The following is a 57671-nucleotide window of genomic DNA, read 5'->3' as shown; positions in this document are numbered from 1 at the left end:
AGCGTGAGGTCGAGGACGCCCGCGAAGATGCCCTGGCCGGCCAGGGTCTCCAGGGTGCGGCCGCCGGTGCCGCTGACGTGGAAGACCAGTACCTCGTACCCGAGTCCGGTCAGCCGCTCGCGGGCGGCGTCCACCCCGGTCGTGGTGACGCCCGCCATGCTCGCGGCTATCAGCGGGCGGGAGCCGGCGCCCAGCCTGGCCGGGCGGTTCGGCTCCCGGGACGCGCGTTCGAAGGCCTTGGCCATCCCCGCGGCCGCCTCGACCGCGTTCGCCATGACCGGCGCGGAGATGCTGTTGATCCCCGCGATGTCCACCACGCTGTACATCATCGTGACGTCCGAGGATCCGACGTACGGGGCCACGTCCCCGGACGCCATGGACGAGACCATCAGCTTCGGCACGCCGAGCGGCAGCGCGCGCATGGCCCGGGTGGCGATGGAGGTGCCGCCGCTGCCGCCTATGGCGAGCACCGCGTGCAGCCGGCCTTCGGCGTGCAGGCGCAACAGCGTCGCCTCGGCACCTTCGGCCATCGCCGTCACGGCCGCGCCCCGGTCGGCGGCCGCGCGCAGTTCCGACAGCTCCGTTCCCGCTGCCCGGGCCACCGCTTCGCGCGGTACGTCCGCGGGTACCCGGGGTTCGCCCATGATTCCCGTGTCGACCATGATCACTTCGACGCCGGTGCGCAGCAGCCCCTCGCGCAGCCAGCCGTACTCGACACCCTTGGTGTCCAGGGTTCCCACCAGCACGACGCTCGTCATATGTGCAATGTCCATGGAGGTGGGGTTTGTTGGCAAGTCAAGGTCGGGTCAACCTCTCGGTAGCCCCAACAGCCTCTCCAGGAAGGGGATTTGAGAGGTGATCAGCTTGGTTCTGGCCATCGGCGGAGTGAACCAGGCCACCCGGTCCAGCTCGGGGAATTCCTGCGTCCGGCCCGAGTGCGGGGGCCACTCCATCGTGAAGGTCCCGGGCACCATCAGCGCCGGATCCAGGTCCGCCCGTACCGCCCAGATCGTCACCAGCTTGCCGCCGGGGATCCGCAGCTCGCCCAGCGGCAGGTACGGGCCCTCCGGCGGGGGCAGGCCGATCTCCTCGGTGAACTCCCGGCGGGCCGCGTCGATCGGGGTCTCGTCCTCCTCGTACTCGCCCTTGGGGATGGCCCACGACCCGTCGTCCTTGTGCTCCCAGAAAGGGCCGCCCATGTGGCCGAGGAGCACCTCGATGCCGTCGTCCGGGGGGCCGGCGGACCGGGCGGCCGGGCGGAACAGGAGCAGTCCTGCGCTGCGCTTCTGCGTCATGCGTGCATGCATGCCCCGCTGCGTCATGCGTGCATGCATGCCCCGCGCGAGGGCCTCTCAGTGGTCGTGCGGTCCCTGCCGGTGCACCGGGCCGTGCGCGTCGGCGCAATGCGGGTCGGCCGGGTCCCCGCCCGGGCGTCCGACCGTGAGCAGTGCCTCCTGTACGTGGTCCACCTGGAGGGTGGTGTGCGTGATCCCGTACTCCTTCTCCAGCAGCCGCTCCAGGTCGCGCCGTACGGCGTGGCAGTCGCCGGCCGGTTCGACCAGGACGTGTGCGGACAGCGCCGCCTGCCCGGAGGTGATGGTCCAGATGTGCAGGTCGTGGACCTCGGTGACCGGCGGGTGCCCGACGAGCCGGTCGCCGACCGCGTCCGGGTCCATGTGGGCCGGGGCGGCCTCCAGGAAGATCCGGCCGGATTCGCGGACCAGCCCGTAGCCCGCCCGGACCATCAGCACCACGACCACCAGCGTGGCGATCGCGTCGGCCTGGACGAATCCCGTGGTGAGCACGATCAGACCGGCGACGGCGGTGCCGATGAAGGCGAACAGGTCGTTCAGGATGTGCTGGTAGGCGCCCTCGACGGCGAGCGAGGAGCGGTTCGCCTTGGAGATGCACCACGCGGCGGCCACGTTCACCACGATGCCCGCGAGCGCCGTCACGAGGACCAGCCCGCCCGCCACCGGCGGCGGATCGAGCAGCCGCCGGACCGCCTCGTACGCCAGCCAGACCGCGAGCAGGAGCAGGGTCAGCCCGTTGGCCTGGGCGGAGAGTATCTCCGCGCGCTTGAGCCCGTACGTGAATCCGCCGCGCGCCGGGCGGGCCGCGAGCCGCATCGCGATCAGCGCGAGGACGATGGAGACGGCGTCGGTGAGCATGTGGGCGGCGTCGGAGATCAGGGCCAGCGACTGGGCCACGATGCCGACGACGACCTCGATCGCCATGAACGCTCCGATGAGGCCGAGCGCGATGGCCAGCCAGCGGCGGTCGGCGTCCGCGGAGACGCCGTGGCTGTGGCCGCCGTGCCCGCCGTGATCGTGGCCGGCGGCATGATCGTGCCCGTGGTCGTGCGGCGCGTGGCCGTCGTGCCCGTGGTCGTGCCCACTCATGGCGTCCCCCGTTTGTTCGGTTCCGACGCGTGAAGTGAAGCGCACCGTGAGGCAATGGGCAAAGGCTGCAACGGGGACCGTTGTCATTACCCATAAGACGCCGCTGACCTGCGGTGATGCAGATCCCTGCCGAGCCGGGCGGATCGTGGGAAAATCTGCACATGGCCCAGCGCCCCGGTGCGCCGACCGCGCCCGAGCTCGTCCTGGAAACCGACGCCGGCACCACCGCGATGGTCCCGGGCCGGACGTACCACGTCGGCCGCGACCCCCTCTGCGAGATCTGCCTCGACGACGCCCGCGTCTCCTGGCACCACGCGATCCTGCGCCCCGACGGCGACCACTGGACCGTGGAGGACGAGGACAGCACCAACGGCACCTGGGCCGACGGCCACCGCATCCACACCTGGAGCGTCGGCGCCGGCAGCGAGCTGCGCTTCGGCAGCGCGGCCGACGGCGCGCGCGCCCTGCTGCTCGGGCCGGCCCACGCCGCTCCGGCCGCCCCGGCCGTCCCCCCGGCCCCGGCTGCCCCCGCCGCTCCGGCCGTCCCGCCGGCCCCGGCCGCCCCGGCTGCTCCGGCCGCCCCGGCCTCGGCCCCCGCCGCCCCGGCCTCGGCCCCCGCCGCCCCGGCTGCCCCGGCCGACGCCTCCCGGCCGTCCTCGGTGTCCCACCCGTCCCTCACCGGCACCTTCCGCCGCCCCACCACCGTGCGCCCGCTGCCCGCCCGTACCGCCGTGCGCATCGGCCGCGCCCCCGCCAACGACCTCTTCATCGACGACCTCGTCGTCTCCCGCCGCCACGCCGAACTGCGCGCCCTCGCCGACGGCACGTACGAGATCGCCGACCTCGGCAGCCACAACGGCACCTTCCTCAACGGCACCCGCACCGACCGCGCCCCCGTCACCGAGGGCGACATCATCGGCATCGGACACACCGCCCTGTGCCTCGTCGGCGACCAGCTCCAGGAGTACGTCGACACCGGTGAGGTCTCGCTCGACGTCCAAGACCTCGCGGTCGCCGTCGACCACGGCCGCAAGACCCTCCTCGACCACGTCTCCTTCCCCGTCGGCGCCAAATGCCTGCTCGCCGTCGTCGGCCCCAGCGGAGCCGGCAAATCCACCCTGCTCGGCGCCCTCACCGGACTGCGCCCCGCCGACCAGGGAACCGTCCTCTACGACGGCCGCGACCTCTACCGCGACTACGCCGAGCTGCGCAGCCGCATCGGCCTCGTCCCCCAGGACGACATCCTGCACGCCCAGCTCACCGTCCGCCGCGCCCTCACGTACGCCGCCGAACTCCGCTTCCCGCAGGACACCGCCCCGGCCGAACGCCAGGCCCGCGTCGACGAGGTGATCGGCGAACTCGGCCTGGAACAGCGCGCCGACCAGCCCATCCACAGCCTCTCCGGCGGCCAGCGCAAACGCGTCTCCGTCGCCCTCGAACTGCTGACCAAGCCCTCCCTGCTCTTCCTGGACGAGCCGACCTCCGGACTCGACCCCGGCATGGACCGCTCGGTCATGCACATGCTGCGCGGCCTCGCCGACGACGGCCGCACCGTCATCGTCGTCACCCACAGCGTGCTCAGCCTCGACGTCTGCGACCGGCTGCTGGTCCTCGCCCCGGGCGGGCGCATCGCCTACTTCGGGCCGCCCGAGGAGACCCTCGGCTTCTTCGGCTTCGCCCAGTGGCCCGAGGCCTTCGAAGCCTTCGAGAACGAGCGGGACCGGGACTGGGCGGGGGAGTACCGCAGCTCCCCCCAGTACCGCAGGTACGTACGGAACGCCGCGCCGCAGCCCCGGCCGGAGGGGGACCGGTCCCCGGCGGCCGCCTTCGCCGCCCCGCCGCCCAAGGCCCAGAGCTGGGGGTCCCAGCTCTCCACCCTGATGCGCCGCTACGCCGCCGCGCTCAGCGCTGACCGCACCTTCCTCGCCATCATGATCGCGCTGCCGTTCGTCATGGGCGCCATGGCCCGGGCCCTCGCCGGCAGCGCCCTCACCCCGGAGACCGCGATCAACGCGCTGCTCATCCTGTGCGTGGGCGGCGTGCTGACCGGCGCCGCCAACGCCGTGCGCGAGCTGGTCAAGGAACGCGTCATCTACCAGCGGGAACGGGCCGTCGGCCTGTCCAGATCCGCCTACCTGATGTCCAAGGTGCTGGTGCTCGGCGCGATCACCGTCGCCCAGGCCGTCGTACTCACCCTGGTCGGCCTGTACGGAGTGGACACCAACGCCCCCGGCGGCAAGGGGGTCTTCATGCCACCCCTCGTCGAAATCACCCTCGCCGTCGCCCTGCTGTCCTTCACCGCGATGATGCTCGGCCTGCTGGTCTCCGCCCTGGTCCGCAAGGAGGAGGTCACCATGCCGCTGCTGGTCCTCCTCGCCATCGTCCAGGTGGTCTTCTGCGGGGCCCTGCTCCAGCTCGACGGCGTACCGGTGATCGGACAGCTGGCCTGGCTGGTGCCCTCCCGGTGGGCGCTCGGCGCCATGGCCGGCACCATCGACCTCGGCGCGATCGTGCCGGGAAAGCTCACCGACGACCCGCTCTTCGCGCACAGCGCGGGCGTGTGGCTGCTCGACCTCGGGATGCTCGTCGCCCTGTCCGTCCTGTTCGGGGTGCTGGTCCTGCGGCTGCTGCGCCGCCACGAGCCCGCGATCATGCGGAAGTAGCCGCCGATGACCAGTACGACCGGACCCGCCGACTTCCACCCCACCCACGTGGTCCCCCGGGAGGGGCTGCCCGCCTGGGAGGAGCCCGAGCTCTCCCGGCCGACCGCCGCCCTGGACCCCTTCCTGCCCGTACGACTGCTGTCCCGGCGCGGGGAGTGGGGGGAGATCCTGTGCGCCAACGGCTGGTCCGCATGGGTGGACGGGCGGCTCCTGGTCCCCGTACCCGAGCCGCCGCCGACCGGGGGCCCGCCGCCGTCGCGCGCCGGGGACGCGCTGCCCCTGCTCGCGCACGGGGCCGAGGCCCTGGAGCGCTACCGGCAGGCCGCAACGGGCCTCGCCTCGGGGCGCACCGACAGCGAGGCCTTCCGGCGGGCGACCCGGGGACTGCGGGCCGGCATCGTCATCGACGGGGAGTCCGTCTGGCTGTACGAGGAGGCCACCGGGCGCTGGATGTACGGGGACGGCACCGCCCTCGTGGCGTACGCGGTCGGCGAGGGCCCCGGGGTCCCGGCCGAGCCGGAGCCGCGCGAGCCGCAGGAGCAGCCGCACCCGCCGGAGCCGGAACCGCCGGAGCCGCAGAAGCCGCCGGTCGGACACGAACCCACGCGGATCGTCACTCCGCCCGGGAGCGGAGGGCCGTGATGGCCGCCGAGCCCCTGGGCGGGCGCCCTACGGACCTGCGCGGCAAACGGATCGCCGGATACCTGGTGGAGAGCGAGATCGGCCGCGGCGGCATGGCGGTCGTCTACCTCGCCCGGGACCTGCGGCTGGACCGGCCGGTCGCCCTGAAGCTGCTCGCCCCCGAACTCGCCCGCAACGACGTCTTCCGGCAGCGCTTCGCCCACGAGTCGAAGGTCGCCGCGGCGATCGACCACCCGCACATCGTGCCGGTCTTCGAGGCGGGCGAGACCGACGGGCTGCTGTACATCGCGATGCGGTACGTCCCCGGACAGGACCTGCGCGCCCTGCTGGACCGCACCGGGCCGCTGCCGGTGGAGACCGCGGCCCGGATCGCGGGGCAGGTGGCCTCGGCCCTGGACGCGGCGCACGCCCACGACCTGGTGCACCGGGACGTGAAACCGGGGAACATCCTGGTCGCGGAGGGGACGGACAGCGAACACCCCGAGCACGTGTACCTGACGGACTTCGGGCTGACGAAGAAGTCGCTCTCGCTGACCGGGTTCACGAGCGTCGGGCAGTTCGTCGGAACCCTGGACTACGTGGCGCCCGAGCAGATCTCCGGCAAGCCGGTCGACGCCCGCTGCGACGTCTACAGCCTGGGCTGCGTCGTCTACGAGACCCTGACCGGGAGCCCGCCGTTCCGGCGGGACGACGACATGGCGCTGCTGTGGGCCCACCAGTACGATCCGCCGCCCGCGGTGAGCTCACGGCGGCCCGGCCTGCCGGCGGCGGTCGACGAGGTGCTGGCGAAGGCCCTGGCCAAGTCCCCGGACGACCGGTGGAGCAGCTGCCTGGGGTTCACGGGGGCGCTGCGCCGGGCCGGAGCGCAGGCGCCGCCGCCCGGCGCCCCGCCCCCGCCCCCGCGCTGGGCGCGGCCGGTGTTCCGGGGCGAGGCAGCCCGCTGAGGTCCGGTCACCTCTCGGCGGCGGCGGCGGGCGGCTCCGGCTCCTCGACGAGACCGCGGCGGTGGACCGGGCGGGCCAGCAGCGCGCCCAGGAAGCCCGCGAGCGCACCCCAGACCAGGGCGAGGCCCACGGTGCGCCACAGCACCGGGCGCAGCTCCACGATGCCGCCGACCCCGCCGACGTCCCCGATGCCGAGCAGCGACAGCCCGAAGCGGGCCCGGACACCGGCCAGCAGGCAGACCGCCAGGGTGGCGAGGGCGAGGGCCACGCCCAGGTGGAGCGCGTGCTGCCAGGCGCGGACGGCGGCCGGGGAGCGTACGGCGGCCAGGAAGCCGGTGCCGAGCAGGAGCACGACGGCGACGGCCACCAGCCACCAGGCGCGGGAGTCCCGCTGCGCGAGGGAGGCCACGTCGACCCGGGACAGGTCGTGCCCGCGCAGCACTTCGTCCAGCAGCTGCGGCATCGGCAGCCCGAACGGGCCCTCGACCTCGCCCTCCCAGGCTCCGCCGAACCCCAGGGTGAACGCGAACCAGGCGAGGTTCGGCAGACCGAGCAGGATCACGGCGAAGGTCCGGTCCGCGTGCCCCTGCGTGGCGGCCACCACCAGGCCGACGCCGACTCCGAGGACCACGTACGCGAGGAGCAGCGCCACGGTGGCGAACGCGGCGGGCCGCACCGCCGTGTGGAAGCGGACGAGCCGGGCCGGGAGCGGCGCACGGCGCGAGACCAGCAGGGCGATCAGCAACAGGCCCAGGATCCACAGCAGTCCCCAGCCCAGCGTCGCCGGCAGGGCCGCCTGGAAACCGACCGTCGGGGAGGCGTCGAGGAGTTCGCCGAGATCGGCCACCGGGGAGTCGCCGGTGGCGATCCCGAAGGTCTGGCGGGCGAGGAGCGCGGCGCCGGTGAGGGCGAGCAGCCAGAGCAGGACCAGCGGGCCGGCCCGGGCCAGGAGTTCCCCCGGCCGGGCCACCGCCCGGTTGTGCAGGGGGCGCAGGAAGAGGGCGCCGGCCGTGAGGGCGCCGGCGAGGCTCACCGAGAGCGGGAGTACGGACAGGCTCGCGTCGGCCTCGGCCAGGAAGCCGGCCCCGCCCGTCACCTCGATCGATCCGCCGGCCGCCATCACGACGACCGCCGCGACCACCCGGGGGAACGCGCCGCCCGGCAGGCCGGTCGCTCCCGCGCAGGCCAGACCCGCCGCTGCGACGGCGGCCATCACCGCGAAGCCCGCCACGGCGGCGACGAGGGCGTCCCGCCATGCCCGCGCTGAGACCCCGGATGCCGAGCGCGGCGGTGCCGGACCCGGTGACGACGGACTGCTCACGCTCACGGTGCAACCGTAGGCACGCTCGGCTTGCGGCCACCACCGGGACGACGCACACAATGGTCCGCAGGGACCGGAACTCCGCAGCCTGGGAAGAAGAGCCCGTGACCACGCAACCTTCCGGCCCCGGCCAGGAGCCGCAGCGGCCCACGCAGTCCTCCGGGCCGCCGGGCCCGCGCCCCACCGGCCCGCCGTCCGGCCCCCTCTCGGGCGGGCGGCAGGGCCCGCCACCCACTCCGCCGGCCCCGCCTTCACCGCCATCCGGGGGTACGCCGCCGGGGCCGCCCGCCAAGGGGCCGTGGTGGCGGTCCGTACCCCGGCTGGCCACCGCCCTCGTCGCGGTGACCGGCGCCGTGGTCCTGGCCGTGGTGCTGACCCGGCCCGGCGGGTCCCCTTCCGCCCGCGGCGAGGTGTTCCTCCAGCCCGCCTCCGCCACCGGCCCCGCCCCCTTCACGGAGTCCACCGCCGTTCAGGAGGCCGTGCCGCCTCCGCAGAGCCCGGCGCCGTCGGCGCAGAGCGCCACGCCGGGCCCCGGCACCACCGCCACGCGCACCATCAGCGGTTCGGCGCCGGGCCTGTACGGCGGTACCCGGTCCGTGGCGAGCTGCGACGTCGAGAAGCAGATCCGGCTGCTGTCCGCCCAGCCCGCCAAGAACGGGGCCTTCGCCTCGGCCCTCGGCATCCGGCCCGAGTCCGTACCCGGCTACCTGCGCGCGCTCACCCCGGTGCAGCTGCGCACGGACACCCGGGTGACCAACCACGGCTACCACGACGGGAAGGCCACCGGCTTCCAGGCGGTGCTCCAGGCCGGGACGGCGGTGCTGATCGACGACCGGGGGGTGCCGCGGGTGCGGTGCGCCTGCGGCAACCCGCTCGGGGCCCCGGTCGCGCTGCAGGCCGACCCGAAGCGGCACGGGCAGCCCTGGGACTCGTACCAGCCGTCGAAGGTGGTGGCCATCGCGCCGTCGTCGACGTCCGTCGACAAGTTCGTGATCTACGACCCCCACGACCGCCGCTGGTTCGAGCGGGGCCGGGGAGACGACCGGGGCGAGCACGACAAGCCCGTGCCGCCGCCGGTGCTCCCGCCCGCGCCGGTCACACCGTCGCACCCGGCACCCGCGACCTCCGAGGAGTCCCCGACCCCGCCGACCCCCTCGCGCTCCCCGGCCGGGTCGGCGTCCGCGCCACCGCCCCCGCCGCCGTCCCCGCCGGCATCGCCGCCCTCGTCCCGGCCCGCGTCCGAGCCGCCCTCGGAGCCCGCGTCCGCGCCCGCGTCGGCGCCCCCGCCGGGCAACCCGCCCCAAACCGGCACACCGTCCGCCCCCGCCGGCTGACCGGCGGGCGGCTTGTACGGGCACGCGCCCGGGAACGGTGAGACCCTGGCTGCATGGCCGAAAGGGGAGCGAGCCCCGAGGTCGACTGGCCCGCGCAGCCGGACATGAGCCTCGCGCTCAACCGCATGGGCACCTTCGACTGGGACCTCGACAGTGGGCAGATGCATCTGGATCCCACCGCCCTCGAGGTCCTCGACCTGCGCCCCGAGGAGTTCAACGGCACCCCCGAGGGGCTGCGGGTGCGGGTGCCGCCCGGGGAGGAGGTCCGGCTCGACGCCCGGGTCGCCCAGGCGCTCAAGGACGGCCGCAGCCACTACGGGGCGTACGTACGGACCCGCATGCGCGACGGAACCCCCGTCTGGACCCACATCCAGGGCCACATCCTGCGCGAGGCCAACGGCCGCCCGTACCGGATCATCGGGATCCTGCGCGACGCCGCCCACGACCCCGGCGAGCCCGGCGCCGGCGGGGAGCAGGCCGAAGGGCGGCGCCGGATGACCGGCGTGGTCGAGCGGACCAGCGCGATCCTGGCCCACGCCCGCACCGTCAACGACGTGACCGACGTCCTCAAGGACCCCGAGGCCCTCGGCCACCTCGGCGCGGTCAGCGTGATGCTCGGCATCGTCGACGGCGGCCGGATCCACCTCGTAGCCGAGGGGCAGCTCGGCTCGTACGTCCCCGAGATCGAATACACCCGGATCGACGCGCGGCTCCCGATGAGCGAGGCCGTACGCAACCTCCAGCCGGTGTTCATCGCCTCGCGCGAGGAGTTCCAGGACCACTACCCGCAGCTCTGGCCGTACATCGAGCCGCTGTCCGTGCGCAGCGGCGTCTACCTGCCGCTGATCGCCCAGGGCCGGGCCGTCGGCGCGCTCGGGCTGCTGTACACGAGGGACGGGGACTTCACGGCCGAGGAGCGCAACCTGCTCGTCGCGCTCGGCAGCGGCATCGCGCAGAGCCTCCAGCGGGCCATCCTCTTCGAGCAGGAGCACGACCTGGCGGAGGGCCTGCAGCGGGCGATGCTGCCGCGCCGGATCCCGGAGGTGCCGGGCGCGCGGATCGCCGTGCGGTACCGGGCCGCCCGGATGGGGCGGGACATCGGCGGGGACTGGTACGACGTGGTCCCGCTCGGCGAAGGCCGCGTCGGGGTGATGATCGGCGATGTGGAGGGCCACGACACGGACGCGGCGGCGGTCATGGGCCAGCTGCGGATCGTCCTGCGGGCGTACGTCGCCGAAGGCCACACCCCCGGTACGGCCATGGCGCGGGCCTCGACCTTCCTGCGCGAGCTGGACACGGACCGGTACGCCACCTGTACGTACGCCGAGGTGGACCTGAACACCGGCAGGCTCCAACTGGTCCGCGCCGGCCACCTCGAACCGGTCGTGCGGCGCGGCGACGGCAGCTGCCACCGCATCGCGGTGGCCGGCGGGCTCCCGCTCGGGCTCCCGCCGCGCGACAAGAACCCCGGAGCCGGCTCCGGCTATCCCGTCACCAGCCTCGAACTGCACCCCGGCGACACCCTGGTGCTGTGCACGGACGGCCTGCTCGAACGGCCGGACGGCGCCCCCGAGGCAGGGATGCACGAGCTCATGGAGGCGGTCCGGGCCGGGCCCGTGGACGTCGAGGAGCTCGCCGACGTCCTGTGCGACCTCGTCGGGGACGCGGGCGCCGGCGACGACATGGCCCTTCTCCTGCTGCGCCGGCGCGGCACCCCCGCCCCGCGCGGCGGCGGGCCGCTGCGCCTGCCGCTCACCCCGGGCGACCCCGACGGCCCGGCGATGGCGCGCCACCTGATCCGTGCGGCGGTGGCCGCGTGGGGCGCCGCGGACCGGGCCGACGAGATCGAACTGGCGGCGGACGAGCTGATGACCAACGCCCTCGTGCACACCGATGGCGGCGGCCACGTCAACGTACGGCTGACCCCGGAGGGCCGGATCCGCATCGAGGTCGAGGACGCCAGCAGCGCCCTGCCTCGCCGGCGCGAGGCGGGCGACTGGGCGGTGTCGGGGCGCGGCCTGCTGCTGGTCGACCGGCTGGCCGAGGAATGGGGCGTGGAACCCCGGGGCGGCGGGAAGAGCGTGTGGTGCGAGTTCGCCGTACCGGGGCACGCGGCGGCGCCGTGACGTGCGGGGGCGCCGCCGGGGGGCGGGTCAGAGCGCCGCGTAGGGACCCTGCTCCGCCTTCGTGGTCTGCATGGCCGTCAGCTTGCGGACGAAGACGATGGCGAGGACGGCTGCGGCGACCGTCACCAGGTCGGTGACCATGCCCACGGTGGACGCGTCGCGCAGGGCCTCGGGGGTGTCGGCCCGCTGGTACATCAGGCTGAACACCCGGTCGAGCACGAGCGAGGAGGCCCACAGGGCCCACCAGGCGTTGAGGGGAGCGGCCGAGACCTCGCGGAAGGAGCCGTCGGGCCCGAGCTGGGTACTGGCGGTCCAGGTCTGCTGGGCGATCTGGAACGGCAGGAAGAGGTTGCCGATCGGGATGAACCAACCGCCGATGGCCCAGCCGCGCTTGTGGACGAAGGCGTCGGGGCGCATGATCTCGCCGTTCACGCGCACGCGGTGGAACCAGATGATGAAGACGACCGCTGTGGCCAGCATGATCAGGACCTGGAGGGAGCCGGCGACGGCGGTCATGACGTCCGACCGGTCGAGCGTGCCCTGGCCGACGTCCGCCGCGTCGGCGCTCACGCGCTTCATGAGCGAGAAGACGTACCCGCTGACGGCCGCCGAGAACAGGTTGACCGCGGCCGCGACCCCCAGCAGCGCGGTGACCGCGACCGCCAGGCCGCGCGGGGAGCGCAGCACGTCGGCGGGGGGCCACGGGGCGGCGTACGGCATGCCGGGGTACGGACCGCCGGGGTACCCGGGCCGGGGCGGGCCGGGGTACGGCTGTCCGGGGTAGGACGGACCGGGGTGCTGAGCCGGGTAGGCCTGCGCCGGGTACGGCTGCGGGGCGGCCGAGGGAGCGGCGGGCGGCTGCTCCGGTGCCGGTCGCGGTGTCGGTGCCGGAGCCGGAGCTGAGGCTGCGGCCTCGGCCGGGAGCTGCGCCGCGGCGGGGGCCTCGGCCGGGGGCGGGGGCTTGGCCGGCGGGTGGGCCGGAGGTGGACTCGGCGGGCCCTGCGGCTCGTTCAAGGACATGCGGTGTGTACCCCCCACGGGAACATGCGAAAGAGATGTGGATGCCCGCTGACCTGCGGCGGGCACGCTCGAACCTTGCCAGTCCGGCATCCGGCGGCAAAATCCTTTCTGCGCGCCGGATGGCGGGCGAATGGCTGAAACCGCGGGGCACGTGCGGTCGTGCCCGCCCGGGACGGGCCGAGTGGCCGATCCTGCCTGGGTGCTGAGCCTGCGTCCGCTGTTGCCCGTCCTGCTCGCCGCCGTACTCGCCGCCCCCGCCCCCGCGCTCGCCGCCGGTGCGGGCTCCGACGGGATCGAGACCGCCCGTACCGGCCGGCAGATCGCCCCCGGGATCCGGCTGGAGTCCTATGACCGGCTGGAGGCCGACCGCTGGCTGCGGATCGACGAGCTCCTCGTCGACCTCGGGGGGAGCGGCGGGGTGCGCGCCGAGTACCTGGGCGGCCACGGCCCGGCCACCGTCGCCGAGTCCGCCGCACGCCACCCGGCGGGGCCCGGGCGGCGCGTGGTGGCCGCCGTGAACGGCGACTTCTTCGACATCCGGGGCACGGGCGCGCCGCTCGGGGCCGGCCTGGGCGCCGGCCGGCTGCTCCACGCCGCGGGCCCGGGGCCCGCCGCGGCCCCTGCCGTCGGGTTCGGGGCCGACGGCAGGGGCCGGGTCCTGAGCCTGGGCCTCGACGGGAGCGCCACCCTGCCCGGCGGGGCGGTGCGCCCGCTGACCGGCTACAACGCGGCCCGGCCGGCCGCCGGGGGCCTGTCCGCGTACACCGCCGACTGGCCGGGGACGGAGCTGCCCGCGCTGGGTACCGCCGTGGCGGTCCGGTACGGCCGGGTCACGGCGGCCGCCCGGCCCGTACGGGGCCCGGTGCGCCGGGAGCGTCCGGAACCCGGCACCACGCTGCTGGCGGCGGCCGCCGCGGACGGGTCGGCCGCCGCCGAACTCGCCGCCCTGCGGCCCGGGGACGCCGTGGCCGTCGCCGCCCGGGCCGTCGCGGGCGCCGGACCGGTCCCGGTGGCGGCCGTCGGCGGGCGCGAGGCCCTCGTCGTCGCCGGTGTCCCGCAGAACCACGACGGCGAACCGAACAACACCGCCGCCCCGCGCACGGCCGTCGGGTTCTCGCGCGACGGGCGGCGGCTGCGGATCGTCACCGTCGACGGCCGCCAACGGGACAGCGGCGGCCTCACCCTGACCGCGCTGGGCGCGATGATGCACCGGCTCGGGGCGTACGAGGCCCTGAACCTCGACGGCGGCGGCTCCTCGACCCTGCTCGCGGGGCTGAGCGGGGCGAAGGCCCTGGTGTTGGAGAACTCGCCGTCGGACGGGCCGGCGCGGCCCGTGGCGAACGGGCTGGTCCTCACGGCCCCGGCGGGCTCCGGCCGGGCCGCCGGGTACCGGATCGAGCCCGTCGGCGGTACCGCCGAGGACTTCACCAGGGTCTTCCCCGGGCTCACCCGGACCCTCTCGGCCACCGGGTACGACGCACGGCTCGGTCCTGCCCCGGGCGCGCCGGTGTGGTCCGCCGAGGGGGTCGGCAGCGTCGATTCCGCCGGAGTGTTCCACGCAGTGCGCCCCGGCCGTGCGACGGCGCACGCCCGGCGCACGACGGCGCACGGCGCGCTGCCGCTTGAGGTGCTCGGCCCGCTCACCCGGATCCGGTCCACCCGGGCCCGGATCGGGCTCGCCGAGCAGGGGGAGACGGCGGGGTTCCGGCTGACCGGGTACGACGGGCAGGGCGCGGCCGCCGTCGTGGAACCCCGGGACGTGTCCTTGGAGTTCGACCGGTCCCGGTGGAACGTCGCCGATGACGGCCGAGGCGGGTTCACCGTCACCGCCCTCGCCCCCCAGGCCACGGGCCACCTCCGCGCCACGGTCCGGGCGGCCGGCGGCCCGCCGCGCGCGGCCGTCGACATCCCGCTCGGCGTCGGGCTGGTGACCCTGCCGCTCGCTGATCTGGCCGACGCGGGGGAGTGGACCGGAGCGGGCGCCTCCGTGGCCGAGGGGCATCCGGGCGCGGGGCTCGCCCTGCACCTGCCCCGGGCCGGGGCACAGGCGAGCGCCGCCGCGCCGCGGCCCGTACCCGTCCCGGAACTGGCCCGTTCGCTCACTCTCCGGGTCGGCGGCGACGGCTCCGGGGCCCGGCCGGCCGTGGAACTGGCCGACGCGGACGGGGCCGCCGTCACGGTGCGCGGGCCCGCCGCGGACTGGACCGGCTGGCGGGAGGTCACCCTTCCGCTGCCGGCCACCGCACAGCCGCCGCTCACCGTGACCCGGCTCTCGGCGGTCGGGGGGACCCGCCCCGGACGGCTCGCGCTCGACACGCTCGGCGCCCGGACCCCGCCGACGGGGCCCGCCGCCGTTCCGGTGGTCCGGGATCCGATCGAGGCCGGCGAGGCGGTGGTCCGGGCCCGGCCGTGGCGATTCGCCGTCGGCGGCCGGGGCGGGGGCGGTGCCGGGTCCGGGGACACCGGTGCCGACTTCGTGCTGACCGGCGCCGACCGGCCGGAGTTCGTGCACCGCGGTGTGCGGTTCCTGCCGCTCGACACCGCCGAGCCCACCCTGGCGGGAGGCGGCCTGGATCGGATGCGGGCCCTGCGCGAGGCCCTGGCGGCTGCCGCCCGGGAGCCGGACACGGGCGCGCTGGCCGTCGTACGGGCGTACGCGCCGGACACCGTGGACCGCAAGGAGACGGCCCTGACGGGGCGTCTGCTCGCCGAGTTCCGGCGCACCACCGGCAAACGGGCCGCCGTCCTCACCTTCGGCGCCCCGGAGTTCGCGGCCGACCGCTCCGAGGGCGTCCTTTCGGTGGCCGCCCCGCGCACCGGCCGGACCCTGGTCGGCGTCGACGCCTACGCGCCGGGGGACTGGCTCTCCGTCCGGCATACGTCCTGAACCCGTACGGGTCAGAGCTCGACGAGCGTGACGCCCTGAACCCGTACGGGTCAGAGCTCCACGAGCGTGACCTCGGTCGCCTTCACGCTGGTCCACACCTTCGAGCCGTCCACGAGGCCCAGTTCGGCCGCCGCCTCCGGGGTGATCTCCGCGACCAGGTCGGGCGCCTCGGCCGAGCCGACCAGCACGCGCAGCCGGCTGCCGACCGCCGTGATCTCCCGTACGGAGCCCTGCCAGACGTTGCGCGGGCTGCCCGTGGGGCGGTCGCGGTGCACCGAGACCGCCTCCGGGCCGATGATCGCCAGCGCGGGGGCCCCCTCGGGCAGTGCCTCGGCCACCACCAGCCGTCCCCCGGCGGCGAGTACGAGGCCGTCGGCCGACGCCGTGCCGGACCAGGCGTTGCGGCCGAGCATCCGGGCGACCCAGGGGGAGCGGGGGTGGCGGGTGACCTCGGAGGGCGGGGCGTCCTGGAGGGTGCGGCCGTCGGCGAGGACGAGGACCCGGTCGGCGAGGGAGACCGCCTCGACGGGGTCGTGGGTGACGATGAGGCAGACGCCGCCGAAGCCAGCCAGGTGCGTGCGCAGGGTGTGCCGGACCCGGGCCCGCGTGGTCTGGTCGAGGGCGGCGAGTGGTTCGTCGAGGAGCAGCAGGCGCGGCCGGGCGGCCAGCGCGCGGGCCAGGGCGACGCGCTGGGCCTGGCCGCCGGAGAGCTGTGCGGGCTTGCGGGCGGCGAGGTGGCCGACGCCGAGCCGGTCCAGCCACAGCCGCGCCTCGCGGCGGGCCTCGGCGCGCGGTACCCGGCGGGCGCGCAGCCCGTACGCGGTGTTGGCCAGCGCGCTCAGGTGCGGGAACAGCGCGCCGTCCTGCGGGACCCAGGCCACCTGGCGCCGGTGCGGGGGCAGCGCCGTGACATCGGTGTCGCCGAGCCGGAGTTCGGCGTGGGCGCGCGGGGTGAGCCCGAGCAGGGCCCGCAGCAGGGTGGTCTTGCCCGCGCCGTTCTCGCCGACGACGGCGATGGTGGTGCCGGGATCGGCGTTCAGGGTGAGCTCGTTGAAGCCGGTGACGGTGGCGTGCAGCGGCCAGTGGCCGTCGTCGTCGGGGGCGCCGGCCGGAGCGGCCGGCAGCTCAGCCGTCACCGGCGCGCCCGGCGTCCCCCCGGCTCCGGGGGCCGCGGCCGCCGCCTCGTCCGGCGCGGCCGGGGCCGCGGCGGGCCCGGCGGCGGCCGGGGTGCCCGTCCAGCGGCCGCGCAGGGCGATCAGTACGGCCATGGCGATCACCAGCAGGAGCAGCGAGACGGAGGTGGCGGCTTCCGGCTCGTCCTGGAGCAGCAGGTACACCTGGAGCGGCAGGGTCTGGGTGGTGCCGGGCAGGTTGCCCGCGAAGGTGATGGTCGCGCCGAACTCGCCGAGCGCGCGCGCCCAGGTGAGGGCGGCGCCCGCGATCAGGCCGGGCGCCACCATGGGCAGGGTCACGGTGAAGAACACCCGGACCGGCGAGGCGCCGAGGGAGGCGGCGGTCTCCTCGTAGCTCTGCTTGAGGCCGCCGAGCGCCCCCTCCAGGCTGATGACGAGGAAGGGCATGGCGACGAAGGTGGCCGCCACGACGGCCCCTGACGTGTGGAACGGCAGCGTGATCCCGAACGTGCCCTCCAGCCAGGGCCCGAGCAGTCCGCGCCGGCCGAAGCCCAGCAGCAGCGCCACGCCGCCGACGGTCGGCGGCAGCACCATCGGGAGCAGCACCAACGAGCGGACGAACGCCTTCCCCTTGAACGGGACCCGGGCCAGCAGCCAGGCCAGCGGCACACCGAGGAGCAGGGAGAGGCCGAGCGCCCACAGGGAGACGAAGAGCGAGAGGCGCAGCGCCTGGACGACACCCGGGCTGGTGAGGTGGGTGCCGATCTCGCCCCACTCGGTGCGGGTGAGGATGCCGATGAGGGGCAGCAGCAGGAACGCGACGGCGAGCAGCGCGGGGAGCGCCAGGGTCACGGGGGGCCGGGTGCGGGTGCGGTGTCTGCTCATGTGGATTCCTGGCTGAAGCGTACGGGGGGCCGGTGCCGGGGCCGGTACGTGGAGTACGGCGCCCACGGGGAGTCGACGGGGGACACGCCGAGAGGGACCGCCCGTCCCCCCGGACCGGGCAGTCCCTCTCGATCCGTGCGGCTGCGGTGCCTGCTACGGCTTCTGGAAGCCCGCGTCCTGGAGGATCTTCTGCGCCTCGGGGGTGCTCAGCCACGCCACGAACGCGGCGGCGGCCTCGGCGTTCTTCGACGACTTGAGGCGGGCGGCCGGGTAGGAGGCCACGGCGTTCTCGGCGTCCGGGATGTCCACGACGGAGACCTTGTCACCGGACTTGAGGGTGTCCGTCTTGTAGACGAGGCCGGCGTCGGCCTCGCCGAGCTCGACCTTGCTCAGCACGGCGCGCACGTTGGCCTCCTGGGAGACCGGCTTCACCTCGATCTTCTGGGCGTCGAGGATCTGCTTGCTGTAGCGGCCCACCGGGACCTCGGGCGCGGCGAGCACCACCTTGATCTTGGTGTCGGCCAGGTCCTTCAGCTCGTCGACCTTGAACGGGTTGCCCTTGCCGGCCGCGATGACCAGGCGGTTCTTGGCGATGACCGCCGGGCCGTCGGTCTCGGCCTTCAGTCCGTCCATGGTCTTGGTGTCGGCGGTGACCAGCGCGTCGGCCGGGGCGCCCTGCTTGACCTGGGCGGCGAGCTCCTGGGAGCCGGCGAAGGAGAAGTTGACCTTCGTGCCGGGGTGCGCCTTCTCGTACGCGGCGCCCGCGGTCTTGAAGACGTCGGTCAGGGAGGACGCGGCGAGGACGGTGAGGTTCGCGGCCTTCGGCTCGGCGGAGGTGGAGGCGGAGGCGGCCGCCGCGGGGGAAGCCGCGGCGCCGGGGCTCTTGTTGTCGCCGCTGCCGCAGGCGGCCAGCGCGGGCACGAGGAGGGCGGCGGTCAGCGCGGCGGTGAAGGCACTGCGGCGGTTCGGGATCGGGGACATGAGCTGGTGCTCCTCAGTCGGGTCGGCGGCCGGGCCGGTGCCGGTTCCGCGTGGTGGTGACCCGCGCCGGGGACGGGCGGAGCGGGTGAGAACGTGCGCAGGTGCTGGAGGGTCAGGTGCGGTCGATGTGCACGCTGGTGGACTTCACGCGGGCGGTGGCCTGCATGCCGACCTCCAGTCCGAGTTCCTCGACGGCCTCACGGGTGAGCAGGGAGACCAGGCGGTGGGGACCGGCCTGGATCTCGACCTGGGCGGCCACGTCTCCGAGCTTGACGGCGGTGACGATGCCGGGGAACGCGTTGCGGGCCGAGGTGTACGGCTCCTCGTCCTCGGCGTGGGCGCCCTGGCCCACCGCCACGGAGAAGGCGGCCAGGTCGCGGCCGTCGATCAGCCGCCGGCCGGCGTCGTCGCGGTGGGTCGCGACCCGGCCGGCGTCGGCCCAGCGGCGGGCGGTGTCCGGGCTGACGCCCAGCAGGCGCGCCGCCTGCCCGATGGTGTAGGACTGCATGAGCGACAAGGTAGGGGCACGTGTCCCGCATTTGCAATTCTCTTGGGCTGATGCACATGGCAGATGCCATGCCTCTTGGCGATTCCTCCCATATGCATTCCGCTCGGGGCGGCCCGGCTGGCTAGAGTTTCGGCATGGCTGATGAAGCAACGGGAACGGGTGCGGGCACGGGCGCGGGAACAGGCGCAGGAACGGGAACCGCGGGATCCGCTCGGGTGGACGCCTGGATCTGGTCGGTCCGTCTGACGAAGACCCGCTCGGTCGCGGCGACCGCCTGCCGGGCGGGCCATGTGAAGGTCAACGGCGAGCGCGCGAAGCCGGCGCAGGTGGTGCGGGCGGGAGACGAGGTACGGCTGTTCCACGCAGGGCGCGAGCGCATCGTCGTGGTGAAGCGGCCGGTGACGAAGCGGGTGGGTGCGCCGGTGGCCGCCGAATGCTTCGTCGACAACAGCCCCCCGGCGCCGACGCGCATCGAGGCCGAGGTGGTCGGCGTCCGCGACCGCGGCACGGGCCGCCCCACGAAGCGGGACCGCCGCGAGATCGAATCCCTCCGCGGCCGCGTCCGCTGACCGGACCCCCATCCGAAAGACACGGCCGAGCCGGGCCGGCGCGCCCCGAAAGGGCACCCCGGCCGGCCGCCGGCCGCGTCGGCGGAGCCGCCGCCGCGCGGGCCGGCGTCCGACCGGCGGGGGCCGCCCGCAGGTCAGACCTTGCGGTACGTGTAGGCCTCTTCGGCCGCCGCGGCCACCGCGTCCAAGGGGGCGCCCGCGGAGGCCGCCACCACCGCTGCCACTGCTCCCTCCAGGAACGGGGCGTCCAGCAGCCGGGACCCCGACGGGAGTTCGTCCTCCACCAGCAGCGCCTTCACCGTCAGCACCGAGCTGCCCAGGTCAGCCAGCAGCGCGACCCCCGCTCCCCGGTCCACCTCGTGCGCGGCCGCCGCGATGCGTTCCGCGTCCGTACCCAGGCCGCCGTCCGCGGTACCGCCCGCCGTGGCCACGGGGACGACCGGGCCGCCCGCCGCCAGGCCCCGCGCCAGGTCCGCCACGGATTCCGCGACCGCCGCGCTGTGCGACACCAGTACGATCCCGACCTCCGGCCCGCTCACGACGCCTCCGCCGTATCCGTCGCGTCGGCCGTATCCGCGAGGGCCCCCAGCAGCAGTGCCGAAGACGTCGCCCCGGGGTCCTGGTGGCCGATGCTCCGCTCACCGAGGTAGCTCGCCCGGCCCTTGCGGGCCAGCATCGGCACCGTCGCCTGCGCCCCGTCCTGCGCCGCCTCCGCGGCCGCCCGGTAAGAGGTGCCGAGCGCCGCCACCCCCGGCACCAGCGCGTCCAGCATCGTCTTGTCACCCGGCGCCGCCCCGCCGAGCTGCGCCACCGCGCCCACCCCCGCGTACAGGGCCTTGCGCAGCTCTTCGTCGGAGACCTCGGCGGACTCCCCGAGCTCCTTGCCCGTCCGCCGCAGCAGCGTGCCGTACAGCGGGCCCGACGCCCCGCCGACCGTCGAGATCAGCGTCCGCCCCGCCAGCACCAGCACCGCCCCCGGACTCGTGGCGGGATCCGCCGCCAGCGCCGCCCGTACCGCAGTGAAGCCGCGCAGCAGATTGCTCCCGTGGTCGGCGTCCCCGATGGGGGAGTCGAGCTCGGTCAGCCGGTCCGCCTCGCGCTCCACCGCGGCCGCGGCGGCCGTCATCCAGCTCCGGAAGAATTCCGTGTCGCGCAATTCCGTCTCCTCACCGTGTCCACGACTTGTCCGCCGTGTCCTCCCACCTTCTCAGCAGCCCCACCGCAGGGCCGGAGTCCGGAGGGGCGCGTCCCACAACAACCGCAGCAACTCCTCGTCCGCACGGCACAGCGTCACCGAACACCCCGCCACCCCCGACGGAGGTCGAACGCCGGACTGCCCTTCGCCGGTGTCGTGCGCGCACATGGCGAGCGGGCGGGGGACAGCGCCTTCGCCCCCGACCCCGCCGGACTGCGGGCTCACGACGACCGGCGGGATCACGACGACCGGCGGTCCAGTTCCTCGTCGAGCGCCAACGCGGCGTCGATGAGCGCCAGGTGAGTGAACGCCTGCGGGAAATTGCCCAGTTGCTCGCCGGAGGCCCCGATCTCCTCGGCGAACAGGCCGACGTGGTTGGCGTACGTGAGCATCTTGTCGAACGCGTACCGTGCCTGGACGATCCGGCCGGCCCGGGCCAGCGCCTCGACGTACAGGAAGCTGCACAGGTTGAACGTTCCCTCCGAGCCGCGCAGCCCGTCGGGCGAGGCCGCCGGGTCGTAGCGGTAGACCAGGCTGTCACTGACGAGTTCCCGGTCCATCGCGTCGAGCGTGGACAGCCAGGACGGGTCGGTGGGCGAGATGAAACCGACCTTGGGCATGAGCAGCAGCGACGCGTCGAGGACGTCCGAGGCGTAGTTCTGTACGAAGGCCTGCCGCGCGGTGCTCCAGCCGCGCTCCGCGATCTGCAGGAAGATCGCGTCGCGGGCCGCCGTCCACCGGGCGGTGTCCGCGGGCCGCGAGTGCGCCCGGGCGAGGCGGATCGCCCGGTCGAAGGCGACCCACGACATCAGGCGGCTGTAGGTGAAGTTTTGTCGGCCCCCGCGGGTCTCCCAGATCCCCTCGTCCGGAACGTCCCAGCGGTCGCAGAACCAGTCCATGAGCGTCGTGAACGCCATCCAGCCGCGCAGCGCGCCCATGTCGTGGCCCTCGCCGAACGCGTAGGCGGCCTCCCCGTAGATGTCGAGCTGCATCTGGTCGGCGGCGGCGTTGCCGGCCCGGACGGGTGCCGATCCCCGGTACCCCTCCCAGTGGCCGAGGACCTCCTCGGGCAGACGGGGGTCCCCGTCGATGCGGTACATGATCTGGAGGGGGTGGCCGGAGGCGGAGCCGCCGGCTTCGAAGCGGTCGCGGATCCAGTGGCGGAAGGCGATGGCCTCCTCGGTGAAGCCGAGTTTGGTGAGCGCGCGCACCGACAGGGAGGCGTCGCGGATCCAGGTGTAGCGGTAGTCCCAGTTGCGCTCCCCGCCGATCTGTTCGGGAAGTCCCATCGTCGCGGCGGCGATCGGCGCGCCGGTGGGGGCATACGTGAGCAGTTTCAGGGTGATGGCGGACCGGTTCACCATCTGCTGCCAGCGGCCCCGGTAGGTGGAGGTGAGCAGCCAGTCGTGCCAGAAGCCCCGGCACCGGTCGAAGTCCGCGCGGGCGCGCTCGGCGCTCAGCGGATCGGGGCGCGGGCTGCCGCCGGCGTCGGCGGTCAGGACGACGGCGGCCACGTCGCCCGCCGCGAGGGTGAAGCGCCCCACGGCGTCCTGCCCGTCCGGGGTGAGCGTGACGGGGTGGCTCGTCTGGACGAACAGGTCGGTTCCCGGGCCCCGCATCAGGGCCGTTCGTTCGTCCAGGAGCCTCAGCGAGTGCGGGGCCCGGCCGTAGTCGAACCGGGGCCGGACCTCCAGGGTGAAGGGCAGACTGCCCCGCACCACGCGTACGGTCCGGTGCAGCCGATGCCGGGGCGTGGCCTCGCGGGACGGGTCGGGGACCATGTAGTCCCCCACCTCGCCGACGCCGTCCGGGGTCATGAAGCGGGTCACCAGCGTGGCCGTGTCGGCCAGGTAGAGCTGTTTGACCGTCACGTCGGGGACCTGGTCCAAATCGACCGCGAGGTGGCAGTGGCCGCCCTCGGCCCGGTCCAGCAGGGATCCGAAGACGCTGGGCGAGTCGAACCGCGGCGTGCACCACCAGTCGACGGTCCCGGCGCTGGAGACCAGCGCGGCCGTCTGGAGATCGCCGATCAGACCGTGTTCCGCGATCGGGGGGTAGGCACTCATGGCGACTCCGGTGGTGAGTGGCTGCCCTCCCACGGTACGTACGGGGCCCGGTCCGCGCCCGGTCAGACGGTTGCGGACGGTGTGCGTGCGTGGCCGGACGCCGTCACCGGCCGGGCCGGCGAACCGTGCCCCACTGCGCGAGTTCGCGCGTGTCCAGCGGGAGCCGCCAGACGTTCCGCCGGTGGACGGCGTCGAGTTCGGCCTGGAGCGGGGACGGCGGCACGGCCAGTACGGGGCAGGGCGCGTGCGCCAGGCAGTGACGGGCCACCGAGGGCCGCAGCAGGCGGCGTACGGCCCCCCGCGCACCCGTCCCCACGACCAACAGGTCCTCGGGGCCGCTCACCGCGTCCAGGAGGGCCGCGCCGGCCGTGGCCCGTACGGCGTGGCCCGCGAGGGCCACTCCCGGTCCGGCCGGACCGAACGCGGTGTCGAGGGCGAGCCGCAGCCGCTCCACGGCAGCGGCCTTGGCGGCGGCGAGCACCGGGACCCCGCCCGGGCCGCGGCTGCCGACGTCCCCGCCCGGCGCCTGCCAGGCCAGGACCACCCACAGCCCCGCGCCGCGCCCCCGGGCCTCGGCGGCGGCCCGGTGCAGGGCCGTGAGGCTGCCGGAACTCCCGCTCACACCGACCACGACCCTGTGCCGCACCGCGTCCACCGTCCACCCCTCATCCGGTCTGCTTCCGGCTCCCATGCAAGCGCGGGGCGGGCGGGTGCGGGCGGTCCGCTGACGGCTTCCTGACGGCTTCCTGACGGCTTCCTGACGGGGAAGCCGCGGACCATGACGGGTTGCTGATACGGCTCGCCGTCAGCCGGCGTGGACGTGGGGGCGGCGGTTGCGGTCGGGCTCCGCCTCGCGGATGACCTCGCGGGTGACCGGGGCGACCTCGCCCTGCCCGAAGAGGAAGAAGCGCAGGAAGTTGGAGATCGGGTTGCCCTCGGTCCACTCGAAGTAGATGTGCGGCCGCTGCCCGGTCTCGTCCCGTACGTGGAGCAGCAGCGCGGCGAGTGCGTTGGGGATGCTGGAGCTCTCCAGGGTCAGGACGCGGTAGCGGCCGTGCAGGACTTCACCGCTCACCCGCATGCCCGATTCGAACTCCGACGCGTCCAGGACGGTGACCTCGACGAACATGACGTCCTCGTCGGAGGGAATGTCGTTGTCCGCGCGGATCTGGGCCTTCTTCAGCCTGTACTCGTCGAGGTCCCGGCTGTCGGGCTCGTTGGCGATGAAACGGATCGTGCGGTTGGCGGTGTCGCGGATGAACCGCTGGGCCATGTCGTCGAACTCCACGTGCGTGACGCGCAGCTCGAAGACGCGGGCGAGGCGGGAGAGCAGAGAGAGGGCCATGATGCCTGCGATGAAGCAGGCGCCGATCTTCACGCCGTCGGGGCGTTCGGCCACGTTGACCGCGGTGGTGTAGACGAAGACGGCGGAGATCACGCCGAAGGCGACCGTCCAGCCGCGCTCCCCGGCCCGGCGGGCCGCGATGGTCACGGCGACGGCCGCCGAGGTGATCAGGACGAGGACACCGGTGGCGTAGGCGCCGCCCTGGGCGTCGACGTCGGCGTCGAAGAGCCAGGTCACCAGGAACGCGATCAGGGTGAAGACGATGACCATCGGGCGCAGGGCGCGGGCCCAGTGCGGAGCCATGCCGTAGCGCGGCAGGTAGCGCGGCATCAGGTTGAGCAGGCCGGCCATGGCGGAGGAGCCCGCGAACCACAGGATGAGGATGGTCGAGATGTCGTAGACGGTGCCGAAGGCGGAGCCCAGGTATTCGTGGGCCAGGTAGGCCAGGGCGCGGCCGTTGGCCTCGCCGCCGGGCTGGAAAGCTGCGGGCGGGATCAGCAGGGTGGTGACGAAGCTGCTGGTGATCAGGAACACGCTCATGATCACGGCGGCGGTGGTGAGCAGCTTCTTGGTGCCGCGGATCCGGCCCGCGGGCTTCTCCTCCGTGTCGTCGGGGGAGCCCTGGACGTGTGGCATGACCGCGACGCCCGTCTCGAACCCGGACAGGCCCAGCGCCAGTTTCGGGAAGACCACGAGAGCGATGGCGATCATCATGAACACGTTGCCGTGCTCGGCGGTCAGTGCCTCCTTCCAGTCGCCGACGACGTGCGGCTCGCCGGCCACCTGCCACAGGCCGACCCCGATGACGACGACGTTCAGCGCGAGGTACGAGAAGACCAGGACCACGGCGACCCCGATGGCCTCGCTGAACCCCTTGAGGAACACGCCGCCCAGCAAGGCGATCAGGATCAGGGTGATCAGTACCTGGTGCCCGGTGAGCGTGCTGGTCAGGTGCGGGTTCTCGATCATGTGCGCTGTCGCGTCCGCCGCCGACAGGGTGATCGTGATCAGGAAGTCGGTGGCCGCGAAGCCCAGCAGGGTCAGGACGAACAGCTTGCCCTTCCAGAACGACAGCAGCCGCTCCAGCATCGCGATCGACCCCTCGCCGTGCGGGCTCTCCTCCGCCACGCGGCGGTAGACGGGCAGCGCCCCCAGCAGGGTCAGCACCACCAGCACGATCGTGGCCAGGGGGGAGAGCAGGCCGGCCGCGAGCGCCGCGATGCCCGGCTGGTAGCCGAGGGTGGAGAAGTAGTCGAGGCCGGTCAGGCACATCACGCGCCACCACGGCCGCCCGTGGTCCGCGGGCGCTGCGCTCCCGCCGGGCTCCCCCTCCGGTTGATGGCCCGACCGGTGCTTCGCCTGGTCGGTCAGGCCTTCCAGGAGCCATGCCCTCAGGCGGCTCGGCTGGGTGGGGGTGGCCATCGCGGGTGCTCCTTCGTACGGCTTGGATCCGGCCATCGGTGCGACGGCTGGGCAAGCGTACGGAACTCGATCATTCGTGCACGCGCGCGTTCTCATGCTGACGGGCCCCCGGCCGTGCCGCCCGGGGGATTGCTCCGGTTGGTCGGAGCCTCGCACTCCGCCCGGAACCCGCCTCCCACCTGCGCGGACGCGTCGGACCGGGACCCCGGCGCCGTCGGCCGTCCGTACGCGCGGCCGCAGCGGTCTTGACGGCTCCTTAATGCCTCCCTAGCGATACCTTGACGGCCCGTTTCCGGGGCGGCGGGTGCCTCTGGGCCGTGAATCGATCGAATGTTCGAGTGGCGCGATATGATGGACCCGTGCGTACGATCCCCGGCCTCCAGGGCTCCCTCTTCGACCAGGGCGACGAGATCCGCCTCGGCCCGCTTTCGGGGCTGCGCCGGACCGGGCTCGGCGCCGGCGCCTGGGTCGACCACCTCCCCGGCTGGCTCTCGGGCGCCGACACGCTGTTCGAGCGGCTGGCCGGGGACGTCCCGTGGCGTGCCGAGCGCCGCCGGATGTACGAGCGCGAGGTCGACGTACCCCGCCTGCTGGCCTTCTACGACGAGGGAGAGCCGCTGCCCCACCCGGTGCTCACCGAGGCCCGCTCCGCGCTGACCCGCCACTACGCCGCCGAGCTGGGGGAGCCCTTCGCCACCGCCGGGCTCTGCCTCTACCGCGACGGCCGCGACAGCGTGGCCTGGCACGGGGACCGCATCGGACGGTCCGCCACCGAGGACACGATGGTCGCGATCCTCTCGGTCGGAGACCCCCGCGATCTCGTCCTGCGCCCCCGCGACGGCGGGCCGACCCTGCTGCGCCTGCCCCTGGGGCACGGCGACCTCGTCGTGATGGGCGGCTCCTGCCAGCGCACGATGGAGCACGCGATCCCCAAGTCCACCCGCGCCGTCGGCCCGCGCATCAGCATCCAGTACCGCCCCCGCGGCGTCCGCTGAGCCGGGGCCGGGCTGGCCCCGGATGGCGGCCGCGCCCCGGGGTGGACGCGAAGACGTGCTCCTCGGCCGCGGCGCCGGCCTCTTCGGGGTCGTCGGACTCCAGGCTCGGCGTGGCCCAGCTCGACGTCCCCAGGTGCAGGAGCCTTCGAAACCGGCCTCGGACTCCGGCTCCACCGGCCCTTCCTCGGTCCAGGCGAGCTCGGACGAGGTCACGCGCGCAGCCCAGTGGCGCGGCAGTCCCACCGTGCTGATCAGCTCCCCGGTCCGGAGGCGGGCCGGTTCCGCGGGCAGCCGCGCATCCGGTACGCGGACCGTGCGGTCGGCGCCGAACACCGCCTCCACGCGGGCCGCGCCCAACGGGCTCGGGTCGCGGCCACCGCCGCATTGCGCTCCACCACCGCGATCCCGCGGGCCTCGGCAAGCAGGAAGCGGCCCCCGCCGAGAGGTACGAGGTCCTCTCAGGGCCCGGGTGGTGCAGGGCCCAGGCCTCTTCGGCGGGCTCGAAGAGGACCGGCCCCGCCTCCTCGGGCTCCGCCGGGCGCCGGGTCGACTCCCCGGCGGCGGGCGGCGGGCGGCGGGCGGCGGGTCGAACCGGCGCTCCTCGGTCCTCAGCGACCAGACCTTCAGCAGGCTCCGGCCCTCCGGCCGTCGAAGGCCGGCGCCGAGGCGTCCCCGCCGAGGTTCGGCTCGGCCAGGAAGGCCCCGACCGGCCGCCGCCAGCCCCATACGGTCCGCCACGGCATGCCGGGCTCTGCCGCGGCGATCTGCTCCGCGTACGCGTCGTGCCCCAGGGGTGTCTTGTCGACCAGGCCGGATCAGGGAGCGGCGGCGACCGAGGAGAACAGGGCGTCAAGATCTTCGCGAGGCATGCGGACCGTGGTGCAGGAGGCCGCTGGCACCCCCCGATCCAGGGGGCGTCGGGGGTGCGGCGGCCCGCCTACGCGGGGTCCGGCTCCTTCGCCCCGGCGGGCTTCGGGAGCGCCGTCGCGCCCGGCCGCACCGCCGCGGCCGCCGCGTGCAGGGAGCGCAGCGCCAGCAGCAGTACGCCGATGTCGTCGAGGTACACCGGGTCCGGGATCAGGTCCACCGGCGAGACGGTGTAGATCACCGCGACCCAGAACAGCGCCTTGTCGCGCAGCGGGATCCCCGCGTCGAGCAGCAGCCGCCGCGCCGCGAAGACCCGGACGAGGAGCACGCCGGCCGCGATCGCCAGCCCGAGGGCGACGACCGCGGCGATCGTCAGCCAGACCGTTGCGTCCATGTCACCCCTATACCCCGTCCGGCCGCGCCATCCGCGCCCTGCCGTCCACTATCCGCCGTGCGTCAACCGCCGGCCCTCAACTGCCGGCCGTCAACTGCCGTGCTCGCGCAGCCGGCGGCTGACCTCGCCCAGCCCGTCCGCCAGCGCTTCGAGCTGCGCGGGCGTGAGCACGTCGATCAGCGCCTCCCGGACCGCCGTCACGTGTCCCGGAGCGGCCTCCTCCAGGCGGGCCCGGCCGGCGGCCGTGAGGACGGCGAAGACCCCGCGCACATCGGAAGGGCAGCTGCGGCGGCGGACCAGCCCCGCCTTCTCCAGCTGGGTGACCTGGTAGGTCAGCCCGCTTTTCGAATTGATCAGGCCATTGGCCAGTTCCGTCATCCGCAGCTCGCCGTCCGGAGCCGCAGCGAGTCGCACGAGTATCTCGTACTGCGGGTGCGACAGGCCGGAGTCGTCCTTGAGCTGCTGGTCGAGGCGGCGGTTCACCAGTGCGGACGCGGCCAGGAAGCCGCTCCAGGCGCGCATCTCGCGCTCGTCCAGCCATCTCGTTTCAGCCATGCGCCCAGCCTACACGGGTTGTTCCAATTTGAATCACTCGTTAGGGTCTGGACTGGCGGTTCGAATTTGAACGACCGTGCTCCACTGCAACCCCGTCCCCGCCCGGACCGCCCGACCGGAAGGATCCCCCCATGACCAGCCCCTCCGTCACCGCGACGAAGCCGCAGGCCGCAGCCGTACCGGCCGTCCCGCTCGCCTTCTCCACCCCCGCCCACGACGCGGGCCTGCTCCTCCTGCGCCTCGTCCTCGGACTGACCATGGCCGGCCACGGCACCCAGAAGCTCTTCGGCTGGTTCGGCGGCGGCGGCCTCAGCGGCACCGGCCAGTTCTTCACCGCCAGCGGCTACCCCGCGGGCGACGCGATGGCCGTCGTCGCCGGCCTGACCGAGACCCTCGGCGGCCTCGGCCTCGCCCTCGGGCTGCTCACCCCGCTCGCCGGAGCCGCCGTCGTCGGCACCATGATCAACGCGATCGCCGTCCACGGAGCCGGCGCGTTCTTCGCCCCCAAGGGCATCGAGTACGAGCTGCTCCTGACCGTCGCCGCGGCCGCAGTGGCCCTCACCGGCCCCGGCAAGTACGCCGCCGACCGCTTCCTGCCCGTACTGCGCGGCCACCGCCTGGCCCACGGCCTCCTCGCCGTCGCCCTCGCCGTGGTCGTCGCGGGCGCGCTGCTCCTCGTACGCAACTGACCGTCGCGCTCCAGAGGGTGCCCGGGTCCCGGCTTGATTGGGCCCGGGCATCCGGGGGAACAGCGCTCAAATGACACAACCCATCGAAGACTACGCACTCATCGGCGACCTCATGACCAGCGGGCTCGTCGGCCGCGACGGGTCCATCGACTGGTTGTGCCTGCCGCGCTTCGACTCGCCCGCCTGCTTCGCGGCCCTCCTCGGTGACAAGGAGAACGGCCACTGGCGCATTTCCCCCGCGGGGGCCCCCGATGACGAGCAGTGCACCCGCCGCGCCTACGTCGACGGCTCACTGGTCCTGGAGTCGTACTGGGACGCCCCGGACGGCGGCTCGTTCAAGGTCGTCGACTTCATGCCCCAGCGCGACGACGCCCCCGACGTGATGCGCGTCGTCGAGTGCCTGAGCGGCGAGGTCACCGTGCGCAGCGTGCTGCGCCTGCGCTTCGACTACGGGAACGTCGTCCCCTGGGTCCGGCGCGTGGACGGTGAGCGGGTCGCCGTCGCCGGACCCGACTCCGCGTGGTTCCGCAGTGAACCGGCCGTGCCCACCTGGGGCGAGGCCAACAGCACCTGCTCGGAGTTCAGCCTCGCCGCCGGTGAGCGGGTCGCCTTCGTCCTCACCTGGCACGCCTCGCACGAGCCGCGCCCCGAGCCCGTCGACCCGTTCGAGGCGCTGCGCACCAGCCTGGCCGACTGGCGGGACTGGTCCGCCCAGTGCACCTACGAGGGCCCCTACCAGGAGGCGGTGACCCGCTCCCTGATCACCCTCAAGGCCCTCACGTACGCCCCGACCGGCGGCATCGCGGCCGCCGCCACGACCTCCCTGCCCGAGGAGATCGGCGGCGTCCGCAACTGGGACTACCGCTATTGCTGGCTGCGCGACTCCACCCTCACCCTCGGCTCCCTCCTCGAGACCGGCTTCCTGGACGAGGCCCGCGCCTGGCGCGCGTGGCTGCTGCGCGCGATCGCCGGAGACCCCGCCGACCTCCAGATCATGTACGGCATCGCCGGCGAGCGCCGGATCCCCGAATCCGACCTGCCCTGGCTGCGCGGCTACGCCTCCTCCGCCCCGGTCCGGGTCGGCAACGCCGCCGTGGACCAGCTCCAGCTCGACGTGTACGGGGAGGTCCTGGACTCGCTCTACCTGGCCCGGGCGAACGGGCTGCCCGCGGAGCGGCACGCCTGGCGGATCCAGCTCGCGCTCCTCGACTTCCTGGAGCGCAACTGGCGGCGGCCGGACGAGGGCCTGTGGGAGGTGCGCGGTCCGCGCCGGCACTTCGTGCACTCCAAGGTGATGGCCTGGGTCGCCGCGGACCGGGCCGTACGCACGATGGAGAGCGACCCCTCGCTCCCCGGTGACGCGCAGCGGTGGCGAACCATGCGGGACGAGGTCCACCGGGACGTGATCGAGAACGGCTTCGACCCGGTGCGGGGCACCTTCACGCAGTACTACGGATCCCGCGAACTGGACGCGGCCACCCTGCTCATCCCGCGGGTCGGGTTCCTGCCGCCGGACGACCCGCGCGTGATCGGCACGGTCGACGCCGTGCGGGCGGAGCTCGGCAGCAGCGGCCTGGTCCGCCGCTACAGCACCGAGGGCCCCTCGGTGGACGGGCTGCCCGGCGACGAAGGGGCCTTCCTGGCCTGCTCGTTCTGGCTGGCCGACGCGCTGCACATGACCGGGCGGGACAAGGAGGCCCGGGAGCTGTTCGAGCGGCTACTGGCCGTACGCAACGACGTGGGACTGCTCGCGGAGGAGTACGACCCGGTGACCGGCCGCCAACTCGGCAACTTCCCGCAGGCGTTCAGCCATGTCGGCCTGGTGACCACGGCCATCACCCTGGGCCGCACCCACGCCCCGCCCGCGGCCTGACCGTCCCGCGGCGGGGGCGGGGATCTACCGGGACGGCTGCGCGGCGGGGGTGATCAGGCGGTGCAGCAGCGGGACGAGGGGCCGCTCGACGAGGCGGTACAGCAGCCAGGCGATCAGCATCGCGCCCGCGATCACGCCCAGCAGGGTGGGCCAGGGGCCCCACTGCTCGTTCCAGCGCCAGATCACCCGGACTCCCAGCGACTGGTGGACGAGGTAGAGCGGGTACGAGATCGCGCCCGCGACGGGCAGCCAGCGCCACTGGATCCAGTCCAGCTTACCGAGCGCGATCAGACCCATCAGCAGGTACATCGCGGTGATCGCGACGAGGCAGATCTTCCAGTTGATGCCGTGCCCCTCGCCCTCCATAATCACCGGGAGGCGGTGCTGCATCAGCAGCCAAGACAGTGCCAGGATGCCCAGGGTCTCGCCCTCGATCCGGCCGGTCCGGCGGACCAGGTAGAAGGCGATTCCGGCGATGAAGAAGGGCGCCCACCGGGGCACCAGGAGCTGGTCGAGCAGGGGGATGCCCGACGCCGGTGCCAGGACCGAGCCCAGCGCCCAGACCCAGCAGAAGTTGGCGACCCGGCGGTAGCTGGTGCCCAGCAGGACGACCAGCGAGAAGATCAGGTAGAAGCGCAGCTCGATCCAGAGTGTCCAGTAGACGTTGTCCACGCTGTTCACGCCGAGGGGTTCGTGGAGCATCGTGAGGTTGGTGAGCATCTGGCCGATGGTGACTTTCGGCTCGCCTGGAGTCCGCGGACCCAGGCGGGCGGCCGCCGAGGAGAGCACGACCGCCGCCCAGTAGAGCGGGAACAGCCGCAGGATCCGGCCCTGCCAGAACATCTGGAGCGACTTGCCCCAGCCGGACATGCAGATGACGAACCCACTGATCATGAAGAAGAAGACCACGCCCAGCCAGCCGAACTCGGCGACTTTGTGCAGGGTGGGAAAGAGCTCGACCGCGGTCCGCTGCCAGGGGATCGTTCCCGAGCCGGCCAGGTAGTGGAAAAGGACGACCGACAGCGCCGCGATCAGCCGCAGGCCGTCGAGCACGGCTATCCGCGGCGCCCGCGCGAACACCGCGCCGCCGCGCCTCGACCACACACGCTGGCCGCTTCGGCCAGGAGCGGGGGCTGTCTGCGCCGCCTCGGTCGGTGCTGGGACGAGGTTCCCGTCAAGGACTGACCTCTCGGACATGACACCTCTGGTTTTTCCTGCGGTGTCCGCGACACCGTACGGCTTGCAGATTGGAGGCCGCGATCATTTGCCGCCAGAGACCCGCAGGTATCCCGGCCGATCCTGTGGCCCGGCGGCCGGTCAGACTCCTCGAACTGCAGATATTGATCTTGCTGACCGGGCCAGACCCGGGTGCGGCCACCCGCTGATCATAGGTGTACGGATCAGCAGATTAGTCGGTGGGTACAAGCGGCAGCGTAGATCGGCCCGGTGGCGCGAGACATTCGAAGCGTTCCTCGGTCGGATCGAGAGCCTTGCCCGGCCGGATCAGACCTCGCGTGGCCAGGTCGTTTGCGCTGGGCTTCTGACGGATGCGACTGTGCAGGCCTGCCGAACGATTGCGGAGTGAGATGTGCACGTCAACCCGCTCGACGTACGGTAGGGGCCGCTGCTGCAGACCGTCTGTCGTGCCGAGGCCGCCCGCAGCGGCGTACGTCAGTAGATCCCGGAGCGACTTCACGACGAGGCAGCGGTGCTGGTTCGTCGGCGGCACGCGTTTTGCTTGAGGCGGTACATCGTCGGATCGAACGGCTTGCGGAGGCCGGTCACCGCTTCGACTGAGCGGCGGTTGAAGGGAGCCCCCGCGATGTTCGCCCCGGCGTCCGGGCCCCCCAGTCATTGTCACGTTAGTCAACCTTCAGGAAATCCTCGGCAAGCCAGGCCCCTCCTGTCCGACTGGCCAAGGTGGCCCTACGGCCTGAACCGCGAGGCTCTGTGGCGGATCCAGGGAGCTGCATCCGCTGCACTCCCACCACCTGACTGGACATATGCCCCCACGTGTGAACGGCCGGTTAGGGAGGCCTGCCGCTCGAGCCGGGCAGCCCGGCGGCGGGCCAACGCGGCCTGGTCCGTGTGAACGTCGGGGAACTCAACGTCTCCGCCGAGGCAGACCAGGCACGCCCAGAGCCTGGGTGAGGTGGTGCGCCCCTCCCAATGGGCGCCAGAAGGCCATGTGCCCCGCCGCGAGGCGGCGGGGCACATGGGTCAGGGACGCACATTCAAAAGGACTGGGTGCAACTCGAATGGAGTGCGGCCGTCGATTTCGGTGACCGTCCCCACGGTAAGTCGAGAACACGCCACAAGACCGGTTCCCCTGTCATGACGTAGGGCGAGTCGGAGCAATGGGTGCACGCTGCGCACTCCCGCATCATCCATCTCGCGTTCTTGACTTACGTCGGCGCGACTGATGGAAAGTCGCGGGAATACTCTGGTGAGCTTCACGAACTCGACCCCCTCGAACAAGATCCCCAGCGATTGGCTCGAATTGGGACTGGCCTTCAGAAGTAGTCTGGAGTGTCCGATGCCGTACTGCCACAGGGTAAACGAGCAATCGCTCGACCAGATTACACTCATATCGACTGACTCATTCAAAGGGATTCTTCACCACCTTTCCATTCCGATACCAGGTTACTCTCGGCCAGGCGCCGGGGGACTGACTCAGTCTGTATAGCTCCCAGGCAGTCAAACCCTTAGTGTCTACCGCAGGGTCGATTTTCTCTCCCGACTTTGCGTATTCCTTCGGATTGTCGATTCCATCGAGGTTAACGTGGATGTTCGTCTTTCCGTCGGTTAGGAATGCATCAACGTGTCGATGCCATGAAGTTCCGTCGGGCCATTCCTTGTAGGTGAGCGCGCCCGTCTCCATTCCGAAGATGTCAAGGGCCATGTCGTCATCCCCCACCTCTTGCAGGCCAAGGGCGATGTCACCGCAGCTGGAATTGTGTACCAGTACCGGGGTCGAACCGGCCAGGACATAGTACGTGTGGAAGTCTGCAACGGTGAAGTTATAGGTCTTGGCCAGTTGGGAGCGCGAGCGGTTCGATACAACTCGCACCACTGTCCCGTCGGTACTACGTAGGGTGGTGCCCGGCAGAAGTTCCTGCGCCGGAACCCATTGATTCCTCGAGGGGCTCCAGAACGGGTGCTCGTTGGTGGCGGTGAGCGTTTCAGTTCGCCGGCCGGACTGTATGACGAGATCGTTGAGGTGTTTGTTGCCTTCAGTGACGATGCTGCGTGTGACCTTGCGTGTTCCCGTACTGTTGGAAACAGGGTCACTCGCTAGGACGCTGTCACTTTCTTTGATTTCCTCAATGTTGCGTGTAGATCCGTCACCCAAGAGGATCTTGGTTCCGGCAGGGAAGCATCGGGAGCAACCCGATCCCGTGACGCCCTTGAGGAGGGCCATGCTGGCCCGCAGCATACGGATCTTGTTGCTGACCAGGTTATCCTTGAAGAAGTCCACACAGGCGTCAAAATCGTTCTTGGTGTAGCAGTTGTAGAGGTTGCTCAGGCTCAGGCCGTTTTTGAGGGCCCACTTCGTTCCCTCTGCGTAGGGCTTCCAGTACTCGGGTGCTGCCCTGATGGCTTCACAGTTGTATTTGCCCTGCAAGCACCAGCGGAAGTGCTCCTTGGCGGTCATGCAGCCCAGGCCGTCGTAGCCGCAGCGGTACTGGCGGCTGGCCTCTCTACCGGGAGCGTTCTTGCGGTCCCTCTCTGCCTTTTCATCGGCAATCTGCACGTACTTGGCATAGGCGATGTCGGCTTCGCGCTGGGCGGTGGCGGCGTCGTTGTGTGCCTGCAGGAAGGTGTCGCGAGCTTTTGCCGCGTAAGCCCATGCGATGGACGCCGAGGTACGGGCGGACCGGGCCGAGATTTCCGCGTCGGCGGCCGAGAGCGAGGCGTTGCGTGCTGCGGTGTCGGCGCTGGCGGCCGCGGCACGCGCGGTGTTCGCCGCCTCCGCCGCGCGGGCGGCCGAGGCTTCGGCCTCCTTGGCGGACTTTGCGGCTTGGGCTGCGTAGGTCTTGGCTTGCCCGGCCGAGGCAGCTGCCTGCGTGGCATACCCGTGGGCCGCTTCATCGGCCTTGCGGGCCGTGGCAGCGGCCTCTGCGGCCTCTGCCGAGTCCTGGGCGGCCTGCGCAGCGATGACCGCGCCTTCCGCGATCAGCTGCTGGACGCGTTGTTGATGAGTGGTGGAGAGCCAGTCCTGCTGCTGGGCCGCGTACTGGCCGCTCTGGATGAACCCGTGCAGATCCGCCTTGGAGCCGCTCAGAGCGATGCGGGCGGCAGCCTGGAGTTCGGGACCACCGCTGTCCGCGAGCTGGGCTGCCCGGACACGCTCGTCCTGGGTGCGCGCGGTGTACTGGCCTGATGTCGCGAAGGCGGTGTACTTCGCGACATCGCCGGAGTTGAGGGCTGCACGACCGGCGTCAGTGGTGACCGGACCGGCGTTTTCAATGACCTGAGCGATGTAGACCCGCAAGTCCTCCTTGCCCACCGCGTACTGGCCAGTGTCGAGGAACGTGTTCACAGCCGCGGCGTCGCCCTTGAGAGCCTGCTCGGCGGCCGCCCTCACATTTGCGGACGGGTGCTCCTCGGCCAGGCGCGCAGTCTGCGCCCGCCGGTCCTGCTGGTCGGCACGTGCCCACCCGGTCTGCATGTAGGTCGCGATGTCGGCATCGGATCCGGCGAGTGCGACCTCGGCTGCGACCTTGCTCCATTCGTCGCGGATCTTCGCGGTCTTCAGAGCCACTCGCCGGGCTCTGGGTGCGAGTGCGGTCGGATTCGCACCGGGCTTGGTCGCCTCGGCCGCGAGCTGCTTCGCCTCGGCTTCGAGGTCCCTGGACTCTTTGGCTTCCTGCGCGTTCGCCGCCTCCTCTGCTTCCTCCTTCGCCTTGTTGTCCTTCCCCAGCTCCAAGCCGGCGTTCGTCCGCGCCAGAAGCTCTGCGTCGTCGATCTCGCGGGCCAGCGTGTAGACATCCTTGGCCTTGTTCACGGCATCGGTGGCGGTCGCGGCTGCCTGGGCCGCAGCATCGGCGTGCTTCGTGGACTCTGCTGCCGCGGTGGCCGCCTCTCCCGCGTGTTTGGCGGCTTCCTCCGCCGCGTTCGCCGCGTTCTCCGCGTGGGTGGCTGCCGAGTGCGCCGCGTCGCGTGCCTGACGTGCGGCCAACGCGGCCTTGCGGGCCAAGCCGGCAGCAACGTTCGCCGCACGGTTGGCCTCATTCGCATGCCGACGAGCCTGGTCGGCGGCAGCACGAGCGTCGCTGGAGCTGACGCCCGCCTGATCGGCGAAACGGCTGGCGTCCATGGCAGCGTCGGCTGTCAGGAGGGCGTTCTTGCCAGCTCCCAAGGCTGCTTCAACAGCGCCGGCGGCAGCCTCGGCGGAATCGGATGCCAACGAGGCAGCCTTTTCGACTTCCTTGACACCCACCATGGCAGCCCTGGCGTCAGCGGCCGCCTTGTTGGCGTCAGAAGCCTTGGTTCCATCGACTGCGGCTGCGGCCGCGGCATCGCGAGCGCGAGTTGCTGCCTTGCTCGCGGCCGCAGCGGCGCTGGACGCGTTTGAGGCGGCGATGGCGGCCACGCGGGCGGCGCGATTGGCGGCGGCAGCTGCGGCGATGGCTTGTTGCGCTGCCGCAGCTGCCTGGCGGGTGAACTCTGCGGCACGCTTGGCCGCAGCCGCGGCCTTGAGCGCATCGCCCTTGGCCGCCTCTGTCTCGCGGGCGGCGGTGTCGGCTGCTTCCTTGGCCTCATGCGCTGCTACCACCGCCCGCGCGGAGGCCTCTTTGGCGGCGTCCTTCTCGGCGCTTGCTTGGCGGCCGGCCTCACGCGTTTGCTCGATCAGCTGTGTGATCGTGGCTTGCTCTTGGTCCTTGGCGCGGGCGACGTGTTGCCCGACTTCAAGGAAGTCCCGGATCTGGTCCGGCCCTCCGCGCAAGGCGAGACGGCCCGCGGCCCGGGTGTTCTCCCCGCCGATGCTGAGGATCTGAGCGACCTGGACGCGTTCGTCCTGCTCGCGCTGAGAGTACTGGCCTTCCTTCAGGAAGGTCGTGATCGCGTCCGCGCCCCTCTGGAGGGCTTCGCGGCCCTTCTCCTGGACATTGGGGCCGCTGGTGTCGACTATCTGGGCGACCCGGACACGCTGGTCCTGCTCAAGTGGGGCCTTCCAGCCGCTCTCAAGAAAAGTCTTGATCTCGCTGGGGGTTCCTGCGAGTGCCTTGCGCGCGGCATCCTGGAGGCCGATGCCGCCGATGCCGCCGATGCTGGCGAGCTGCGCGGTGGCGACCCGGTCATCCTGCCGTGTCAGCAGCTCGGCCTGGCCGAGGAAGCGCTGGACGTCGTCGTCGCTGCCCGTGAGGGCGACTTCCGCAGCCGCCTGGACGCCGGGGCCACCGTTCTTCCACAGGTCCACAACCCGGCCGCGATCGGTCGGGGGGATCACATAGCCGGGGACAGGAGGGGCGGGATCACCCGTCGCGGCGATGGCAACGGGGGAGGCGCCCAACAGCCCGGAGACGAGGGCGAACGGGACTGCACCGGTGCCTATCCTCTGCAGAACACGCCGACCTCTGCCAGGTGGTCTCGGACGGTTCGTGGTGTGGGTCAAAATCAGCTCTTCTCTACCCGGCCGCGACGGGGCCGGAACGATGACGGAAAAGTGTTACCGGTGCGTTCTGCGGCGCTGCGAGAACGAGCACTTTCATCCCAATGTGGCCGGCATCGAGGGCTGGCCCGGAGGCTTGGCAACCATCCAGCCGTGCGGGGAGGGTGCAGGTACGCGTGCTGCCCGTGCCCGCCTGTGCCGCCCAGGTCCTGAGCCGCAGCCGTCACCCGGCTTGGGGGGGGTCTAACCCCGCGTGTCCGTCCAGGCAAACGGAATTGACTTATCATCAATTTAAGTTGATCGGCTGCGGTCGAGCGACTACGGCCCAGCCTTGAAGATCGCCACGGGGGGCGCCGGTTGGAAGGTCGTGCACGGTGGCGACTTGCATCTGTCACTCGTTGCGTCGGTCACCCTCCATCGCGGAGGAACCGACGAACGGCACTCGCGACAAGCTCGGCCGATGACGTGCTCCGCGTTCGGTGCGATCCCGGCCCGTGCCACGCCTGGCGAATCTGCTGCTCCTCGCCAACCAGTCCTCGCGCACGTTCTCCGCGTGAGGACGCCTTCCTGGGAAGTAAAGATCACAAGTGCGTACACGCAGATGGCTGCCCGCCGCAGCCCTCACTATCGCCGCCGTCGCGCCCACCCCGCTCGCGTCCGCTGCCACCGAGCCCGCCGCGCCATTCGCGTCCGAGGACGGCGCTTACCCGGGAGCGGCCCAGATCCTGGCACAGAAGGGCATCAAGCTCGTCCGTGGCGACGGCAACATCACGCTCGCCGACTGCAAGGCCGACGCGAAGCAGATTCGTGTCATGACCGTCGAAGACTCCGCTGCCAACCGGGCCGGGACGTACTGCTTCGCCTCCAGCGCCGCGACCGGCCTGCTCACTCTCGAGCTGCCGCGCGTGTTCGCCATCGACGCTGCCGACCAGCCGTTGACCGCCAGCTTGACGGCTGACGGAACAACGAAGACCGTCACGATCGCCAAGGACGGCTTTGCCAGCGTCGGTGAGGGCCAGCTAGGCGGTGCGCGGAGCACTCTGGTCGAGATCCGCGTCACCGGTCCGGCCAGCGCCAACGCCCCTGCTCCTTCCGGTGACACCACGCTCGCCTTCGCCGGCAAGCTCACCGTCGGCGACAGCAAGCGGTTCTGCACCGCGGCTCTGGTCGACCCGTACTGGGTGATCACCGCCAAGAACTGCTTCGCGGACAACCCCGCAGATCTCGCCTCCGTCGCTGCTGGCGCTCCCAAGGACAAGACCACCGTCACTGTCGGACGCACCGACCTGGCCACCTCCGGCGGGCACACCACCGACATCACCGAACTCGTCCCCCACCCCGACCGGGACCTGGTCATGGCGCGGCTGGCCAAGCCCGCCCTGGATATCACCCCGGTCGCGCTCTCCGCCGCATCGCCGACGGCCGGCGAGGCGCTCACCGTCGCAGGGTTCGGCCGCACTGGCACCGAGTGGGCGCCTTTCAAGCTCCATTCAGCCGCCTTCTCCCTCAGCAACATCGACGCCGTCGGCTTTGCCCTGACCGCCAAGACCCCGGCCAACGCCACTGTGTGCAAGGGCGACGCCGGCGGCCCCGCGGTGCGTACTGAGAATGGCAAGCCCGCTCTGGTTGGCATCACCAGCCGCTCGTGGCAGGGTGGGTGCCTCGACAGCGGCCAGACCGCGACCGGTGCCTTCGACGCCCGCATTGACGGGGCCCAGGACTGGATCAAGCAGGTCCGCTTCACCACGGCCACGATCAAGAACGTCACCAGCAACCGTTGCGCGTGGGTGCCGTGGCAGACGCCCGACAATGGTGCGGTCGTCAAGCAGATCGACTGCGATGCGAAGTTCGCCGACCAGCTCTGGAAGATCGAGCCGGTCGCCGGAGGCAGCTACCAGATTCGCAACCTCACCAGCAACCGTTGCATGTGGGTGCCGTGGCAGACGCCCGACAATGGTGCGGTCGTCAAGCAGATCGACTGCGATGCGAAGTTCGCCGACCAGCTCTGGAAGATCTGACTCACTCTCTGGACGGCGCCACGTGGGACGGGCGACATGCAGACGACGTGCCCTCGCGGAATGAAGAACTGAATGGTGAAGCCGGGTTCCCCAGGGCCCGGCTTCACCGCTTCCCTGACCGCGGTCAGGCGGGGGCCGCGGGGGTGACGGTCGCGCGGCGGTGCAGGAGGGTGGCGGTCGGGGCGTCGGCCGGGTGGAAGGCTTCCAGGTGCAGTTCGGCCAGCGTGACGTCCACGGCCGTGGCGAACGACGTCAGCGTTGTCAGGAGCCGGACCTCGCCCTCGGCGGTGTGCAGGCGCAGGGGTACCGCGAAGCCCAGGTGGTCCGGGCCCGGGGGCGGGGCCGGCGGTAGGTAGCCGGTCAACTCGCCGATGAGTGCGTCGAGTTCCGGGTCCCGATGGGCCGTGGCCCGGGTTCGCAGGCTCTCCGTGATGTGCCGTCCCCACGCCGCCAGGTTCGCCACCCGCGGCGCCATGCCCTCGGGATGCAGCGCGAGCCGCAGCACGTTCACCGGCGGCGCGAGCAGGTGCGCGGCCGCTCCCTCAGTCAGCACCTCGAACGCGGCGTTCGCCAGGGCGAGTTCGCCGCGCGGACCGGCGACCACCGCCGGGTACGGCAGGTGCCCGGCCAGGATGGAGCGCAGTGCCTCCATGGCCGGACCGACCGCGGCCGACTCCGGCGGTGACTCCGCGTACGCCGGCGCGTAACCGGCCCTCAGCAGCATCGAGTTGCGCTCCCGCAGCGTCAGCCCGAGGGACTCGGAGAGCCGGACCAGATGCCAGCCCGGAGGACGCAATGCGCTCGTACCACCTGGAAGCATTCGGCAGCATTGAGGGAATCGTGCTGCGCGACTCCGGCGGATCCCGCCCGGAGCCGGCCGGCCCCACCGGCATCGTCGTCGCCGTCCAGGCCGCCCCCCTCAACAAGCGGGACCTGCTCATCCTCGACCGGCTCTACCGGCTGCCCGCCGTACCCGGCGTGGTCCCGCTCAGCGACGGCGCCGGCGAGGTGGTCGCCGTCGGGGAGGCGGTGACCCGGTTCGCGGTGGGCGACCGCGTGTCCTGCGCGTACTTCCCGCGCTGGCGTACCGGCCGGATCACCCCGGACGCCCTCCACCAGCCCGGCTGCACCCTCGACGGCATGCTCGCGCAGTACGCCGTGCTCGACGAGCCGTGGGCGGTCCGCGTCCCGGACCACCTGACCTGGGAGGAGGCGGCCACGCTGCCCTGCGCCGGGGTCACCGCCTGGCACGCGCTGACGGGCGGGGACCCGCTGCTGTCCGGCCACACCGTACTGAGGCTGGGGACGGGCTCGGTCTCCCTCTTCGCCGTGCAGTTCTCGAAACTGCTGGGCTGCCGGGCGGTGTCGACCACCTCCAGCGCCGCCAAGGCGGACCGCCTCAAGGCGCTCGGCGCCGACGAGGTCGTCGACTACCGGCGCACCCCCGACTGGGCCGGGCCGTACGGGACCTCACTGGCGGCCTCGGCGCCGACCTCGTCGTGGAGGCGGGCGGCCCCGAGACCATCGAGCAGTCGGTGCGGGCGAGCGCCCTGTACGGGCAGATCGCCCTGCTGATCACCGCGAGCGCCGCCAAGTCCGGGATCGGGATCTCGCACGCGGCGTACGCGTCGAGTCTCGCGACGATCCGCCGGGTCTTCGTCGGCAGCCGCACGCAGTTCGATGACATGAACCGGGCGGTGGCCGCCCACCGGCTGCGCCCGGTCATCGACCGCGGGCACCCCTTCGAGGAGGCGCGCACGGCCCACCAGGAGTACGCGGCGGACTCGCCGTTCGGCGGGGTCGTCAATCACGGTGGACGAGGCCGACGGGAACTGAACCCGTGCGGCCCCGTCCATCGGGAGTGCGGATCAGACGGTGGCGGCCCCGCCGACCGGCTCGTCGTCGTCCGGGACGCTGACCAGCCAGCGGGTGTCCTGCCGCGGCCGCAGGTACAGCGCCCAGTACAGCGTGGCCACGGCCACGATCCCGCCGGTCCACAGCAGGTACTGGGTCTCCTGCTGCGTCAGGATGTACGCGAGTACGGCGATCAGGCCGATCGGCACGGCCGGCCACAGCGGCATCCGCCAGGCGGCCACCTCGCGGTGCGCCCCGCGCCGGGCGAACAGCGCGGCCACCGCGACGAGCAGGTACATGCCGGTCACCGAGACGCCGGTGACCCCGTACAGGGTGTCGAGGTTGACGAAGCAAAGGGCCGCGCCCGGGACGCCGACGAGGAGCGTGGCCACCCACGGGGAGCCGAAGCGGCCCAGCTTGGACAGCGCGTGGTTGACCGGCGCCGGCCAGGCCTTGTCGCGGGCGGAGGCGAACAGCACGCGCGAGTTCTGGATCACCATGACGATGCCGGCGTTGATGATGGCGAGGGCGACGCAGAGGCTGACGAAGGTGCCGACGGCCGAGTTGGACCAGGCGGTGACCATCCCGCCGAGGTCGCCCTCGGTCAGCGCGGAGAGGTCGGGGGCGCCGACGGTGATGGCGATGACCGGAACCAGGATGACGGCCGTGGAGATCGCGAGGGTGGCCAGGACCGTGCGGGCGACGTTGCGCCGCGGGTTCTCCAGCTCCTCCGACAGGTAGACGGCGGTCGAGAAGCCCTGGGTGATGAACAGGGCGATGGCGAGCCCGGAGACCACCATCATCGCGGTCACCGTGGACGTACCGCCGCCCTCGGCCGCGACCGTGCCGTGCACCAGCGCGTCGGCGCCGCGCTCGCTGTGCGCGAAGCCCAGTACGGCGACCAGCGCCGCGGCGACCACCTCCAGCACCAGGAAGATGCCGGTGATCCAGGCGTTGGCCCGCAGGTCGAGGAGACCGGCGAGGGTGGCGAGCAGCATCACGCCGCCGCCCGCGACCGGGGCCGGTATGTGCACGATCGGCGCGAGGTAGTCGGCCGTGCCCATGGCGATCACCGGCGGCACGATCATCACGACCAGCAGGGAGAGGACGAACACCAGCCAGCCGGCCAGCCGGCCGGCCATGGTCGACACCATGGCGTACTCGCCGCCGGCGCTGGGGATCAGCGTGCCGAGCTCCGAGTAGCAGAACGCGACGCCGATGCAGAGCAGCGAACCGATGGCGATCGTGAGGGCGGTCCACGAGCCGAGGCTGGCGAACAGGTCGGGCACGACGACGAAGAGGGTCGAAGCGGGCGTCACGCACGAGAGCGTCAGCAGTGTGCCGCCGACGACGCCGATGGAACGCTTGAGCTTCTGGGGGACGGGCCCGGTGGCGGGGGCGAGGGCCTGAGGGGCGCTGATCGTTTCAGACATCGGTGCGGGGTTCCGATCGGCTGGTGCGGTGAACTGAGGTGCGGGAGCGGTATCGCCTCCGAGGCGGTGGTGAGCAGCGTGGTTCAGTGGCTCCCGGGCCGACATCGAATCCCTGCGGGATTCGCAGGTCAAGAGCAGTTCTCCTGCGGATTCCATCGTCGGGCACCGCTGCCGTGGCTCTACGGCCGCGTTAAGGCCGCGTAAACGCTGCACGGAGTGCGGGTGCGGGAACCGCAGCGGCGGGCGGGCAAATTTTCTTCCGCTTTGCCGACATGTGCCCGGGGCGACACCACCTGCCCACGGAGTGGGCACCCGGGTGGGGTCGGGCCGGCCTCGGGGCCGCTTCCCCGGTCGTCCCGGTTCAGCTGCTCGCGGCAGCCCGGCCGTCCTTGCGCGAGGCCAGCAGCAGGGCGATGTCGTCCGGCCGGTCCGCGGAGCCCCCCGCCTCGCCGATCAGCCGGTCGGCCATCTCGGTCAGCGGCGACGGCCGGGCCGCGGCCAGGGCCGCCCGCAGCCGCTCCACGCCGACGTCGATGTCCCTGCCCGCCTCCTCCACCAGCCCGTCGGTGTACAGGGCGAGCATCGAGCCCGGCGCGAGCCGCAGCTCCGTCACCGGATACGTGGCGCCGGCGTCGATGCCGAGCACCACCCCGCCCGGGAGGTCCAGCACCTCGGCCCGCCCGTCCGCGTGCCGCAGCAGCGGCTGCGGGTGCCCGGCCCGGGCGGCCCGAGCGCGGCCCGACACCGGGTCGAGCAGCACGTAGCAGCAGCTCGCGAACTGGCCCGGGTCGAGATCGATCAGCAGCCGGTTGGTGCCCGCCACCACCAGGTCCGGTGTACTGCCGGCCAGCGTGAAGGCCCGTACGGCACTGCGCAGTTGGCCCATCGTGGCGGCGGCCGCCACCCCGTGGCCCTGCACGTCCCCGATGACCAGGGCCATCAGCCCGTCGGCCGTCTCGATCACGTCGTACCAGTCGCCGCCCACCTCCATGCCCTGGGTGCCGGGCAGGTACCGGGCGACGGTCTCCACGTTCGCGTGCACCGGCAGCCGGTGCGGCAGCAGCGCCGCCTGCAGTCCGCGGGCCAGCGCCGCCTCGGTGTCGTAGCGCTGCGCGCGCTCCAGGGCCTGCGCGATCAGGCCGGCCAGCGCGGTCAGCACCGTGCGCTCCTCCGGGCTGAACCCGCGCGGCGCGTCGAAGCCGAGGATGCAGGAGCCCACCGGCCGGCCCGAGGCGATCAGCGGCAGGAACGCGCGGGCCCCGACGTGGGCGTCCAGGGGGATCCCCGGATAGGCGGCGGCCAGGTGCTCCATCGACTCGAAGAACATCGGCCGGCCCGTGGTCAGCGTCTCCACGCCCGGCAGCCGCGCGTCCAGCGCCACCCCGTCGAACCGGTCCAGGAAGCCCTGCGGGAAGCCCGTCTCCCACGCCAGGTGCAGATGCCGCTCGCTGAGCAGGTAGATCGCCAGCTGGCGGCCGCCGAAGGCGGGCAGCAGCTCCTGCGTGACCACCGCCGACACCTGGCGGGCCGTGACCGCCTCCGTCAGCGCGATGGCGAGGGCCACCGGCCGGTACAGTGCGGAGGCCCGGTCGGCCGGCGAACCCAGTCCCAGCCCCGCGCCCGGGCGGACCACCGATCCGTGCGTGTAGACCGGCGGCTCGGCCGCGTCGATCGTCACGGTCACCCCGTCCACACCCGGGTACAGGTCCACCTCCACCCAGCCCGCGTCCGGCTGCCGGCCCAGCCGGGCCGGGAAGCGCACCGGCTCCCCGGACATGAACACCCCGCGGAAGTGGTCCTCGTACGCCGGCTGGCCGAGCCACGGCACCGCCTGCCACAGCACCCGCCCGCGCAGCTCCGGTGCGCTCAGCCCCAGCAGGTCGGCGGCGGCGCGGTTGACGTAGCGGATCCTGCCCTCGCGGTCCATGGAGAGCACGGAGAGGTTCAGCCGCTCCACGGCCTCGCGGGCGCCCTGCGCGGTGTCCGGCGGCGGCACGCCGACCGGATCGTCCGTCCAGAGGACCGGTTCGCCGGCCGCGGTGAGCGCGGCGAGCCCTTCGGCCAGCCCGTCAGCGGCGGTGCGCAGCCGCTCCCGGTCGGCGGCGTCGACCGGGGCGCCGGGGGTGGCGGGGCGCAGGACGAACAGCACCCCGAACCGCTGGGCGCCGGCCATCACGGGCTCGTACAGCGATCCGAAGGGGAACGGCAGCCCGGCCATCAGCTGCGGGAAGCGCCTCATGGCGGCCTCCGCGTCGGGCAGGTGCACCGACTGTCCGGTGCGGTACGCCTCGGCGACCGGGTACGGGCGGTTCACGTGCATCCGCCACCACGGACGGAACAGCCGCACCGGCAGTCCCGTGACCACGGCCAGCAGCAGAGCCCCCTCGGCTCCGGAGCGCAGGTAGACCCCGCCCGCAAACCCGCCGACGGCATGCACCGCGTCGACGCAGGCCCGCGCGAGCACCCGGACCGTGGCGTCGGTTGCGGGGCCGCTGTCCGGTCTCGCCGTCACACAGTCAGCATGCCCCTCCGACGCCGGACGCTGCATCCCGGCGCGGGGGCGGCGGCCAGGGATCCGGTGCCCGGTCCCCGGCTTCAGCGCCCCGCCCCCTCCCCGCCCCCGCGCCCGGCACCGCCGCCGCTCCGGTAGCCGGCCACCACCGCGAGCGCCGCCAGCAGCAGGACAGAGGCGACCGTGCGCAGCGCGGCACCCATCGCCTCCGTGAAGGCGCCCATCTGCGCCGGATCCTGCGGATCGCCGTGGAACCGGGAGGCCAGCACCGTGCCGACCACCGCCACCCCCAGCGCGGCGCCGATCTCCCGTGCCGCGGTGTTCAGCCCGGAGCCCAGCCCGGCCTGGTGCGCGGGCAGCTCGGCGACCACGGTCAGGGTCAGCGAGGGCGCGCACAGGCCGGTCCCGACCGACAGCGCCAGCAGGTAGCAGGCGTACAGGGCGTACGGGGTGTCCGGGCCGGCGGTGGAGACCAGCAGCAGCCCGGCCCCGATCAGGCCCAGCCCGGCGCCGACGGGCAGCCGCGGCCCCGTCCGCTCCGCCAGCCGGGCCCCCAGCTTCGGCACGACCGCCATGCCGACTGTCAGGGGCACGATCGCCAGACCGGCGACTGCGGGCGAGAAGCCCTTCGCGTACTGCAGGTACTGGGCGTTGACGAAGAACAGGGAGAAGAGCCCGAAGAACGCGGCGCCGATCCCGAGCGACCCGGCGCGCAGCCTGCGCGAGGCGAAGATCCGCGGGTCCAGCAACGGGTGCGCGGCGCGCAGCGCGTGGCCGGTGAAGGCCGCGAGCAGCCCGGCGCCGGCCCCGAAGGCGATCAGCACCGCCGCCGAGGTCCAGCCGTACGAGGGTCCCTCGATGATCCCGTAGACGACCGCGAGCAGCGCCCCGGCCAGCAGGAGCGCGCCCAGCGGGTCGACGGAGGCGTCGGGCCGGGCCGGCGTGCGGGGGACCGTACGGGCTACGGCGAGCGCGAGCAGCGCGCCGAGCGGGACGACCGCCCAGAACAGGGCCCGCCAGGTCAGGTACTCCCCGGCCAGGCCGCCCCCGACGTTGCCCGCCAGGCCCCCGAGGCCGGCGGACAGCGTCCAGGTCGCCAGCGCCTGGGCGCGGCGCTCCGGCGGGCTCAGGTGGATCAGCACGGACATGGTGGCGGGCATGATCAGGGCCGCACCGGCCCCGCACAGGCCGCGCCCGGCGATGAGCACCGCCGGGGCCGCGGCGAGCGCGCTGACCGCGGCGCCCGCGGCGAACAGGCCCAGCCCGGCCAGCAGGGCGCCCTTGCGGCCGTACCGGTCGCCGAGGGCGCCGGCCGGGATGAGCAGTGCGGCGAAGACGATGACGTAGGCGTCGACCGACCACACCAGCTGGCCGGGGGTGGGGTGCAGGGCGGACCCGGCGAGCTGCGGTATCAGCAGGTTGACGGCCGCGACCATGGCCTGCGCGACGAGCACGCAGGCACACAGGGCGAGCAGTGCGGGCCGGGTGAGGGCGGCGGCCGCCGGGGTGGTCGGACCTGTGTCGGGACCGGTGGCGTCCCGCTTGAGGGCATGGCGGAGCACGGCTCCTCCTCGGAGTCGGTGAAGTGGCGTGGCGTGGTGTGGGGGAGGGGAGCGCGGTCGGCGCCATCTCCCTCGCCTCACCGTAGAGTTGGTGTGACCTGCTTTCCAGTGCAAGTTCTGCAAGGGATGAATGCGTGTGGCGCAATCCGGCCTGGACCTCAATCTCCTCGTGGCCCTGGACGTCCTCCTGGAGGAGTCGAGCGTGTCCCGCGCGGCCGCCCGCCTGCACCTCTCCGAGCCCGCCATGAGCCGCACTCTCGGCCGGATCCGCAAGGCCCTCGGCGACCCTGTGCTCGTGCGCGCCGGGCGGAGCATGGTCCCGACCCCGCACGCCCTCGCCGTCCACGGCGAGGTCAGGGCCGTCGTGGAACGGGCCCGGGCCCTGTTCCTGAGCGGCGGACAGGTCGACCTGCCCACCCTCACCCGCACCTTCACCGTGCTGGCCCACGACGCCTTCGCCGCCACCTTCGGGGCCACGCTCTTCTCCCGGGTGGCCCGGGAGGCCCCCGGTGTACGGCTGCGCTTCCTGTCGGAGAGCCACGTGGACACCCCGGTGCTGCGCGAGGGCGTCGCCGACCTCGAACTCGGCGTCGTGGACAGCCGGTCCCCGGAGGTGCGCGTCGAGCGCCTCTTCGACGAGCGCATGATGGGTGTCGCCCGGGCCGGCCACCCGCTGCTGAAGGGCCGGATGACCGCCCGCCGGTTCGCGGCCGCCGAGCACCTCATCGTCTCCCGGCGCGGCCGGCTGGAGGGTCCCGTGGACGCGGCCCTCGCCCGACAGGGCCTGTCCCGGCGGGTGGTGGGCTGTGTCGGCTCCTACCCCGCGTCCCTGTTCCTGCTGCGCCAGAGCGACCTCGTCGGCCTGATCGCCACTCAGGCCGTGCCGCTCGCCACCGAGCTGGGGCTGGAGGCCTTCGAGGTGCCGCTGGACCTGCCGATGCTGCCGTTCGGCATCGCCTGGCACCCGCGCCACGACGCCGACCCGGCGCACGCCTGGCTGCGGGGCTGCGCCCGCGAACTGCTCCCGGTGGTGGCCGGGCACCCCGTACGCCGTACGCACTGACCCGAACGCCTCCCCCGTCCGGGGGACGGGCCGCCGCACCCGTCCTGGCCGGCCGCGCTCCGGGGCACCATACGCACGCGTCCCACCCCGCCACGGAAGGCAGAGCATGCGGTTCCAGTACGACACCATCGGCGAGCGCTTCGTGGAGTCGAAGGCCACGGCGGCCTTCTCGGCGGCCGACACCCACACCCTGCTCGGGGCGCTCGACGCGCTCGGCGGCGTGCGCGGGCTCGACACCCTCGACCTGGCCTGCGGATACGGCTACAACACGCGGCTGCTGGCGCGCGGCGGGGCCAGGCGGGCCGTCGGCGTGGACATCTCCGAGGAGATGATCCGGCTGGCCCGGGCGCACGGGGTGATCGGCGGGGGCGGCGTGGGCGCGCTGGAGCGCGCGGTGGGTGCGGTACGTCCGGCGGGCGCACCGGCTTCGGGAGCGGACGGGCGCACCGGGACGGCCGCCGCCGGGGCGGCCGCCGCCGGGGCGGGGGCCGTCGACGCCGCGCCGATCGGGTTCGGGGTCGCCGAGGCCGAGTCGATGGGGTTCGGGGTCGCCGAGGCCGGGTCGATCGAGGTCGGGTCCATCGAATACGTGGTCGCCGACGCGGCCAAGCTGCCGCAGATGGGCCCCTTCGACCTGGCCACCGCCGTGTACCTGTTCAACTACGCCACCGACCGGTCCGCCCTGCACGCCATGTTCCGGTCCATCCGCGCCAACCTGCGCGACGGCGGCCGGCTGCTGGCGATCGTGCCGAACGCCGGCGCGTACCCGAACGTCGACTGGTCGCCGTACGGGGTCCGGATCGTCGACCGCGTCCACGAAGGCGACGCGCCGCTGCTGAAGGCGCAGTTCCTGACCCAGCCCCCGGCCGACTTCGAGTTCCGGGAGTGGGCGCACGCCGACTTCGCCGAGGCCGCCGTCGAGGCGGGCTTCTCCACGGTCGGCTGGCAGCCGAACCGGACCCCGCCCGCCGACGGGGCGCGCGACGAGGCGTACTGGACCGCCTACCGGGCCTGGCCCATCAGCTCGCTGATGACCTGCACCGCATGACGTACCCCACCCCGCCCCGCCCGCCGCACCGCCCGCCCGGCCTCACTCGTCGGCGGCGGACCTGATCAGCTCCACGATCCGGTCCCGGGCCGCCCGCCCCTCCGGCACCGGCAGCAGCGGGTACCCGTGCGGCAGCCCCGGCTCCTCGTGGAACTCCACCTCGACCCCGTCCGCACGGGCCCGGCGCAACAGCTCCCTGCTGTCGGTGGTCAGTACGTCCCGGGTACCGGTGAACACCGTCAGCGGCGCCAGCCCCGCGAACGAGCCGTGCAGGGGGCTCACCCGCGGATCGTCGGTGGCCAGGGTGCCCGCGTACAGCCGACCCGCCTCCAGCAGCCCCGACCGGGCCTGGAGGGGGTCGGCCGCCTCGATGGCCGCCTGGTCGGGGTGGGTCATGGTCAGGTCCAGCCAGGGCGAGATCAGCACGATCCGCGAGGGCTGGTCCCCCGTACGGTCGCGCAGGCGCTGGGCGGCGGCCAGCGCCAGCCCGGCTCCCGCGGCGTCCCCGATGAGCACCGTGCCGCCCGCTCCGCCGCCGGCTATCAGCCCGCTCAGCAGGTCCGCGGCCACCGGAACCGTCCGGTCGGCGGTGCCGCGCGGGGCGAGTGTGTACGCCGGTACGACGACGCGGGCCCGCGCCTCCGTGACCAGTTTCCGGATCATCGACCAGTGCGGCCGGACCAACTCGTTGATGTACCCGCCGCCGTGCACGTACAGCACCTGGGCCGCGGGCTCGATCCCGAGCGGCGAGGCGTCGTACACCGGCCAGGCACCGACGAAGGTGCGGGAGACGTCCGCGACCCGGCCCAGGGAGCGCGGCGGCAGGTGCGACGCCGGCCGGCGGGCCGTCTCCGCCACCCGTGCGCGTACCGCCTCGGCACTCGCGAACCGTCTTCGCCGCCCCGCCGCGATCAGCGCGACCGACAACGCCCTGCTGCGCAGACTCGGCACGCCCCTCACCTCCCCATTCCCTGCCCCGGCCGCGGGCCCCTGCCCAGGCCACAGCCCTTCAGGTGAGGAGCATAGGCGTGAAGCTGGGCTGTCGACCCGCTTAAGAAATCCTCGATGGACTGATCACCTCCGCGCTCGGCAGATTGGTCCTTGCCGATACGTCGCACCCGTTCCCGTGGTCGCAACGTCCCCTCCGCATGCCTGGAGCCACCCCCATGAAGGCACTCGTCAAGCACAAGGCCGAGCCCGGGCTGTGGCTCATGGACGTCCCCGAGCCCGAGTACGGCGCCGGCGACGTGCTGATCAAGGTGCTGCGCACCGGCATCTGCGGCACGGACCTGCACATCCGCTCCTGGGACGGCTGGGCGCAGGGCGCGGTCAAGACCCCGCTCGTGCTCGGCCACGAGTTCGTGGGCGAAGTCGCCGCGCTCGGCGCTGACGTCCGGGACATCGAGATCGGCGCGCTGGTCAGCGGCGAGGGCCACCTGGTGTGCGGCAAGTGCCGCAACTGCCTGGCCGGGCGCCGCCACCTGTGCCGCAGCACGGTCGGTCTCGGCGTCGGGCGCGACGGCGCCTTCGCCGAGTACGTCGTCCTGCCCGCGCAGAACGTGTGGGTGCACCGCACCGCCGTGGACCTGGACGTGGCGGCGATCTTCGACCCGTTCGGCAACGCCGTGCACACGGCGCTGTCGTTCCCGCTGGTCGGCGAGGACGTACTGATCACGGGCGCGGGCCCGATCGGGATCATGGCGGCGGCCGTGGCCAAGCACGCCGGTGCGCGCAACGTCGTCATCACCGACGTCAGCCCCGAGCGCCTGGAGATCGCACGCAAGGCCGGCGCCACGCTCGCGCTCGACGTCTCGAAGGCGACGATCGCCGACGCCCAGGCGCAGCTGGGCCTGCGCGAGGGCTTCGACATCGGCCTGGAGATGTCCGGCCGCGCCGAGGCGATGCGCGACATGATCGACAACATGACGCACGGCGGCCGGATCGCCATGCTGGGCCTGCCGGCGCAGGAGTTCCCGGTGGACTGGGCGAAGGTCGTCACCTCGATGATCACGATCAAGGGCATCTACGGCCGCGAGATGTTCGAGACCTGGTATGCGATGACGGTGCTGCTGGAGGGCGGGCTCGACCTCAGCCCGGTCATCACCGGCCGCTACTCGCACCGGGACTTCGAGGCCGCCTTCGACGAGGCCGCCACCGCCCGCAGCGGCAAGATCATCCTGGACTGGACGGCGTAAGGGCCCTCACGGCGCCCGGGCCGGAGGGCGCAACGGCCCTGCGTCCCTCCCCGCCTCCGTCCCACCGAACCATCTCCCTCCGGCCGGGCCCCGCCCACCCTCCCCCCCTCCGCGGGGCCCGGCCCCCTTCGTCCGCCGCACAAGGAGAAGCCGAAGCCCATGTTCGAGTCCGTACGCGAAGACCTCCGCACCACCCTCGACGAGATCCGCGCCGCGGGCCTGCACAAGCCCGAGCGCGTCATCGGCACCCCGCAGAACGCGGCCGTGGCCGTCACCGCCGGCGGCGCCCCCGGCGAGGTCCTCAACTTCTGCGCCAACAACTACCTGGGCCTGGCCGACCACCCCGACGTGGTCGCCGCGGCGAAGGACGCGCTGGACCGCTGGGGCTACGGCATGGCTTCGGTCCGCTTCATCTGCGGTACGCAGGAGGTGCACAAGGAGCTGGAGGCGCGGCTGTCCTCCTTCCTCGGCCAGGAGGACACGATCCTCTACTCCTCCTGCTTCGACGCCAACGGCGGCGTCTTCGAGACCCTGCTCGGCGCCGAGGACGCGGTGATCTCCGACGCCCTCAACCACGCCTCGATCATCGACGGCATCCGGCTCTCCAAGGCCCGCCGCTTCCGGTACGCCAACCGCGACATGGCCGAGCTCGAAGCCCGCCTGAAGGAAGCGACCGAAGGCGGCGCGCGGCGCAAGCTGATCGTCACCGACGGCGTCTTCTCCATGGACGGCTACGTCGCCCCGCTCGCCGAGATCTGCGACCTGGCCGAGCGCTACGACGCCATGGTCATGGTCGACGACTCGCACGCCGTCGGCTTCGTCGGCCCCGGCGGCCGCGGCACGCCGGAGCTGCACGGGGTCATGGACCGCGTCGACATCATCACCGGCACCCTCGGCAAGGCCCTCGGCGGCGCCTCCGGCGGCTACGTCGCGGCCCGCGCCGAGATCGTCGAGCTGCTGCGCCAGCGCTCGCGCCCGTACCTCTTCTCGAACTCCCTCGCCCCGGTCATCGCCGCCGCGTCCCTGAAGGTCCTGGACCTGCTGGAGTCGGCGGGCGACCTGCGCGAGCGGCTCGCCGCCAACACCGCGCTCTTCCGTACGAAGATGACCGAGGCCGGCTTCGAGATCCTCCCCGGTGACCACGCGATCGCCCCGGTGATGATCGGCGACGCGGCGGAGGCGGCCAAGATGGCGGAACTGCTGCTGGAGCGCGGCGTGTACGTGATCGGCTTCTCCTACCCGGTGGTCCCGATGGGCGCGGCCCGCATCCGGGTCCAGCTCTCGGCGGCCCACTCGACGGCGGACGTGGAGCGCGCGGTGGCCGCGTTCGCGGACGCCCGCGCGGCCCTGGCGGCGACGGAGGCCTGAGCGCGGGTCGGGCGGGGCGCTCCACCTGCGAGAATGGTGGGGTGATCGACCCCCGCCGGCTGCGCATCCTGCGGGCCGTGGCGGACCACCGTACGGTGACCGCCGCGGCCGCAGCCCTGTACCTCACCCCCTCCGCCGTCTCCCAGCAGCTCGCGGCGCTGGAACAGGAGACCGGGCACGCGCTGCTGACCCGCAGCGGCCGCGGCGTACGGCTGACGGCGGCCGGCGAGATCCTGCTCGGGCACGCCCACGAGGTCCTCGCCCAGCTGGAACGCGCCGAAGCCGAGCTCGCGGCCTACGCGGGAGGCGCTGCGGGCGAGGTGACGGTGGCCGCCTTCGCGACCGGCATCGCCGAGGTCCTCGCCCCGGCGATCGCCCGCCTGGCCCGTGAGCACCCGGGCATCCGGCTCCGCGTACGGGACGCGGAAGGCGATCAGAGCCTGCCCCTGCTGCTCGACGGCGAGGCCGACCTCGCGCTGGCCGTCGAGTACCGCGGCGCCCCGGGCGCCGACGACGGCCGCCTGTCGGTCCTCCCGCTGTACGCGGAGCCCTTCGACGCGGTACTCCCCTCGGGGCACCCCCTGGCCGACCTCCCCGAGGTGCCGCTGGCGGACCTCTCCGGCGCGGACTGGGTGGGGCAGTACCCCGGGAACCCGTGCCACGACGTGACGCTGCTCGCCTGCGAACTGGCGGGCTTCCAGCCCCGGTTCGTGCACTCCTCGGACGACTTCCGCGCCGTGACGGCCCTGGTGGGCGCCGGGGCGGGGGTGGCCCTCGTCCCGCGCTCGGCGCTGCGCGGCATGGACCTCAAGGAGGTCCAGGTCCGCCCGGTATCGGGCTCGACGCCCACCCGGAGGGTCTTCGCGGCAACCCGCCGGGGCGCGGAATCCCACCCCCTGATCGCCCCGATCCTGGCAGCCCTGTCGGAGGAGGCGGGACGCCTGCCGACGCACTGAGGGGGCGCTGGGCGGGGACATGGGGGCGCGGGGCGGCGTTGAGGGGCGCCCGGGCGGGGCGCGGCACGGCCGGGGGCGGTGCGCGGCGGGGACGGCCGGGGGCGGGCGCGGCGGGTCGACCCGCCTCGGCTACACCCTCCGGACCTCCACCCCCGCCGCCTCGAACTGCGCCGCCACGTGGTCCGGCAGGGCCGTGTCCGTCACCAGGACGTCCACCGACCGCGTCGGGCAGATGCGGGCGAAGGCGCGGACCGCGAGTTTGCTGGAGTCCGCCGCGATCACCACCCGGCGGGCCCGTTCGCACAGGAGCCGGTTCATCGCCGCCTCGTCCTCGTGGCGGGTCGCCGCGCCGTCCGCCGGGTCGAACGCGTCCACGCCGACCACCGCCGTGTCCATCGTCAGCTGGCCCAGGACCTGCTGGGCCAGCGGGCCCGTCAGTTCGTACGACTGGGGGCGGGCGACCCCGCCCGTCAGGACGATCTTGAACTGCGGTCTGATGACGAGCTCGCCCGCGATGTTGAGCGCGTTGGTCACCACCGTCAGCGCCGGCGTGCCGGAAGCCAGGTCCGGGCGGCCGGCCAGGGCGCGGGCCACCTCCGTGGTCGTGGTGCCGCCCGTCAGGCCGATCACCTCTCCCGGGGTGATCAGCGCCGCCACCGCCTCGCTGATCCGGTGCTTCTCCGCCGCGCGGCGCGAGGTGCGGTAGCGCAGCGGGAGTTCGTACGAGACGCCGTGCACCACGGCCCCGCCGCGCGTGCGGACCAGCAGCTGCTGCTCGGCCAGCTGGTCGAGGTCGCGGCGGATCGTCGCGGCGGACACGCCGAGGGCCTCCGCCGTCGGCTCGACCTCCAGCTCGCCCCGCTCCACCAGCAGATCCAGCAGCGTCTGCCAGCGCTCCTTGCGGGTCATGGACCCCACGGCGATCGACCCCCTCGGGTGTGCTCCAACGGCCTACGCGTCGACATTAACTCAGGAGATCAACCCCCTCAGGTGCTTGAAGTTGCGTGAAATGGGCCGCTACCTTGCAGGAAACTGCACCCACCACGCCAGGGAGCCGACATGAGCCACGTCGCGTACGAGCTGGGCACGCAGCCCGAGTGCTGGGAGCGGGCCGCCGAACTGGCCCCGTCCCACCGGGCATTGCTGCCGCAGCCGGGGGAGCGTACCGCCATCGTCGGGTGCGGGACCTCGTACTACATGGCCCAGGCGGCCGCCGCCCTGCGCGAGGAGGTGGGGCAGGGGGAGACCGACGCCTTCCCCGCCTCGGAGTACCCCCTGCACCGCCGCTACGACCGGGTCGTCGCGCTCACCCGGTCCGGCACCACCACCGAGGTGCTCGACCTCCTGTCCGGGCTGCGGGACACCGGGGTGCGTACGACCGCCGTCATCGGGGACCCGGCGACCCCGGTGATGTCCCTCGCCGACGACCTCGTCGTCCTCGACTTCGCCGACGAGCAGTCCGTCGTGCAGACCCGCTTCGCGACCACCGCCCTGACCCTGCTGCGCGCCCACTTCGGCCTGCACACCCCCGCCGCCGTCGCCGACGCCCGGACCGCGCTCGCCGAACCGCTGCCCAAACAGGCCGCGAGCCGAGGACAGTTCACCTTCCTCGGTCGCGGCTGGAGCGTGGGTCTCGCGCACGAGGCCGCGCTGAAGATGCGCGAGGCCTCCCTCTCCTGGGCGGAGTCGTACCCGGCGATGGAGTACCGGCACGGCCCGATCAGCGTCACCGGGCCCGGCACCCTCACCTGGTCGCTCGGCGAGGCCCCCGAGGGGCTCGCCGACCAGGTGAGGGCCACTGGCGGCCAGTGGGTGGCCGGCCGGCTCGACCCGCTCGCCGAGCTGGTACGGGTCCACCGGCTGGCGCTCGCCGTGGCAGCCCACCAGGGCCTCGATCCGGACCAGCCGCGGAACCTGACCCGCTCGGTGATCCTCACCGCCGGTGAGGAGGCGGTCCGATGAGCCTCGTCTCCGCAGGGACGCTCGTCCTCGACGCGGCCGCCGCGGGCCGCGCCGTCGCCGCGTTCAACATCATCACGCTGGAGCACGCCGAGGCCGTCGTCGCCGGAGCGGAACGGGCGGGCCTGCCCGTCATCCTCCAACTCAGCGAGAACGCCGTGAAGTTCCGCGGCGGGCAGCTGCTGCCGATCTCGCGCGCCGCCGCCGCGTGCGCGGAGGCCGCGGCGATCCCGGTCGGCCTGCACCTGGACCACGTCAAGAGCTCCGACCTGCTGCGGCAGGCCGCGGACGCCGGGTTCAGCTCGGTGATGTACGACGCCGCGCAGCTCCCGTACGCGGAGAACCTGGAGGCCACCCGCTCCGCGGCCGACTGGGCGCACGCCAACGGGCTGTGGGTCGAGGCCGAGCTGGGCGAGGTGGGTGGGAAGAACGGCGCCGCGCCGCTGGACCCGCACGCGCCGGGCGCCCGTACGGATCCGGACGAGGCCCGGCGGTTCGTGGCCGACTCGGGAGTCGACGCACTGGCCGTGGCGATCGGCAGCAGCCATGCGATGACCAGCCGCACCGCCGAGCTGGACCATGCTCTGCTGGCGCGCCTGGCCAAGACCGTGGACGTGCCGCTGGTCCTGCACGGCTCCTCGGGGCTGCCGGACGCGGAACTCGCGGCGGCGGTCGCGGGCGGCATCCGCAAGGTCAACATCGGCACCGCGCTGAACCTGGCCATGACGGAGGCCATCCGCACCCACCTGACACCGGCGGACCCCCGGCCGTACCTGACGGCGGCCCGTACGGCGATGGCGGCGACGGCCGCGGCGATGATCACGGCGCTGAACTGACGGCGGGGCGGGGGCGGGGGCGGGGGCGGCCGGTCAGCCGGGGCCCGGTCAGCGGGGGACGAGCCGGGCCTGGTGGCACGTGAGGGCGTGCCAGCGGGCCCGGTCCGGCGTCGCGCCCGGCTCCAGGGTGCGACTGGCCTCGATCGCGGTGACGTGGCGGTCGGTGGACAGGCACAGGAGGACGAACAGGCCGGTGTGCGCGGGCTCGACGGTCTCCTCGTAGTACCACTCGGCCGTGACGGTCCGCCGGTCGGCCAGGAAGGGCCGCTGGAGGAAGTCCTGCACGTCGAGGGGGAAGTGCCCGAGCACCCCCTGCGCCTCCGGCGGGTCCAGGGCCAGCCGTTCCACCGGTGCGCCGGGGCGGCCGGGCGCCGAGGGCGCACCGCCGCCCGCCCGCGGCGGACCCGCGTCAAAGGAACGGGTCCGCAGCGAGCCGGGCTCCACCCGGACCCGCTCGCCCCGGTGCTCCTGCGCCCGGCCGTCGCGGTACACCGGCTGGACCCGGCACAGGCCCCGGTCTCCCAACACCAGCGCGAACGGGGCGCCGTCGGAGTAGACCCGGGCCCACCACACCAGGGACCGGCCCGCCTTCTCCAGCGTCTTCGCCCTCACGTCGTCCGGCAGCAGCTCCCAGGCGCGCCGGCGGTCGGGGGTCTCGGGGTCCACCGGCAGGGATCCCGGCTCGTGGATCTGGGTCACGCCCCCGGGGTCCTCGCCCCGGCCGGCGGCCGGCCGGTCCTGACGCCCCGGCATGCGGTCGGGACGCCCCAGTGTCCGGTCCCGGCGTTCCGGCATCCGGTCCCGGCGTTCCGGCATCCGGTCCCGGGGCTCCGGCATCCGGTCCCGCCCGGTGAATTCCCCTTCCCGGGCCTGCTCGTCCACGTGTCCCCCCGGCTCCTCGAACTCCCGCGCCCCGCAAGCCCATTGTCCGCCAAGGGCCGTCGCCCCGCGGCCGATCGGCGCAAACGGCGGCCCGCGAGTCCTTCCGCCTTCTTGGAACACGTTCTACTCTGTGCGCCGCCACCACAGCGACCGGCTGGACCGCGAGACACCCGGAGGGGCCGTGCACCTCGAATACACGCCTGAGCAGCAGCAGTTGCGCACCGAGCTGCGCGCCTACTTCTCCGAGCTGGTGCCGGAGGACGTCTACGCCCGCTACGAGGACCCCGCCGCCCAGAAGCGCTTCTACCGGGAGACCATCCGCAAGCTCGGAGCCGACGGCTGGCTCGGAGTCGGCTGGCCCAAGGAGTACGGCGGCCGCGGGATGTCGCCCATGGACCAGTTCATCTTCTTCGACGAGGCCGCCCAGGCCGTCGTGCCGCTGCCGCTGATGGCGCTCAACACCGTCGGCCCCACGATCATGCAGTTCGGCACCGACGAGCAGAAGTCGTACTTCCTCCCGCGCATCCTCTCCGGCGAGATCGACTTCGCCATC

The 57671-nt window shown here is 73.1% G+C and carries 44 protein-coding genes and 1 pseudogene (2 of these 45 cut by a window edge); 21 read left to right on the top strand and 24 right to left on the bottom strand.

What is annotated here, in order from left to right; all coding sequences use genetic code 11:
* The 3 genes in view from ACIBAD_RS01715 to ACIBAD_RS01705 are tightly spaced (at most 57 nt apart) and all read right to left on the bottom strand, a layout consistent with a single transcriptional unit that may run on beyond the window.
* Positions 1–758: the 5' portion of a Tm-1-like ATP-binding domain-containing protein gene (locus ACIBAD_RS01715; RefSeq protein ID WP_134068171.1), read on the bottom strand. It extends 499 nt beyond the left edge of the window; 758 of the gene's 1257 nt are visible here — the first part of the coding sequence; its start codon is at positions 756–758; the stop codon falls past the left edge of the window.
* Between the two features lie 48 nt (positions 759–806).
* Positions 807–1295: an NUDIX domain-containing protein gene (locus ACIBAD_RS01710; RefSeq protein WP_134068170.1), complete on the bottom strand. Its 489-nt coding sequence runs from the start codon at positions 1293–1295 to the stop codon at positions 807–809.
* Between the two features lie 57 nt (positions 1296–1352).
* A complete protein-coding gene (locus tag ACIBAD_RS01705; protein ID WP_134068169.1) occupies positions 1353–2402 on the bottom strand; it encodes a cation diffusion facilitator family transporter in 1050 nt (349 codons plus the stop codon).
* Positions 2403–2563: 161 nt separating this feature from the next.
* Between ACIBAD_RS01705 and ACIBAD_RS01700 the strand changes: the two genes are divergently transcribed.
* The 3 genes from ACIBAD_RS01700 to ACIBAD_RS01690 are packed head-to-tail and all read left to right on the top strand — an operon-like array spanning position 2564 to position 6651.
* Complete coding sequence (locus tag ACIBAD_RS01700) at positions 2564–5065, top strand: FHA domain-containing protein (protein ID WP_398903664.1); 2502 nt, start codon at positions 2564–2566, stop codon at positions 5063–5065.
* A gap of 6 nt (positions 5066–5071) precedes the next feature.
* Positions 5072–5707 carry a hypothetical protein gene (locus ACIBAD_RS01695; RefSeq protein WP_398903662.1) on the top strand — a complete coding sequence of 212 codons (636 nt, stop codon included), beginning with the start codon at positions 5072–5074 and terminating at the stop codon, positions 5705–5707.
* A complete protein-coding gene (locus ACIBAD_RS01690) occupies positions 5707–6651 on the top strand; it encodes a serine/threonine-protein kinase (RefSeq protein ID WP_398903660.1) in 945 nt (314 codons plus the stop codon). Before ACIBAD_RS01695 ends, ACIBAD_RS01690 begins: the two co-directional genes overlap by 1 nt.
* Before the next feature lie 7 nt (positions 6652–6658).
* On the opposite strand, the gene ACIBAD_RS01685 is transcribed toward ACIBAD_RS01690, so the two are convergent.
* Complete coding sequence (locus ACIBAD_RS01685; RefSeq protein ID WP_398903658.1) at positions 6659–7978, bottom strand: streptophobe family protein; 1320 nt, start codon at positions 7976–7978, stop codon at positions 6659–6661.
* A 98-nt stretch (positions 7979–8076) separates the two neighbouring features.
* Between ACIBAD_RS01685 and ACIBAD_RS01680 the strand changes: the two genes are divergently transcribed.
* Together ACIBAD_RS01680 and ACIBAD_RS01675 are read left to right on the top strand one after the other, a co-directional pair.
* The gene (locus ACIBAD_RS01680; RefSeq protein ID WP_134068166.1) at positions 8077–9306 is read left to right on the top strand and encodes a DUF6777 domain-containing protein; all 1230 of its coding nucleotides are present in this window, start codon (positions 8077–8079) and stop codon (positions 9304–9306) included.
* Between the two features lie 53 nt (positions 9307–9359).
* The gene (locus ACIBAD_RS01675; RefSeq protein WP_134068165.1) at positions 9360–11432 is read left to right on the top strand and encodes a SpoIIE family protein phosphatase; all 2073 of its coding nucleotides are present in this window, start codon (positions 9360–9362) and stop codon (positions 11430–11432) included.
* A 27-nt stretch (positions 11433–11459) separates the two neighbouring features.
* On the opposite strand, the gene ACIBAD_RS01670 is transcribed toward ACIBAD_RS01675, so the two are convergent.
* Positions 11460–12452, bottom strand: a complete 993-nt coding sequence (locus tag ACIBAD_RS01670) for a DUF4328 domain-containing protein (RefSeq protein WP_398903655.1) — start codon at positions 12450–12452, stop codon at positions 11460–11462.
* Positions 12453–12651: 199 nt separating this feature from the next.
* Here ACIBAD_RS01670 and ACIBAD_RS01665 point away from each other — a divergent pair, with 199 nt between their 5' ends.
* Positions 12652–15339: a phosphodiester glycosidase family protein gene (locus tag ACIBAD_RS01665; protein ID WP_398903653.1), complete on the top strand. Its 2688-nt coding sequence runs from the start codon at positions 12652–12654 to the stop codon at positions 15337–15339.
* A 50-nt stretch (positions 15340–15389) separates the two neighbouring features.
* Here ACIBAD_RS01665 and ACIBAD_RS01660 read toward each other — a convergent pair whose 3' ends face one another.
* The 3 genes from ACIBAD_RS01660 to ACIBAD_RS01650 form a co-directional block, all read right to left on the bottom strand.
* Complete coding sequence (locus ACIBAD_RS01660; RefSeq protein WP_398903651.1) at positions 15390–17357, bottom strand: ABC transporter permease; 1968 nt, start codon at positions 17355–17357, stop codon at positions 15390–15392.
* A 153-nt stretch (positions 17358–17510) separates the two neighbouring features.
* Positions 17511–18338, bottom strand: a complete 828-nt coding sequence (modA, locus tag ACIBAD_RS01655) for a molybdate ABC transporter substrate-binding protein (RefSeq protein ID WP_398903649.1) — start codon at positions 18336–18338, stop codon at positions 17511–17513.
* Between the two features lie 112 nt (positions 18339–18450).
* On the bottom strand, positions 18451–18846 hold the full coding sequence (locus ACIBAD_RS01650; protein WP_053692665.1) for a molybdopterin-binding protein: 396 nt from the start codon (positions 18844–18846) through the stop codon (positions 18451–18453).
* 134 nt (positions 18847–18980) lie between these two features.
* Here ACIBAD_RS01650 and ACIBAD_RS01645 point away from each other — a divergent pair, with 134 nt between their 5' ends.
* Complete coding sequence (locus ACIBAD_RS01645) at positions 18981–19415, top strand: RNA-binding S4 domain-containing protein (RefSeq protein ID WP_134068160.1); 435 nt, start codon at positions 18981–18983, stop codon at positions 19413–19415.
* Between the two features lie 134 nt (positions 19416–19549).
* Here the strand turns inward: ACIBAD_RS01645 and ACIBAD_RS01640 are convergent, their stop codons facing one another.
* The 5 genes from ACIBAD_RS01640 to ACIBAD_RS01620 all read right to left on the bottom strand — a co-directional run bounded on the left by ACIBAD_RS01640 (position 19550) and on the right by ACIBAD_RS01620 (position 25443).
* Positions 19550–19954 (bottom strand): PTS fructose transporter subunit IIA, encoded by a 405-nt coding sequence (locus tag ACIBAD_RS01640; protein ID WP_134068159.1) that lies wholly within the window; start codon positions 19952–19954, stop codon positions 19550–19552.
* Positions 19951–20571 (bottom strand): dihydroxyacetone kinase subunit DhaL, encoded by a 621-nt coding sequence (dhaL, locus tag ACIBAD_RS01635; RefSeq protein WP_166681940.1) that lies wholly within the window; start codon positions 20569–20571, stop codon positions 19951–19953. The genes ACIBAD_RS01640 and dhaL overlap by 4 nt, the downstream gene beginning before the upstream one ends.
* 278 nt (positions 20572–20849) lie before the next feature.
* Positions 20850–22676 carry a glycoside hydrolase family 15 protein gene (locus ACIBAD_RS01630; RefSeq protein WP_398903645.1) on the bottom strand — a complete coding sequence of 609 codons (1827 nt, stop codon included), beginning with the start codon at positions 22674–22676 and terminating at the stop codon, positions 20850–20852.
* Positions 22677–22779: 103 nt separating this feature from the next.
* Entirely contained in the window at positions 22780–23322 is a 543-nt protein-coding gene (locus ACIBAD_RS01625; RefSeq protein ID WP_398903643.1) for a universal stress protein, read from the bottom strand.
* 159 nt (positions 23323–23481) lie between these two features.
* Positions 23482–25443: an APC family permease gene (locus ACIBAD_RS01620; RefSeq protein ID WP_134068156.1), complete on the bottom strand. Its 1962-nt coding sequence runs from the start codon at positions 25441–25443 to the stop codon at positions 23482–23484.
* Between the two features lie 359 nt (positions 25444–25802).
* On the opposite strand from ACIBAD_RS01620, the gene ACIBAD_RS01615 reads away from it, so the two are divergent.
* Positions 25803–26438, top strand: a complete 636-nt coding sequence (locus ACIBAD_RS01615; protein WP_398903640.1) for an alpha-ketoglutarate-dependent dioxygenase AlkB — start codon at positions 25803–25805, stop codon at positions 26436–26438.
* Between the two features lie 937 nt (positions 26439–27375).
* Here the strand turns inward: ACIBAD_RS01615 and ACIBAD_RS01610 are convergent.
* Positions 27376–27699 carry a DUF1232 domain-containing protein gene (locus ACIBAD_RS01610; RefSeq protein ID WP_134068155.1) on the bottom strand — a complete coding sequence of 108 codons (324 nt, stop codon included), beginning with the start codon at positions 27697–27699 and terminating at the stop codon, positions 27376–27378.
* 90 nt (positions 27700–27789) lie between these two features.
* Positions 27790–28254 carry a MarR family transcriptional regulator gene (locus ACIBAD_RS01605; protein ID WP_134068154.1) on the bottom strand — a complete coding sequence of 155 codons (465 nt, stop codon included), beginning with the start codon at positions 28252–28254 and terminating at the stop codon, positions 27790–27792.
* 131 nt (positions 28255–28385) lie between these two features.
* Here ACIBAD_RS01605 and ACIBAD_RS01600 point away from each other — a divergent pair, with 131 nt between their 5' ends.
* Together ACIBAD_RS01600 and ACIBAD_RS01595 are read left to right on the top strand one after the other, a co-directional pair.
* On the top strand, positions 28386–28943 hold the full coding sequence (locus tag ACIBAD_RS01600) for a DoxX family membrane protein (RefSeq protein ID WP_134068153.1): 558 nt from the start codon (positions 28386–28388) through the stop codon (positions 28941–28943).
* Between the two features lie 70 nt (positions 28944–29013).
* Complete coding sequence (locus ACIBAD_RS01595; protein ID WP_134068152.1) at positions 29014–30816, top strand: glycoside hydrolase family 15 protein; 1803 nt, start codon at positions 29014–29016, stop codon at positions 30814–30816.
* Positions 30817–30840: 24 nt separating this feature from the next.
* Here ACIBAD_RS01595 and ACIBAD_RS01590 read toward each other — a convergent pair whose 3' ends face one another.
* Positions 30841–31920 (bottom strand): acyltransferase family protein, encoded by a 1080-nt coding sequence (locus ACIBAD_RS01590; protein ID WP_398903637.1) that lies wholly within the window; start codon positions 31918–31920, stop codon positions 30841–30843.
* A gap of 1495 nt (positions 31921–33415) precedes the next feature.
* Positions 33416–37270 carry a polymorphic toxin-type HINT domain-containing protein gene (locus ACIBAD_RS01585; RefSeq protein ID WP_398903634.1) on the bottom strand — a complete coding sequence of 1285 codons (3855 nt, stop codon included), beginning with the start codon at positions 37268–37270 and terminating at the stop codon, positions 33416–33418.
* Between the two features lie 749 nt (positions 37271–38019).
* Here ACIBAD_RS01585 and ACIBAD_RS01580 point away from each other — a divergent pair.
* Positions 38020–39450, top strand: a complete 1431-nt coding sequence (locus ACIBAD_RS01580; RefSeq protein WP_398903632.1) for a trypsin-like serine protease — start codon at positions 38020–38022, stop codon at positions 39448–39450.
* Between the two features lie 124 nt (positions 39451–39574).
* Here the strand turns inward: ACIBAD_RS01580 and ACIBAD_RS01575 are convergent, their stop codons facing one another.
* The gene (locus tag ACIBAD_RS01575) at positions 39575–40246 is read right to left on the bottom strand and encodes a transcriptional regulator (RefSeq protein WP_398903630.1); all 672 of its coding nucleotides are present in this window, start codon (positions 40244–40246) and stop codon (positions 39575–39577) included.
* Between ACIBAD_RS01575 and ACIBAD_RS01570 the strand changes: the two genes are divergently transcribed.
* Together ACIBAD_RS01570 and ACIBAD_RS01565 are read left to right on the top strand one after the other, a co-directional pair.
* On the top strand, positions 40246–41025 hold the full coding sequence (locus ACIBAD_RS01570) for an NAD(P)-dependent alcohol dehydrogenase (protein WP_398903628.1): 780 nt from the start codon (positions 40246–40248) through the stop codon (positions 41023–41025). The two genes, ACIBAD_RS01575 and ACIBAD_RS01570, sit on opposite strands and share 1 nt — an antisense overlap.
* Positions 40950–41186, top strand: a pseudogene (locus ACIBAD_RS01565) (NAD(P)-dependent alcohol dehydrogenase); the annotation flags it as partial. The gene ACIBAD_RS01570 and the pseudogene ACIBAD_RS01565, both read left to right, overlap by 76 nt.
* A gap of 132 nt (positions 41187–41318) precedes the next feature.
* On the opposite strand, the gene ACIBAD_RS01560 reads toward ACIBAD_RS01565, so the two are convergent.
* The 3 genes from ACIBAD_RS01560 to ACIBAD_RS01550 form a co-directional block, all read right to left on the bottom strand.
* Complete coding sequence (locus ACIBAD_RS01560) at positions 41319–42737, bottom strand: APC family permease (protein ID WP_398903626.1); 1419 nt, start codon at positions 42735–42737, stop codon at positions 41319–41321.
* 361 nt (positions 42738–43098) lie between these two features.
* Positions 43099–45285, bottom strand: coding sequence for a SpoIIE family protein phosphatase (locus ACIBAD_RS01555; RefSeq protein ID WP_398903624.1), 2187 nt, complete (start codon positions 45283–45285; stop codon positions 43099–43101).
* 47 nt (positions 45286–45332) lie between these two features.
* Positions 45333–46811, bottom strand: coding sequence for an MFS transporter (locus tag ACIBAD_RS01550; RefSeq protein ID WP_398903622.1), 1479 nt, complete (start codon positions 46809–46811; stop codon positions 45333–45335).
* A 130-nt stretch (positions 46812–46941) separates the two neighbouring features.
* Between ACIBAD_RS01550 and ACIBAD_RS01545 the strand changes: the two genes are divergently transcribed.
* Together ACIBAD_RS01545 and ACIBAD_RS01540 are read left to right on the top strand one after the other, a co-directional pair.
* Positions 46942–47874, top strand: a complete 933-nt coding sequence (locus tag ACIBAD_RS01545) for a LysR family transcriptional regulator (RefSeq protein WP_398903620.1) — start codon at positions 46942–46944, stop codon at positions 47872–47874.
* A gap of 106 nt (positions 47875–47980) precedes the next feature.
* Entirely contained in the window at positions 47981–48922 is a 942-nt protein-coding gene (locus ACIBAD_RS01540; protein WP_398903618.1) for a class I SAM-dependent methyltransferase, read from the top strand.
* A 42-nt stretch (positions 48923–48964) separates the two neighbouring features.
* Here the strand turns inward: ACIBAD_RS01540 and ACIBAD_RS01535 are convergent, their stop codons facing one another.
* Positions 48965–49873 (bottom strand): alpha/beta hydrolase, encoded by a 909-nt coding sequence (locus ACIBAD_RS01535; protein ID WP_166681939.1) that lies wholly within the window; start codon positions 49871–49873, stop codon positions 48965–48967.
* Positions 49874–50088: 215 nt separating this feature from the next.
* On the opposite strand from ACIBAD_RS01535, the gene tdh reads away from it, so the two are divergent.
* The 3 genes from tdh (at position 50089) to ACIBAD_RS01520 (ending at position 53441) form a co-directional block, all read left to right on the top strand.
* Entirely contained in the window at positions 50089–51117 is a 1029-nt protein-coding gene (gene tdh, locus ACIBAD_RS01530; RefSeq protein WP_134068145.1) for an L-threonine 3-dehydrogenase, read from the top strand.
* Between the two features lie 159 nt (positions 51118–51276).
* Positions 51277–52485 (top strand): glycine C-acetyltransferase, encoded by a 1209-nt coding sequence (locus tag ACIBAD_RS01525; RefSeq protein ID WP_053692687.1) that lies wholly within the window; start codon positions 51277–51279, stop codon positions 52483–52485.
* 41 nt (positions 52486–52526) lie between these two features.
* Positions 52527–53441, top strand: a complete 915-nt coding sequence (locus tag ACIBAD_RS01520) for a LysR family transcriptional regulator (RefSeq protein WP_134068144.1) — start codon at positions 52527–52529, stop codon at positions 53439–53441.
* Positions 53442–53570: 129 nt separating this feature from the next.
* Here the strand turns inward: ACIBAD_RS01520 and ACIBAD_RS01515 are convergent, their stop codons facing one another.
* On the bottom strand, positions 53571–54350 hold the full coding sequence (locus ACIBAD_RS01515; RefSeq protein ID WP_134068143.1) for a DeoR/GlpR family DNA-binding transcription regulator: 780 nt from the start codon (positions 54348–54350) through the stop codon (positions 53571–53573).
* A 150-nt stretch (positions 54351–54500) separates the two neighbouring features.
* Between ACIBAD_RS01515 and ACIBAD_RS01510 the strand changes: the two genes are divergently transcribed.
* Both ACIBAD_RS01510 and ACIBAD_RS01505 read left to right on the top strand, forming a co-directional pair.
* Positions 54501–55403, top strand: coding sequence for an SIS domain-containing protein (locus ACIBAD_RS01510; RefSeq protein WP_398903614.1), 903 nt, complete (start codon positions 54501–54503; stop codon positions 55401–55403).
* Complete coding sequence (locus ACIBAD_RS01505; RefSeq protein ID WP_398903612.1) at positions 55400–56236, top strand: ketose-bisphosphate aldolase; 837 nt, start codon at positions 55400–55402, stop codon at positions 56234–56236. The genes ACIBAD_RS01510 and ACIBAD_RS01505 overlap by 4 nt, the downstream gene beginning before the upstream one ends.
* Before the next feature lie 48 nt (positions 56237–56284).
* On the opposite strand, the gene ACIBAD_RS01500 is transcribed toward ACIBAD_RS01505, so the two are convergent.
* A complete protein-coding gene (locus tag ACIBAD_RS01500) occupies positions 56285–57118 on the bottom strand; it encodes a hypothetical protein (protein ID WP_398903610.1) in 834 nt (277 codons plus the stop codon).
* A gap of 181 nt (positions 57119–57299) precedes the next feature.
* On the opposite strand from ACIBAD_RS01500, the gene ACIBAD_RS01495 reads away from it, so the two are divergent.
* Positions 57300–57671 carry the beginning of an acyl-CoA dehydrogenase family protein gene (locus ACIBAD_RS01495; protein WP_134074064.1) on the top strand. 819 nt of this gene lie beyond the right edge of the window, so only the first 372 of its 1191 coding nucleotides appear in the window; the start codon lies at positions 57300–57302; its stop codon lies off the right edge, out of view.

The sequence above is a fragment of the Streptomyces sp. NPDC051109 genome, assembly GCF_044455885.1.
GTDB lineage: Bacteria > Actinomycetota > Actinomycetes > Streptomycetales > Streptomycetaceae > Streptomyces.
Note: the sequence above shows the minus strand (reverse complement) of the source record. Positions and strands in the feature narration are given on the sequence as shown.

Bases quoted from the DNA above. Each gene is read 5' to 3' on its own strand.
- ACIBAD_RS01645 (WP_134068160.1), top strand. From the start codon at position 18,981: ATGGCTGATGAAGCAACGGGAACGGGTGCGGGCACGGGCGCGGGAACA.
- ACIBAD_RS01510 (WP_398903614.1), top strand. From the start codon at position 54,501: ATGAGCCACGTCGCGTACGAGCTGGGCACGCAGCCCGAGTGCTGGGAG.
- modA (WP_398903649.1), bottom strand. From the start codon at position 18,338: ATGTCCCCGATCCCGAACCGCCGCAGTGCCTTCACCGCCGCGCTGACC.
- ACIBAD_RS01515 (WP_134068143.1), bottom strand. From the start codon at position 54,350: ATGACCCGCAAGGAGCGCTGGCAGACGCTGCTGGATCTGCTGGTGGAG.
- ACIBAD_RS01695 (WP_398903662.1), top strand. From the start codon at position 5,072: ATGACCAGTACGACCGGACCCGCCGACTTCCACCCCACCCACGTGGTC.
- ACIBAD_RS01570 (WP_398903628.1), top strand. From the start codon at position 40,246: ATGCGCTCGTACCACCTGGAAGCATTCGGCAGCATTGAGGGAATCGTG.
- ACIBAD_RS01545 (WP_398903620.1), top strand. From the start codon at position 46,942: ATGCGTGTGGCGCAATCCGGCCTGGACCTCAATCTCCTCGTGGCCCTG.
- ACIBAD_RS01705 (WP_134068169.1), bottom strand. From the start codon at position 2,402: ATGAGTGGGCACGACCACGGGCACGACGGCCACGCGCCGCACGACCAC.
- ACIBAD_RS01610 (WP_134068155.1), bottom strand. From the start codon at position 27,699: ATGGACGCAACGGTCTGGCTGACGATCGCCGCGGTCGTCGCCCTCGGG.
- ACIBAD_RS01595 (WP_134068152.1), top strand. From the start codon at position 29,014: ATGACACAACCCATCGAAGACTACGCACTCATCGGCGACCTCATGACC.
- ACIBAD_RS01650 (WP_053692665.1), bottom strand. From the start codon at position 18,846: ATGCAGTCCTACACCATCGGGCAGGCGGCGCGCCTGCTGGGCGTCAGC.
- ACIBAD_RS01555 (WP_398903624.1), bottom strand. From the start codon at position 45,285: ATGCAGCGTCCGGCGTCGGAGGGGCATGCTGACTGTGTGACGGCGAGA.
- ACIBAD_RS01540 (WP_398903618.1), top strand. From the start codon at position 47,981: ATGCGGTTCCAGTACGACACCATCGGCGAGCGCTTCGTGGAGTCGAAG.
- ACIBAD_RS01600 (WP_134068153.1), top strand. From the start codon at position 28,386: ATGACCAGCCCCTCCGTCACCGCGACGAAGCCGCAGGCCGCAGCCGTA.
- ACIBAD_RS01560 (WP_398903626.1), bottom strand. From the start codon at position 42,737: ATGTCTGAAACGATCAGCGCCCCTCAGGCCCTCGCCCCCGCCACCGGG.
- ACIBAD_RS01630 (WP_398903645.1), bottom strand. From the start codon at position 22,676: ATGAGTGCCTACCCCCCGATCGCGGAACACGGTCTGATCGGCGATCTC.
- ACIBAD_RS01605 (WP_134068154.1), bottom strand. From the start codon at position 28,254: ATGGCTGAAACGAGATGGCTGGACGAGCGCGAGATGCGCGCCTGGAGC.
- tdh (WP_134068145.1), top strand. From the start codon at position 50,089: ATGAAGGCACTCGTCAAGCACAAGGCCGAGCCCGGGCTGTGGCTCATG.
- ACIBAD_RS01620 (WP_134068156.1), bottom strand. From the start codon at position 25,443: ATGGCCACCCCCACCCAGCCGAGCCGCCTGAGGGCATGGCTCCTGGAA.
- ACIBAD_RS01525 (WP_053692687.1), top strand. From the start codon at position 51,277: ATGTTCGAGTCCGTACGCGAAGACCTCCGCACCACCCTCGACGAGATC.
- ACIBAD_RS01710 (WP_134068170.1), bottom strand. From the start codon at position 1,295: ATGACGCAGAAGCGCAGCGCAGGACTGCTCCTGTTCCGCCCGGCCGCC.
- ACIBAD_RS01505 (WP_398903612.1), top strand. From the start codon at position 55,400: ATGAGCCTCGTCTCCGCAGGGACGCTCGTCCTCGACGCGGCCGCCGCG.
- ACIBAD_RS01660 (WP_398903651.1), bottom strand. From the start codon at position 17,357: ATGAGCAGACACCGCACCCGCACCCGGCCCCCCGTGACCCTGGCGCTC.
- ACIBAD_RS01670 (WP_398903655.1), bottom strand. From the start codon at position 12,452: ATGTCCTTGAACGAGCCGCAGGGCCCGCCGAGTCCACCTCCGGCCCAC.
- ACIBAD_RS01675 (WP_134068165.1), top strand. From the start codon at position 9,360: ATGGCCGAAAGGGGAGCGAGCCCCGAGGTCGACTGGCCCGCGCAGCCG.
- ACIBAD_RS01700 (WP_398903664.1), top strand. From the start codon at position 2,564: ATGGCCCAGCGCCCCGGTGCGCCGACCGCGCCCGAGCTCGTCCTGGAA.
- ACIBAD_RS01690 (WP_398903660.1), top strand. From the start codon at position 5,707: ATGGCCGCCGAGCCCCTGGGCGGGCGCCCTACGGACCTGCGCGGCAAA.